At 70.0% G+C, this 56,707-nt stretch carries 47 protein-coding genes and 3 pseudogenes; 21 read left to right on the top strand and 29 right to left on the bottom strand.

Annotation, left to right across the window (positions count from 1 at the left end; all coding sequences use genetic code 11):
* Positions 1-153: 153 nt before the first annotated feature.
* On the bottom strand, positions 154-693 hold the full coding sequence (locus tag ABT129_RS28305) for a hypothetical protein (protein ID WP_351907257.1): 540 nt from the start codon (positions 691-693) through the stop codon (positions 154-156).
* Positions 694-754: 61 nt separating this feature from the next.
* A complete protein-coding gene (locus ABT129_RS28300) occupies positions 755-7,486 on the bottom strand; it encodes a polymorphic toxin-type HINT domain-containing protein (protein WP_502981943.1) in 6,732 nt (2,243 codons plus the stop codon).
* A 165-nt stretch (positions 7,487-7,651) separates the two neighbouring features.
* Here ABT129_RS28300 and ABT129_RS28295 point away from each other — a divergent pair, with 165 nt between their 5' ends.
* Positions 7,652-7,879 (top strand): hypothetical protein, encoded by a 228-nt coding sequence (locus ABT129_RS28295; protein WP_351907256.1) that lies wholly within the window; start codon positions 7,652-7,654, stop codon positions 7,877-7,879.
* Between the two features lie 47 nt (positions 7,880-7,926).
* On the opposite strand, the gene ABT129_RS28290 is transcribed toward ABT129_RS28295, so the two are convergent.
* The 3 genes from ABT129_RS28290 to ABT129_RS28280 all read right to left on the bottom strand — a co-directional run bounded on the left by ABT129_RS28290 (position 7,927) and on the right by ABT129_RS28280 (position 9,711).
* The gene (locus ABT129_RS28290; protein WP_351907254.1) at positions 7,927-8,160 is read right to left on the bottom strand and encodes a hypothetical protein; all 234 of its coding nucleotides are present in this window, start codon (positions 8,158-8,160) and stop codon (positions 7,927-7,929) included.
* A gap of 251 nt (positions 8,161-8,411) precedes the next feature.
* Positions 8,412-8,591, bottom strand: a complete 180-nt coding sequence (locus ABT129_RS28285) for a hypothetical protein (protein WP_351907252.1) — start codon at positions 8,589-8,591, stop codon at positions 8,412-8,414.
* 229 nt (positions 8,592-8,820) lie between these two features.
* A complete protein-coding gene (locus ABT129_RS28280) occupies positions 8,821-9,711 on the bottom strand; it encodes an NAD(P)-dependent oxidoreductase (protein ID WP_351907250.1) in 891 nt (296 codons plus the stop codon).
* A gap of 156 nt (positions 9,712-9,867) precedes the next feature.
* Between ABT129_RS28280 and ABT129_RS28275 the strand changes: the two genes are divergently transcribed.
* Positions 9,868-10,203: a winged helix-turn-helix transcriptional regulator gene (locus tag ABT129_RS28275; RefSeq protein WP_351907248.1), complete on the top strand. Its 336-nt coding sequence runs from the start codon at positions 9,868-9,870 to the stop codon at positions 10,201-10,203.
* Positions 10,204-10,508: 305 nt separating this feature from the next.
* Here the strand turns inward: ABT129_RS28275 and ABT129_RS28270 are convergent, their stop codons facing one another.
* Both ABT129_RS28270 and ABT129_RS28265 read right to left on the bottom strand, forming a co-directional pair.
* Complete coding sequence (locus ABT129_RS28270; RefSeq protein ID WP_351907246.1) at positions 10,509-10,745, bottom strand: hypothetical protein; 237 nt, start codon at positions 10,743-10,745, stop codon at positions 10,509-10,511.
* Positions 10,746-11,374: 629 nt separating this feature from the next.
* A pseudogene (locus ABT129_RS28265) lies at positions 11,375-11,928 on the bottom strand (IS5 family transposase); the annotation flags it as partial.
* A 101-nt stretch (positions 11,929-12,029) separates the two neighbouring features.
* Here ABT129_RS28265 and ABT129_RS28260 point away from each other — a divergent pair.
* Positions 12,030-12,782, top strand: coding sequence for a hypothetical protein (locus tag ABT129_RS28260; protein WP_351907244.1), 753 nt, complete (start codon positions 12,030-12,032; stop codon positions 12,780-12,782).
* Between the two features lie 69 nt (positions 12,783-12,851).
* Here ABT129_RS28260 and ABT129_RS38105 read toward each other — a convergent pair.
* The 9 genes and pseudogenes from ABT129_RS38105 to ABT129_RS28215 all read right to left on the bottom strand — a co-directional run.
* Positions 12,852-12,956 (bottom strand): annotated as a pseudogene (locus ABT129_RS38105) (IS5/IS1182 family transposase); the annotation flags it as partial.
* A gap of 291 nt (positions 12,957-13,247) precedes the next feature.
* On the bottom strand, positions 13,248-13,424 hold the full coding sequence (locus ABT129_RS28250) for a hypothetical protein (RefSeq protein ID WP_351907242.1): 177 nt from the start codon (positions 13,422-13,424) through the stop codon (positions 13,248-13,250).
* A 100-nt stretch (positions 13,425-13,524) separates the two neighbouring features.
* Positions 13,525-13,710: a hypothetical protein gene (locus ABT129_RS28245; protein WP_351907240.1), complete on the bottom strand. Its 186-nt coding sequence runs from the start codon at positions 13,708-13,710 to the stop codon at positions 13,525-13,527.
* A complete protein-coding gene (locus ABT129_RS28240) occupies positions 13,707-14,138 on the bottom strand; it encodes a PLL family lectin (RefSeq protein ID WP_351907238.1) in 432 nt (143 codons plus the stop codon). The genes ABT129_RS28245 and ABT129_RS28240 overlap by 4 nt, the downstream gene beginning before the upstream one ends.
* Before the next feature lie 402 nt (positions 14,139-14,540).
* Positions 14,541-17,441: a glycosyl hydrolase family 95 catalytic domain-containing protein gene (locus ABT129_RS28235; protein ID WP_351907236.1), complete on the bottom strand. Its 2,901-nt coding sequence runs from the start codon at positions 17,439-17,441 to the stop codon at positions 14,541-14,543.
* A gap of 144 nt (positions 17,442-17,585) precedes the next feature.
* Entirely contained in the window at positions 17,586-19,037 is a 1,452-nt protein-coding gene (locus ABT129_RS28230) for an RICIN domain-containing protein (protein WP_502981942.1), read from the bottom strand.
* A gap of 533 nt (positions 19,038-19,570) precedes the next feature.
* Positions 19,571-20,368: a DeoR/GlpR family DNA-binding transcription regulator gene (locus ABT129_RS28225; protein ID WP_351907234.1), complete on the bottom strand. Its 798-nt coding sequence runs from the start codon at positions 20,366-20,368 to the stop codon at positions 19,571-19,573.
* A gap of 182 nt (positions 20,369-20,550) precedes the next feature.
* Positions 20,551-22,971: an RICIN domain-containing protein gene (locus ABT129_RS28220; protein WP_351907232.1), complete on the bottom strand. Its 2,421-nt coding sequence runs from the start codon at positions 22,969-22,971 to the stop codon at positions 20,551-20,553.
* A gap of 253 nt (positions 22,972-23,224) precedes the next feature.
* On the bottom strand, positions 23,225-24,664 hold the full coding sequence (locus ABT129_RS28215) for an RICIN domain-containing protein (RefSeq protein WP_351907230.1): 1,440 nt from the start codon (positions 24,662-24,664) through the stop codon (positions 23,225-23,227).
* A gap of 433 nt (positions 24,665-25,097) precedes the next feature.
* Between ABT129_RS28215 and ABT129_RS28210 the strand changes: the two genes are divergently transcribed.
* Entirely contained in the window at positions 25,098-26,093 is a 996-nt protein-coding gene (locus ABT129_RS28210; RefSeq protein ID WP_351907293.1) for a LacI family DNA-binding transcriptional regulator, read from the top strand.
* 71 nt (positions 26,094-26,164) lie between these two features.
* Here the strand turns inward: ABT129_RS28210 and ABT129_RS28205 are convergent, their stop codons facing one another.
* Positions 26,165-27,163 (bottom strand): LacI family DNA-binding transcriptional regulator, encoded by a 999-nt coding sequence (locus ABT129_RS28205; RefSeq protein ID WP_351907228.1) that lies wholly within the window; start codon positions 27,161-27,163, stop codon positions 26,165-26,167.
* Between the two features lie 283 nt (positions 27,164-27,446).
* On the opposite strand from ABT129_RS28205, the gene ABT129_RS28200 reads away from it, so the two are divergent.
* The 4 genes from ABT129_RS28200 to ABT129_RS28185 all read left to right on the top strand — a co-directional run bounded on the left by ABT129_RS28200 (position 27,447) and on the right by ABT129_RS28185 (position 32,716).
* A complete protein-coding gene (locus ABT129_RS28200; RefSeq protein ID WP_351907226.1) occupies positions 27,447-28,385 on the top strand; it encodes a carbohydrate ABC transporter permease in 939 nt (312 codons plus the stop codon).
* A 15-nt stretch (positions 28,386-28,400) separates the two neighbouring features.
* Entirely contained in the window at positions 28,401-29,363 is a 963-nt protein-coding gene (locus ABT129_RS28195) for a carbohydrate ABC transporter permease (protein ID WP_502981945.1), read from the top strand.
* Positions 29,364-29,478: 115 nt separating this feature from the next.
* Positions 29,479-30,819, top strand: coding sequence for an ABC transporter substrate-binding protein (locus ABT129_RS28190; RefSeq protein ID WP_351907222.1), 1,341 nt, complete (start codon positions 29,479-29,481; stop codon positions 30,817-30,819).
* A gap of 145 nt (positions 30,820-30,964) precedes the next feature.
* Complete coding sequence (locus ABT129_RS28185; RefSeq protein WP_351907220.1) at positions 30,965-32,716, top strand: glycoside hydrolase family 35 protein; 1,752 nt, start codon at positions 30,965-30,967, stop codon at positions 32,714-32,716.
* 57 nt (positions 32,717-32,773) lie between these two features.
* Here ABT129_RS28185 and ABT129_RS28180 read toward each other — a convergent pair whose 3' ends face one another.
* Positions 32,774-34,024: an ROK family protein gene (locus ABT129_RS28180; RefSeq protein ID WP_502981944.1), complete on the bottom strand. Its 1,251-nt coding sequence runs from the start codon at positions 34,022-34,024 to the stop codon at positions 32,774-32,776.
* Between the two features lie 141 nt (positions 34,025-34,165).
* Here ABT129_RS28180 and ABT129_RS28175 point away from each other — a divergent pair, with 141 nt between their 5' ends.
* From ABT129_RS28175 to dgoD, 5 genes are read left to right on the top strand one after another with little or no spacing between them, the layout of a single operon-like run.
* Positions 34,166-35,143 (top strand): SMP-30/gluconolactonase/LRE family protein, encoded by a 978-nt coding sequence (locus tag ABT129_RS28175; RefSeq protein WP_351907216.1) that lies wholly within the window; start codon positions 34,166-34,168, stop codon positions 35,141-35,143.
* Entirely contained in the window at positions 35,140-35,766 is a 627-nt protein-coding gene (locus tag ABT129_RS28170) for a bifunctional 4-hydroxy-2-oxoglutarate aldolase/2-dehydro-3-deoxy-phosphogluconate aldolase (protein WP_351907214.1), read from the top strand. The genes ABT129_RS28175 and ABT129_RS28170 overlap by 4 nt, the downstream gene beginning before the upstream one ends.
* Complete coding sequence (locus ABT129_RS28165) at positions 35,763-36,740, top strand: sugar kinase (protein WP_351907212.1); 978 nt, start codon at positions 35,763-35,765, stop codon at positions 36,738-36,740. The genes ABT129_RS28170 and ABT129_RS28165 overlap by 4 nt, the downstream gene beginning before the upstream one ends.
* A 47-nt stretch (positions 36,741-36,787) precedes the next feature.
* Entirely contained in the window at positions 36,788-37,540 is a 753-nt protein-coding gene (locus tag ABT129_RS28160) for an SDR family NAD(P)-dependent oxidoreductase (RefSeq protein ID WP_351907210.1), read from the top strand.
* Positions 37,537-38,682 (top strand): galactonate dehydratase, encoded by a 1,146-nt coding sequence (gene dgoD / locus ABT129_RS28155; RefSeq protein ID WP_351907208.1) that lies wholly within the window; start codon positions 37,537-37,539, stop codon positions 38,680-38,682. The genes ABT129_RS28160 and dgoD overlap by 4 nt, the downstream gene beginning before the upstream one ends.
* 82 nt (positions 38,683-38,764) lie before the next feature.
* Here dgoD and ABT129_RS28150 read toward each other — a convergent pair whose 3' ends face one another.
* The 4 genes from ABT129_RS28150 to ABT129_RS28135 form a co-directional block, all read right to left on the bottom strand.
* Positions 38,765-39,793 (bottom strand): ABC transporter permease, encoded by a 1,029-nt coding sequence (locus tag ABT129_RS28150; protein ID WP_351907206.1) that lies wholly within the window; start codon positions 39,791-39,793, stop codon positions 38,765-38,767.
* Positions 39,790-41,394 carry a sugar ABC transporter ATP-binding protein gene (locus ABT129_RS28145; RefSeq protein WP_351907204.1) on the bottom strand — a complete coding sequence of 535 codons (1,605 nt, stop codon included), beginning with the start codon at positions 41,392-41,394 and terminating at the stop codon, positions 39,790-39,792. The genes ABT129_RS28150 and ABT129_RS28145 overlap by 4 nt, the downstream gene beginning before the upstream one ends.
* Positions 41,395-41,533: 139 nt before the next feature.
* Entirely contained in the window at positions 41,534-42,586 is a 1,053-nt protein-coding gene (locus tag ABT129_RS28140) for a substrate-binding domain-containing protein (protein ID WP_351907202.1), read from the bottom strand.
* Positions 42,587-43,047: 461 nt separating this feature from the next.
* Positions 43,048-44,583 carry a hypothetical protein gene (locus ABT129_RS28135; protein ID WP_351907200.1) on the bottom strand — a complete coding sequence of 512 codons (1,536 nt, stop codon included), beginning with the start codon at positions 44,581-44,583 and terminating at the stop codon, positions 43,048-43,050.
* Between the two features lie 465 nt (positions 44,584-45,048).
* Here ABT129_RS28135 and ABT129_RS28130 point away from each other — a divergent pair, with 465 nt between their 5' ends.
* The gene (locus ABT129_RS28130; protein WP_351907198.1) at positions 45,049-45,414 is read left to right on the top strand and encodes an STAS domain-containing protein; all 366 of its coding nucleotides are present in this window, start codon (positions 45,049-45,051) and stop codon (positions 45,412-45,414) included.
* A gap of 142 nt (positions 45,415-45,556) precedes the next feature.
* On the opposite strand, the gene ABT129_RS28125 is transcribed toward ABT129_RS28130, so the two are convergent.
* Positions 45,557-46,183 (bottom strand): class I SAM-dependent methyltransferase, encoded by a 627-nt coding sequence (locus ABT129_RS28125; RefSeq protein WP_351907196.1) that lies wholly within the window; start codon positions 46,181-46,183, stop codon positions 45,557-45,559.
* Between the two features lie 337 nt (positions 46,184-46,520).
* On the opposite strand from ABT129_RS28125, the gene ABT129_RS28120 reads away from it, so the two are divergent.
* Positions 46,521-46,895, top strand: coding sequence for a hypothetical protein (locus tag ABT129_RS28120; protein WP_351907194.1), 375 nt, complete (start codon positions 46,521-46,523; stop codon positions 46,893-46,895).
* Between the two features lie 193 nt (positions 46,896-47,088).
* Here the strand turns inward: ABT129_RS28120 and ABT129_RS28115 are convergent, their stop codons facing one another.
* Positions 47,089-47,289 carry a hypothetical protein gene (locus tag ABT129_RS28115; RefSeq protein ID WP_351907192.1) on the bottom strand — a complete coding sequence of 67 codons (201 nt, stop codon included), beginning with the start codon at positions 47,287-47,289 and terminating at the stop codon, positions 47,089-47,091.
* A gap of 503 nt (positions 47,290-47,792) precedes the next feature.
* On the opposite strand from ABT129_RS28115, the gene ABT129_RS28110 reads away from it, so the two are divergent.
* Entirely contained in the window at positions 47,793-48,548 is a 756-nt protein-coding gene (locus tag ABT129_RS28110; protein ID WP_351907190.1) for a hypothetical protein, read from the top strand.
* A 248-nt stretch (positions 48,549-48,796) separates the two neighbouring features.
* On the opposite strand, the gene ABT129_RS28105 is transcribed toward ABT129_RS28110, so the two are convergent.
* The gene (locus tag ABT129_RS28105; RefSeq protein WP_351907188.1) at positions 48,797-49,036 is read right to left on the bottom strand and encodes a DUF7660 family protein; all 240 of its coding nucleotides are present in this window, start codon (positions 49,034-49,036) and stop codon (positions 48,797-48,799) included.
* Positions 49,037-49,635: 599 nt separating this feature from the next.
* Between ABT129_RS28105 and ABT129_RS38100 the strand changes: the two genes are divergently transcribed.
* Entirely contained in the window at positions 49,636-50,037 is a 402-nt protein-coding gene (locus tag ABT129_RS38100) for a hypothetical protein (protein WP_502981941.1), read from the top strand.
* 219 nt (positions 50,038-50,256) lie between these two features.
* Here the strand turns inward: ABT129_RS38100 and ABT129_RS28100 are convergent, their stop codons facing one another.
* Positions 50,257-50,757 carry a hypothetical protein gene (locus ABT129_RS28100; RefSeq protein ID WP_351907186.1) on the bottom strand — a complete coding sequence of 167 codons (501 nt, stop codon included), beginning with the start codon at positions 50,755-50,757 and terminating at the stop codon, positions 50,257-50,259.
* Positions 50,758-51,276: 519 nt separating this feature from the next.
* On the opposite strand from ABT129_RS28100, the gene ABT129_RS28095 reads away from it, so the two are divergent.
* The 4 genes and pseudogenes from ABT129_RS28095 (at position 51,277) to ABT129_RS28080 (ending at position 53,832) form a co-directional block, all read left to right on the top strand.
* Positions 51,277-51,963 (top strand): HemK2/MTQ2 family protein methyltransferase, encoded by a 687-nt coding sequence (locus ABT129_RS28095; RefSeq protein WP_351907184.1) that lies wholly within the window; start codon positions 51,277-51,279, stop codon positions 51,961-51,963.
* Positions 51,947-52,147, top strand: a pseudogene (locus ABT129_RS28090) (CDGSH iron-sulfur domain-containing protein); the annotation flags it as partial. The gene ABT129_RS28095 and the pseudogene ABT129_RS28090, both read left to right, overlap by 17 nt.
* Positions 52,148-52,213: 66 nt before the next feature.
* On the top strand, positions 52,214-53,248 hold the full coding sequence (locus ABT129_RS28085; RefSeq protein WP_351907291.1) for an iron-containing redox enzyme family protein: 1,035 nt from the start codon (positions 52,214-52,216) through the stop codon (positions 53,246-53,248).
* A 182-nt stretch (positions 53,249-53,430) separates the two neighbouring features.
* Complete coding sequence (locus tag ABT129_RS28080; protein ID WP_351907182.1) at positions 53,431-53,832, top strand: hypothetical protein; 402 nt, start codon at positions 53,431-53,433, stop codon at positions 53,830-53,832.
* A gap of 551 nt (positions 53,833-54,383) precedes the next feature.
* On the opposite strand, the gene ABT129_RS28075 is transcribed toward ABT129_RS28080, so the two are convergent.
* The 3 genes from ABT129_RS28075 to ABT129_RS28065 all read right to left on the bottom strand — a co-directional run bounded on the left by ABT129_RS28075 (position 54,384) and on the right by ABT129_RS28065 (position 56,380).
* On the bottom strand, positions 54,384-55,421 hold the full coding sequence (locus tag ABT129_RS28075) for a YihY/virulence factor BrkB family protein (protein WP_502981940.1): 1,038 nt from the start codon (positions 55,419-55,421) through the stop codon (positions 54,384-54,386).
* Between the two features lie 362 nt (positions 55,422-55,783).
* Positions 55,784-55,978: a hypothetical protein gene (locus tag ABT129_RS28070; RefSeq protein WP_351907178.1), complete on the bottom strand. Its 195-nt coding sequence runs from the start codon at positions 55,976-55,978 to the stop codon at positions 55,784-55,786.
* Between the two features lie 186 nt (positions 55,979-56,164).
* Complete coding sequence (locus ABT129_RS28065; protein ID WP_502981939.1) at positions 56,165-56,380, bottom strand: hypothetical protein; 216 nt, start codon at positions 56,378-56,380, stop codon at positions 56,165-56,167.
* Positions 56,381-56,707: the final 327 nt, after the last annotated feature.

Genomic DNA, 56,707 nt, shown 5'->3' with positions numbered 1-56,707 from the left:
GGTGGTGCCCGGTCGCAGGAGGGGCGGGAAACAATCTTTGTGCGCTTCCGAAATTCCCGGTCAGGGTCGGGGCGGCCAAGAAGCTCTTGGCCGCCCCGACGTTCATCCCCCGAATTTCACGTCAACAGCTGCGATTTCCGAGCTGCCGACCTTTCATGCGATTCCGTCGTGATACTCCCCATCCGATGTCTCGGACAGTGTCTTCGGGATCTGCTCGATCATCCATTCCTCACCGCCGTCGGCCAGACCGTGGCGCGTATAGCTGACGAAGGGAGCATCGTGGGTGAGGAGCTCGTGCATCGCCTGAGCGGTACTTGTCAGGTCCACGGCGCAGTCGCCGGCACCGAGATCGTCAAGGCCCTGGGTGACATGTGCGAGCCATGCCTCTTGGTCCGTCACGACGAAGTCCCAGCGGCCCGTGATGCTGATGCGCTCAGCCTCTTCGGGAACCGAGCCGTCACCGGACTCGGCCCCTTCCATGTCCTCGAACAGTTCCTCGTCCTCGAACAGGTCGGAGAACGGACTTCCCCAACCCGACGATTCGAAGGTCGCGTCGGAGTAACGCGCTGCGGCGACACGTACCCGCTCGATGACTTCGACAGCCGTGGGAGGTGCTACGTCCTTCCCGGACATCACGTTGGCGTGCTCGGTCAAGGCAGCCACGAGTTCGTTCAGCGCGGCGGGGATACTCATGTGCTCGATACCATTTCCTTCGTTTCCGGTTCTACGGCCGAATTCCGGCCGTGACGCCCCGTCACCAGTTGTAGTGGCGGGTGTGCGAGATCTGTCCGCGCCTGTTGAAGTAATCCACGTGGACGTGATTGCCCGAGGAGCAGACCCCACGGTAGCGGCAGCGGCCACCCATGCGGGCATCGCGCCGGGCGGCTGCTATCGCCTGCGCCTTCGACTTGAACTTCGTCGGCGTACGCAGATCGTTCCAGCCCCGCTTCTTGGGAATCCGGCGAGCGCAGTTGTGGACGAGCGCGGGCTGACCGTCAGCCACCACGTAGTAGGTGTGGGTGCCGGCCACGGTCAGGTTGAAGACGGTGCGGACTGCCTGCGTGCGCTGGGTGGCCGTGACCTTCGGCGCGTTCCCGTTCGGGTTCGACAGGCGTGAGCCCGCGGTCAGCTGCACCGCGTCGACCCACCCGCGCCCCTGGACGAAGAAGGGGTGGTTGGCGGTCGCGGTGATCTTCTGCGACCGACCGTCGCCGTCCCCGTCCACGGACAGGGTGACGAGGTCCTTGACGCCGCTGCCGATGATCACGTCGGAGACCGGGGAGATCTTGGTCTCGCCGGTGATCTCGTCCACCGCCTGGACCGAGTCTCCGATCCTCACCTGGCTGATCGGCTTGGTGCTGCCGTCGGCCATGACCACCGGTGTCTCGGGCAGGAAGGAGTTGCTGCGGCAGCTTCGGCCGATGGTGCGTGCGGCCCGCAGGGCGCGGTAGCCGCGGTAGGCCCGGTAGCCCCAGGCGGCGGCACCGAGACCGGGGATGAACCCGACTGCGGTGAGCGCGATGTCCCACTTGTTGCGCCAGGCCCAGCGCTTGGCCTTCTTGAAGAACTTCTTCCAGCCCCACTTGCCGTCCAGGTCGAAGCAGTTGACCGGGTCGGCCGAGCAGTACTCGTAGGCGTTGGCGTTGCCGCCCTGCTGGGGGTCGGTGGACAGGAAGCGGCCGGTGGCGGGGTTGTACTGGCGTACGCCCATGAGCGTGAAGCCGGCCACCGTCTCGCTGGAACGCTGCTTTCCGCCCACCCAGCCGTAGCGCACGGCCTGCTGCTTGTCGCGCGGGTTGCCGTACTCGTCGGTGTCGAGGACGACCGGCGCCTCACCCGCGGTGAGCGGGAGCTGAAGCGCCACGTCACCGTGGATGTCGGTGAACTGGAGCACCGTGTCACCGGTGGCGCTGGTGACCGCGCCGAGGTTCCCGGAGAGGGCGTCGACATTGCGGGTCAGGGCACCGGTGGCGGTGTTCTCGACGATCCAGCGCGGGTTGTCGTTGTCGCCGTCGTAGTGGTTGAGCTTGTTCTCGGTCGGCGACCAGGTTCCGCCGCTGTTGGTCTCCACCGTCCAGCCGCGGAAGCGCAGCGCGGCATCGAGGGTCCACGTCTGCCGCTTGGTGCTGCTGGTCTGCTGGTAGGCGAGGTCGTTGGCGTAGTAGCCGACGCCCACGCCGCCCGGGAGGGCGGTGGTGCGGCCGAACGCGTCATAGACGTAGCCGGCGTCGGTGATGCGGTCGGCGCTGTCGAACGTCGAGGTCCTGCTGGTTCCTCCGGTGGTGGGGCAGTCCATGCCGGGCGTCGAGGCGGCCGTGGTCAGGGACGTGCGGTTGGCGTGCTTGTCGAACCCGTAGGTGCGCCGGGTGCAGACCGTCTCCACCGTGTCGTCGACCTGGACGAGGCGGCCGACGGCGTCGTAGCGGTAGGTCTGGTCCGACCAGCCTGCGTGGCTGGTCGTCTGACCCTGCACGGATTCGGTGACCGTGTCGGACATCACCACGCTGCCATCGCTGTCACGGGTGTAGGTGCGCTTGACCGGAGTGCCGGTGGTGTCCTCGGTCTGGCTGAGGGTGTATCCGCCGGGCAACTTCTCCGTGGCGACAGAGCCGTCCGCGTCGTACGCCGCCTGGAAGACACCCGCGATCGAGTCCGTTGCCTTCGTGGCCAGGCCACGCGGCTCGGTGCTGTGGTCATAGGTGAAGGTGACTGTGGACGGGACGGTGTCGCCGACCTTGACCGGACGGTCCAGCAGGTCGTACTCGGTCGTGGTCCTGCCCCCGTCGGCGTCCGTGTACGAGGCGAGCCGGCCGAGCTTGTCGTAGACCCGCGTGATGGTGCCGCCGGTCGGCGACGTCGTACGGATCTCCTGCCCGGTGGCCGGGTCGTACTCGGTGGTGGCGTCCGGGACGGCCTGGCCGCTGCCGCCGGCGAACTTCACCGTGACCGTGCGACCCGCCGCGTCGTACGTCGTGGTCGAGGTCCGAGTGACACTGTTGGCGGTGTCGGTGCCGATCGTGGCGTTGCCCCACCAGTCGTACTGGGTGGTGGTGGTCGGCAGTTGCGACGGGTTGCCGCCACCGCCGGTGATGGCGCCTCCCGGACCGGTGGAGCACACCAGGTCGGCCCACTCCGGGCGGCCGTTGCACGTGCCGGTGCCGGTGGCCGACCAGTAGGTGGTCACCACGGCGCCCGCGTCGGCCCCTGTGCTGCCCGTGTTGTACGTCTTGGTGACGCGGCCCTGGGCGTCGTACTCGGTCGTGGTGGTGATGGCCAGTCCGGCCGGATCCTGGATGGACTTCGTCGGAAGGCCCCTGGCCCAGTCGTACTGGGTCTCGGCGACACGCTTCTCGGCGTGCACGCCGGGGTGCTCCCGGACCTGGGCGCCGCTGGTGACTCTGGTGACCTGGTCCTTGATCGTGGCGGTCCCGTCGGTGGGACGGCCCGCGTCGTATTCGTTGACGGCCCAGCTGCGAGCCAGGACCGAGGTGCCGGCGGTGACCAGGGTGGTGGTGCCCGACTTCAGGTCCGCGGTGAGGTCGACGCGCCGCAGCGGGCCGAACTCCTCGAGCTCACGGGTGCCGTTGTCGTTGTAGACCGACTTGGTGGTGAGCAGGTCGGCACGCTCGGACGAGGCCCGGGCGGCGATGCCCAGCTCGGCCTGCACTGCGCGGTCCGTGGCATTCGTGCCAAGTGCCACGGCCCGGTTGGCGGCCGTCAGTTCACGGACGGTGTTGCCGAAGCGGTCGTACTCGGTCGTCGTGATGTGCCCACCGGGCGTGGCGGCGTTCACCGAACGGCCCGAGGCGCCCATGTAGGTGACGTCCGCACGCTGGTAGGACGTGGCGGACAGGCCGCTGCCGGCGTTCGACGCCGGGGCGACGTCGGCGGGGAACACGGCGGTCGCGTCGGTCGGCGCGTCCGTCTGGCCCCACGCCTTCACATCGGCGGCGCCCATCGGGTAGGGGGCGGTGGTGCCGGTCAGCGGCACGTCGTAGACGACGCTGGTGGCAGCCGTCCCCTCGACGACGTCGAGGGTGCCCTGCCGCAGTGCGGGCCGCGATGCCTTGAGCAGCATGCCGTCACCGGCCGCACTGCTGGACCCGGCCCTGCCGTACGTGAACGTCCACGGCAACTGACCGGACGGGGTGACCTGAGTGACGCGGCCCGCGGTGTCGTAGGCGTACTGCGTCTTCAGCGCGGGGCTGATCAGCGGGTTCCACGTCTCGGTGAGCCGGCCCGCGTCGTCGTACCGGTAGCTCTGCACGGCCTTGGAGGTCGCCGAGGCGGCGCCGGGCTCGGTCGACCACAGACGGATCTCCTTCACCTGGCCGGCGAAGTCGCCGAGCGTGGTGGCGTTGGCCGTGGTGGTGGTCGCGTAGACGAACTCCAGCGAGCGGCAGCCCTTGGTGGCGGGCGTCGCCGTGCAGGTGGCGGCGGACGCCGCCGAGGTGGGCGCGATGACCCGCTTGGGACGGGCCAGCGTCTTGCCGGCGACGTTCACCGTCTCGGAGACGACGGTCGTCGTGGTCTGCGCCATGCCGTCCAGCAGCGCGCTGGAGACCTGCCAGGTCGTCGCGGCCGGCTCCGGCTTGGTGAACTCGGTGACCGTGCCTTCGGTGTCGGAGAGGGTGAAGCTGCCGGTCACGCTTCCGGTGAGCGTCAGCTCTTCCGAGCCGGGCTCCGACACCCAGCCGTTCCTGGCGGCGTTCGCGGTGAAGGAGGTCTCCTCGCCCTCCAGATCCACCACGGCCACGGCCGTGTCCGAGATCCTCCGCAGATGCGAGTAGTCGGAGTTGGTGGCCTCGGCGGCCGTGCCCGAGACCCACTCCTTGCCGAATATGGCCGCCTGACCGGTCTGCTGAGCCCCGGCGTCCGGCTTGCGGGAGGAGGCACTGCGGTTCACCGACAGATCGAAGTGCGTGGTGTCGGTGGTGGACAGGCTGTAGTCACCGGTAAGCAGGTTCAGCGAACCCGGACCGATCTCGTCCACCGCGGCACCGGATGCGCTGCGGTCGACGACGACGGAGAGGGGCTGAGTGCTGCCGGTCGCGGAGTTGGGACCCGTGAAGTCGGCCTTGATCTGGACGGTACCGTCGGGATCGACGGTATCCGTGGCGTTCCACACGAGCGGACTGTTCCTGCCGCCGCTGAGCGGTACGGGCCAGGTGGTCAGCGCGGTGCCGCCGGAGGTGACCTGACCGGCCGGGATCGCCACCCAGGAGTCGGCCTCGGAACGGCGCCAGGAGAAGGAGACCTTGTCGTACTTACCGCCGTCGGCCTCGGCGACCAGCGGCAGACGCCGGGCGGTGCGCTCGCCTTCGCTCGGCTGGACGAACCCGCCGGGACCGGCATGGAAGGTGTACGTGACCGGCTCCGACTTGTTGTCGGCCTTGTCCACCTGGCGCACCTGGAGGCTGTGGGTGCCGTCCTTGGGCGGGGCGACCGTGATGGCCCTGGCGGCGGTGGACCCGCCGGTGGCGACCTTGGTCCAGGTCACGCCGTCGAGTGACCACTCAAGCCAGTTGTGGTCGGTGCCGTTCGGCGTGACGGTGAAGGTTCCGGCCTGTCCCGTGCCCTTGACCCACGCGGTGGACGGGTAGTCCGTCGAGGTGATGCCGGTGGGCGCGGACGGTGCGGCGGTGTCGACCGTGAAGGTCTTCCAGGCCGACCACCCCAGGTTGTAGTGGGCGCCGTCGTACGGGGAGGTGCGGAACTTGTACGTCTTGCCGTTGGTCAGCACACCGGCGGGGACGGTCACGGAGGCGACCTGGCCGGAGTTCACCCACGGGGAGACGATGACGTCGCCGACCTGGGTGTTGGTGGTGTTGTCGAAGATCTGGAAGGTGCCGTTGACCTTGTCGCCGTTGGCGTCGACGAAGGTGTCCCGCAGCGTCGGCGTGAGCGTGTTGACCACGTAGGCGCCGCTGTAGGAGAAGTACGGCGGGCCGGCCTCCTGCTTGGTGCCGGTGCGCGGCCGGTAGTTGTAAGTGACGGACAGCTTGGGAACGTTCGAGGAGGCGTTGGCGGAGTTGACCCGCTTCCACTCCTTGGTGTCGTTCTCGTCCGTGGCCTTGAGCCCCATGCCGGCGTGGGACCACTTGTTGTTCGCCCAGTGCTGGACCAGGTCGGTGACGTCGGCGTTGATCCACCCGTCGGGCTGCGCGGAGCAGCCGGGGTTGCCCTTGGCCTGGGTGGAGGTGGCCATCTTGGTCGCCATGGCCGGCCTGTTCGTCCAGCGGGAAGCGGTGGTGGCGTTGTTCGCCGTCCACACCTCCCAGGGCTGCGCACTGCAGTCGGTGTTGCCCGAGTGGAAGTTCCACAGGCTCAGGGTGGCGCTGGACACCATGGCGTCGGAGACCGGCGCGGTGTTCCAGGTGATGTACGACTGGGCGATGCGGTAGGTCCCGTCGCCGTTCTTCGTCCCCGGGTTGCCGAGGTCCAGCTCGACGTCGTTGGACCAGTCGACGGTCTCGCCCTGCTGGACGTAGGTGTCGAACAGGTTGCCCAGAGCCGAGGTCGAAGGGTCGACAGTGACGGGGTACTGGGTGGCCGGGTCGGCAAGGAAGGCGGCGTCCGGGGTGATGACCAGGTCGACGCCGCCCTTGGTCTTGACGACCTTCATCGCGACCCTGGAGCGGTGGGTGTGCTCACCGGAGACCTTGTCGACGGTGGCGTCCCACATGACCGGGGCCGGCATCGTCGCGGTCTTCTTCGACTTCCTGTCCGTGAACAGCACGCTGCCGTCGGTCTGCTGCTCGACCTTCAGGCCCTTGGTCCTCAGCGGCAGCGTGTAGGAGAAGCCGTCGGTGGCGGGCCTCTGCTTGAGTTCGACGAACTGCTCGAAGCCGGTACGGGTGGCCTCGACCACCACGTCCGCGCCGGGCACCGCGTTCACGTAGGTGGCGCGGGTGCCGTCCAGTCGCGGAGCGGGCAGCCCGCCCCGCCACTGCAGCGTGATCTGCTCGTCACCCTCGCCCAGGGTGACCAGATCGGTCGCGGCGGCGGACTGGGCCGCGCGCAAGGAGCGCGCCGTCACACCGGTCTTCCCGGCCAGGGTCAGGCCTTCCGGATGCGCCTTGGCGGCGACCGAGCCGTCCGTCCGGGCGACCAGATCGATGTCCACATCGCGCCAGGCACCCGTAGCGGTGTCCTGGAAGCGAACCGGCCCGGCGGTCAGTTCGGTGGTGAGAGAGCCGTTCTTGTTGGCCCAGGTGGTCGAAGTCTCGGTCCGCTCGGAGAGCGCCTCGACCCTCTTGCCGGACAGCTTCGCGGCCACGCGCGCCGACGCGATGTCGGCCGCCTGCGTCACCACCTCCTGCTCCGGCTCGGCCGCGGGCGTCTGCCGCGGCTGAGCCATGGCGGAGCCGGCGCCGTCCAGCATGGTGATGGCCAGGATCAAGGCGACGCCGCCGGCGATATGCCGCAGGCTTCTCCCTGTCCAGGGCCGCCCCCGCTCCTCCGGAGCGGGTAGTTGAATCGTCATGTTCCCTCAGTCTCATGGTTCCTGACGCACCGTCGTGTGGTGCACTCGTGAACGTACCGAGAGAAAAATCGGCAAAAAATTCGTAAAGGTCCTGCAAGGTGACAGTAGAGTTCCGATGTGCCCAGTGATTTGCAGCACTCTTCTCCGTAAATTCACCCCTCGGCCTTGGCGGCTGCGACGAAGGCGACGCACTACTGCCTCCCGGCCGGAGCTCAGGCCTACGTCCACACCGGCCTCCGCTACCTCGACCGCACCGGCGCCCACAGCAGCTACCTCGGCTACATCCGACACATCCTGCTCAACACCAGCATCGCCAAGAACCCCGACTTGCGCCTGAAGAAGTCCGGCAGCCGCAACAACACCGCCCGCGACGGCACCACCTACAGCTGCTGATGCACAGTCAGCAAGCCCTTGCCAGCTGACGTATGGCGCTACGTTTCCTAGTACTCCGCACAGAACGTGGGCTCGCTGACAGCGACGTCACCGGCTCTGCTCACACTCACGGAGAGATTGAGGCCGTCCGGGACTGGGCCTCCGTCGGGGTGGAAGAGCACATCGAGGCCGTGGTCCTCGATGTGCTGGAGCAGGGCAGCGTCAAGGGCAGAGGGTGTCCTGCCGACCAGTGGGATGTCGGCGTAGAAGACCTGGGGTCCGGTGCGGCCGTGAACGGTCACGGCGCCCAGCCGTGGGGTGCCGTCCTGGCAAGCGGACTAATGCGCGCTCACTCCAATCTTCTCGAACGGGTCCTCGCTGGGATTCCACTGCCCGTCCTCGCCGTGCCACCGGAAGGGGAAGTGGCCCATCCGGCCGGCCGGTAGCTCGCCGTCGAGAGCGGCAGTCACTTCCGGCGGGCTCATGCCGAACCGCAGGGGGCCCACCCGCTCCAGCGGCACCCACTCCCAGCGTGCACGGTCGCGGTCGGGCGTCACCGGCCAGGCCCCAGGTTCTTCTCCAGCCCGCGGACATCGCGCCAGTGCATGACCGGCGCGGTCGGGTACGGGTCGTCGGCGAGGTCGAGCCCGACGAACAGGGCCGAGGTGATCATCGTCTCTCCCCGGTCCAGGTGTCCCTCGGCAGTCACTCCCCACTTCAGTGCGGTGTCCACGGACACCCCCCAGGCTGCGACCTCCGGGTCTCCGCTCCAGTTCGCGCTCACCACCGCACCCGGTCCTCCGGCCTCCTCTCCCACCGGCCCACTCCAACTCCTCCCCGCGACACGGGCGCACCACCTGCCGAGCATGGACGCAGCCAGCCCGCCGACTCGCCATTCTCCGGCGGACCCTCAACGACGACTCCCTGCGCCTGCGGGCTCGGACCGCGGCCGCACTCCTTCCTTACGCCTTCCGGGATGGCTTCCTGAGTACCTCGGTCAGGGCGGAGATGCTGTGGTCGCCGTGACCAGCCGCAGCCGCCCGCTCCACCAAGTCGTACAGCGGAGCGAGCCAGGCCACGTCGACGTTCGTCTCCTTGGCCAGTTCCATGTCATGGGCCGCGCCCGCGAGGAACAGGTTCACGGAGGAGGCGGCATGGGTGTAATCGCCGCTGTCGATCTCCGTGGCATAGACCGGCAGCAGAGACTTGATCATGTCCAGCCACTTGCCGGCGAACCGCACCATGCTGCCCGCCTCCAGTCCACGCGCCTGCACGGCCGCTGCTCCCTGGAAGAAACCGACGAGCGCGGGCAGCAGCATCGCACCCACCGCCATCTCGTACAGGGCGGCGAGGTCGGCCTCATCTCCGAGATGAACAGTGTCGCCGCCCAATACCTTCAGCGTCATCGCGTACTCGTCGAACACTGCCTTGTCTCCGCTGAAGTACAGCAGGGTGTCCGGCGCTCCCACGGCCTCGGGCACGTTCTTGACCGCTCCGGCAAGAAACCGGGCGTCACGGCCATTCGCCCAGGCGCCCATGGCGCGGGCGCCGGCGGGCGAACCGCTGTTCAAAGTGATGAGGGCACGCCCTGACAGCGCCGCCGCAGCCGGCTCAAGGGCCGAGCGAGTGTCCTCGAATGTGGTCAGACACGTGATGATCAGCGGGCTCGCCTCGACCGCGACCTCCACCGTCCGGGCATGGACAGCACCCTTGGCCACCAGAGGTGCGGCCTTGGCAGGCGTGCGATTCCACACCGTTGTCGGGTGGCCCGCGTCGGCGAACGCTCCGGCCAGCGCCCGGCCCATCGACCCCAGCCCGATGACGGTCACGGGCGCGGGGGCATCCTTGGTCATGCCTCACTCCAGTCAGCAGTCGGATGGTAGAGCAGCCACACCATCGCCGATCAGCGCGTCAGGTGGGCTCCCGATTTCATTCTGGAAGCCCACATACATTTGATCAAGTACCTACAATTCTGTTCGGTACCCACACTTTTGTCAGTAGGAGTTCTGATGAGCAAGCGGACCTACACCTGCGGGCTCGACGCCGCCATCACCGTCATGGGCGGTAAGTGGAAGGGGCTGATCCTCTTCTCGCTCGGCGAGGACGGGCCTTTGCGTTTCGGAGAGTTGAGACGGGCGGTCCCCGGTATCAGCGAGCGAATGCTGATCCTCCAACTCCGAGAGATGGAGGCCAGTGGCCTGGTGCACCGCGAGGTCTACCACCAGGTCCCGCCCAAGGTGGAGTACTCGCTGACCGAGTTCGGCAGCTCCCTCAACACGGCACTCGCCCCACTTGGGGAGTGGGGCGAGAAGCATATGGAGCGCATAGAGGCCATCCCCTCCTGACCCATTCATTAGTCCGGCGGGAGTGACGGGCCTGTTGGTGACATCCTGGATCTCTTTCGATGTCCAGAAGGATTGGGGAATTCGACGACGCACCGACTTCGCCGACGACAAGTGGCACAGACAGGCCAGGACAACAGAGAGGGCCTTACGCGGCTCCTCGACCAGAGGGGCGAGCACCCGCACCTCACTGGAAGCACCGTCTTCATACCCTTCGACCTCTCGGACCAAGGCACAGCCTGGTTGCTCGTCTCGCCACCGAGCGGAAGCCGATCCACCAGTGCCAGATGACGGTTCGGTCTCATTGGTCAGTCCGCCTCCGGCCGAAGCCGTCGGCGAGCTGCCTCAAGCCGCTGGTCATAGTCAGGCGCGAACAGCCGCGCAACTGACCTGTCCAGTGTCCCGGCGATGCGATGGATCGGCACCCAGACCGCCGGATCGTCGACAAGCCGGCTCAGGTCGGTCATCTGCAGCTTCTCCAGCCAGTCCGACAGCACCAGCGCCTCGTCACTCGTCAGCTTGATCGTGACCTGGCTATCGCCCATGCACACCCCTCCGGCTCGGCCCACCCCCGACCGCACGAACCTACTGGTCCTCGACCATGACCGAACGCCTGGGGCCCCGGGGCTCCTGCGGGTGCCAGGAGCTGTGCGCGGGCCGTCCAGAGGCATCTGCGGCCGCCGCGCTCCTCCTCTGTCCCAGGATGGTGCCGCGTCCCGTAGGTGCGCCCCGTTCAGCGCGGAGTGGCTTTGGACTCCTCAGTATCGTGGACCAGCTCAGCAAGCTGGAGCAGAAGCCCGTATGTGGCCACTCGACCGTGGACGCGGATGAAGTAAGACCGGCTGGAGCATCTGAAGATCTCTCGTCGGAGCACCTTCCAGAGCCTGTGCTCGTAGGTGCTTGCCGCCTTCAACAGGGCCGTTTCGGCTTCCTCCGTACTGCCGTCGAATTCTGCGAGCGTTCGTGCATCTCGATCCGCCTCACTGACACCGTCGATCGGTATGGCAAGCACAGTCCATCGGGCCACGCTGAGATCCGTTCTCCCCTGCACCGTCGGTCGCGGCGCGCACCGCGCAAGTGTGACAGGCGCACCCTCACCCCCGACCGTCACCACAACAGTTGTGCCGAACCCTGGAACGAGGTTCCGGCGCACATTCTGTGACGGAGAGTCCTCGAGCCATAGGCGGAGGAAGACGAGGGTGACCATGGCTTGGTAGTGGGTGGCTCGTTCGTCGTAGCGGGTGGCCAGGGCTCGGTTCTGCTTGAGCCGGTTGAAACAGCGTTCGACGACGTTCCGCCGCAGGTAGGCGGCTCTTTCGAGGTGGGCCGTCGCAGGCGAGGTCGATCTTGCTGGTCAGCCCGCCCCGGGACCGGACGAGTGAGTGCTTCGTCTTCCCAGAGCTCCCTTCGGGCCCCGGCCGCATGCTCATGGGCCCGTACCCTCGTCGAGTCGACACACACGATCGTCCAGTCGACGGTCCCGACGGCGTCGCAATGCTGCTGGACATGAGCAGGCAGCCTGTCCCAGGTTCTGTCGGCGGACCAGTGGCGGAAGCGTTCGTAGATCGTCTTCCACGGCCCGGGCCCTTCGGGCAGGTCACGCCAGGCGGCACCGGTGGACAGCTTCCACAGGATCCCGTTCACCACCTGGCGCCGGTCCCGCACAGGCCGGCCCATCCGGCCCGGAGCCGGCAACGGAGCGATCAACGCCCCTGATTCATCCGTCATTTCATGTCGACGCACTACGAACGGGAGCAACAGCCATCGCCTTTCCGGACACGGCCTAGGCCGTTTCGTTCGGATCTTGCGAGGCTTGTCATACTTCCCGAGTGGAGATTCAAGCCGAGGAGGCAGCCCGACGTTGGCTGGCTGATCAGGGCGTTAGCCAGGTGCACGACGGGTGGGTGAGCGACGAGAAGCCGGACGTGTTGCTCACCGCCAACCAGGTAGCGCATTCCTGGGCTGGTGATGTATTCGCCGAAGACCTTCATACAGCCGACCAGATGCAATTGGCTTTCGGGCTGCTGGACCTCCTCGACGAGTACTGGGTCACGTGCGAGATCCGGTTCGCGAACGCGGGTGCGGAGGGCCCCCTGCCGGCCGACGTGCTGTGGGACGGCTACCGTCAGCGGCTGGAGGCGGACCGGGAGGCCGAGGCCGTCACCTACTCGCTGTGGGTGGACTGGTTCGAGGACCACGCCACTTCCGCGACGGCCTTCGCCGAGGTTCTCGGTAACGACATCGACCGGGTGGTGGACGACCGATCGGAAGCCCTGCTCCGCCGAGCCCGTCGGGTTCTGGAGTGTTCGGGACCGGTGCGCTGGACGGTGAAGGAGCTGACGTACCGCACCGCCGTGCGGCTTCCTGCCCTGCACTCGGCCGTCTTTCGCGGCCTCCTGGCGAGCTTCCACGACGTCTACGGCGACCTGGAGCCGGCTGCCGCACTGGCCCTCCTTGGCCGGCTGGATCTTCCCACGAACACCCAGCACCTTGCCGAACTGCGCCACGTACTCGCCGCGGGTCACAAGAACCACTACCGCAGTCCTGGTGCCTGGGACGATGCGGTTCGCTCCTGCTCCTGAGTCGTTGGCCTGGCAGACCAAAGAAAAATGCCGGCGACGTAGAGTCCGGTCAGGCAGATGGTCGCGGTTCTCGTAGCGGGTGGCGATGCCCCGCCACTGTTTCGAGCGGTTGATGCAGCGTTCGACGGTGTTGCGCTGCTTGTACGCCTCGCGGTCGAAGGCGGGTGCGTCGCCGGCCTTCTCCGGCGGTGAGTACGACGGCCAGCGGCCGGCAGTGGGCATCGGAGGCGAGGTGGATCTTTGTGGTCAGTCCGCCGCTGACCGGCCGCTGGCGTACGAAATCGCTGATCGATTTCACCTAGCCTCCTACCACTCACAGCGCTCACCACTGCCTGGGGACTACTTAAATCGTCGCTTGGTGGGGCCACTTGCCCCGGCCGCCGGGGCCACGCAACACCGTCCAAGACCGTCTGGGCAAGCCTTGCTGGAGGGTGGGCGAGCCGCGCAACGCGCGGCTCGCGGTCTCTAGTTCTGCGGCCTGGTGATCTGCCAGGTCTTGCGGGCGCCGACACCGGCCGCCACGAGTGCGACCACGGTGAAGCAGACCACCAGGAAGGGGCTCTGACACCTGACGGCGACCACGGCCATGCAGAGGCACACACCCCAGTCGACCCAGGTCCGCTTCAGCAACGCCGTCCTCACGTCCCGTACCCTCCCGTTGAGCGCGCCTGAAGCATACGGCGCACACCCGGTCCGGGGACGGCTCGGGCGAGCTCCGGCCGGGTCAGAGGGTGTCGCCGTATCAGTCCCAGCGGTCGTGCAGGAAGCACCCGCCGGGCACGTAGGCGCCGGTCTCGATGTCGCCGGGACCCCAGCCGGTGACATCGAGCAGCTCGCCGTCGAGCGGCCCGCCGAGGAGTTCGGCGTATTGGCGGCCGGAGGCAGGGTCGGGTCGTCGGGGCTGGTGCCGTAGGCCAACGGCGGTCACGGGCAGTACGGACCGTTCGGCCTGTCGTAGCAGTTCATCTGCCAGGTGCCCCAGGAGCCGTCGGTCCTCCCTACACGGAACCAGACCTTGCCGTCCATGCCGGTGGCCGAAATGCTGATGCTGTCGTGGGGGGATTCCTGCCGGGGGGTGGCTTCGATGCGGCTCTTGACCCACCCGCCCAAGGAGACCCAGCCCTTCCAGGTGCCGTCGGGGCGGGCGCGGTTCGCCCACACCGCGTTGTCGGTACCGACGACGTACTCCTGCGCCGTCCCGTCGGCGAGTGTCGTCCTTGAGACGCCGTACTCACAGATGTACGCGCCACCGTTCCCGTAGCACGTGGAGGCCTGGGCCGGTGCGGCCGACACCGCAAGGCCGGCAACGGTGGTCACCGCGAGGAGGGCGGCCTGCAATTTCTTCGCTCTGAACATGGGCTACTGCTCCCAAGAGGGGTGAGTGACTGTCACGTGCGGTACCTGGGCGGGGTTGCCGCCGCTATTGGTCCTAGTGTCCGATTCACCACTAACGTTCCGCTGCCGTTTCGCTGTCGCACCGCGGCTGCCCGTCTCAGGGCTCGAACCGGCAAGCCGATGTCGGCGTACTCCCCCGCCCAGTTCGTATGGCCGTGGATGCAGCGCTCTCCTCATCGGACGCCTTGCACACCTCCCTTGTCGGTCCAGGTGGCGGGATCCGCCGGCGGAGCACGAGCCGCGGCAGACGGTCTACGGACTCTTCCGGCGCCGGCAGCGCCGACGGCACCTGGCCGAAATCGGGTGGCGCCGTACGCGAGTGCTGATCCTTTCGGCGGAGATTCATCGTCGAGGTCCACGCGGTCAGAGGGGGACGATCGTCCATTCCTGTCCGGCCGAGTTGTCAGCGGGCATCTGGACGATCCTGGCGCCGTCGTCCGTCGAGCCGCTCTCGACGGACGCGCGCAGGCCGCTGGCCCGGTTGATCAGGTGATATCGGCCGCTCGCGCCGGCGGAGACCAGGGCCCACCACTGGTTGGGGCTGTCGGTGTCCGTCCACTGGTCCAGCGCCTGGCCGGGTGTCATGGAAGTGCCGGGATTGTCGAGGACCTTGTCGCTGTGGACGTTGGTGAGACGGAAGGTGCCGTCGTGGTTCGGCTCCAGGCGCCACCGCTGGTTCGCCCCGCCCGACCACGGCCACTGGATGACCGTAGCCCCGTTGCCGGTCGATTCGTTCGCCACGTCGAGCACCTTGCCGCTGGCCCGGTTGACTACCCGGTACGTCCCGGTGAGCAGGCCCACGGTGATCTGTGTACGTTGGCCCGCCGTGAGGGACACCTTTCTGGCGTGGTCGCCGAGGGAGGACGGTGTGACGGTCGCGGTGGTGGAGAGCGACGTGATGCCGCGACGGCAGACGAAATCTAGGGTCTGTGTGACGTGCGAGACGAGAGTGACGGTGGCGGTGCGTGCCGTCGTGTCCCACGTCAGGGTCTCCACGAGAGCCCGGTTGCGGCCCCGGACGCCGCGGATCGTGCCCCGCGCCAACTGGTCGGGCAGGGCCGGCAGGATTTCCAGCATCCCCGGCCTGGTGTAGATCAGGGACTCGGCGATGATCGCCGGCAGGGCGTTCGCGGCGTCGCAGTTGTAGGTGTGCAGGTCGGGGTTGTGGGAGGTCACCAGGGAGCGGAAGACCATGTTGCTTCCCAGCACCTTGCGGATGTTGTCGTAGACACCGGCCCCGTTCTTCAGCCGGCTCCACGCCAGTGCGCGGTGGAGGCTGCCATGGGCCGAGTAGTTCTCGTCGCCGCGCATCCTGAGGGCCTTGCGCGCGGCGAGAACGAGGCGCGGCTTCTCCTCCGGGTTGATCTCGTGCAGGGGCCAGGCGCCGTACAGGTGCTGTGCGTGTCGGTGGTTGTAGCGGTCGTTCAGGCCGGCCCAGGACCATTCGGCCAGTGCCTCGTCGCCGTTGACGGTGTAGTCGGGAAGCCTGGCGAGGAGCGCGGTCCAGCGGTCCACTCCCTGTCCGTCGCCCTGTTCGACGTTCAGCGTGTTCGCCGCGTCGATGGCGGCCTGGAGGGCGTGGCGGCCGGCCATGATGTCGCCGGTCGCGTTGGTGGAGAGCATCTGGCCGGTGTTGGAGGGGGAGTTCTCCATCGAGAACGAGGGAACGAAGACGACCTTGTCGTGGGAGTCGGTACGGGTGAGGAAGTCCTCGTAGAAGAGCGCGAGTTCCATCAGGGCAGGGCCGAGCCTGTCCTGGAGGAAGGCCTCGTCGCCGGTCACCTGGTAGTGCTCCAGGAGCGGGTACAGCATCCAGTCGGCGCCGCCGGTCCAGCACTGCCCCGGGAAGTCACCGCCGTTGAAGTGCAGCATGTGGCCGTGTTCGCCGTCGGTACGCGACGGCGCGAGGAAGCCTCGTGCGCCGTACAGGTTCCTGGCGTTCCTGCGCCAGTCGTCGAGTTGCCCGAGGACGAGGTCGAAGAAGCCGTTCATGGCGGCGCCGTGGCTGAGGATGTTGCCGCCCGCGACCTGGAGGTTGACGTTCGCGTCGGTGGTGAAGTCGTCGGCCCAGGCGCCGTTCCAACTGCCCGCCCACAGCCCGGTCAGCCGCGGGGGCAGGACACCGCTGGAGCTGACGAACAGGTACCGTCCGGAGTCGTACATCCGCTCCAGGAGCGCGATGTCGAGCGTCGACCGGTTGCCGTTCTGCCGCGCGGTCAGCTCGGATGTGGAGAGCTGTCGGTCCGCGGCGGATACACCGAGGTCGAGGCTGGAGCCGTCGAACATCGCCTGGTGCAGAGGTCTGTGGCGCCCGAGCAGGGTCGCGTAGTCGGTGGAGAGCGCGCCCAGCGCGGCGTGCAGCGGCTTGGCGTTCCACTCGCCCGCGTTCTCGTACCGGCCCAGTTTGGTCAGCAGTACCACCTTGGCCGCGCGGGAGACGACCAGCGTGGTGCCGCTGACCGATACCGAGGCCCTGTTGCCCGTCACCACGACCCGGGTGACGCCCTCGTATCCGAACGCCCCCTGTCCCGACGGGTATGTACCGCGGAGGTTGAGGTATCCCGTGCCGTTCGAGGCCGTGGCGGTCGTGGTGAAGGCGACGTCGCCCGGTACGCCGTCGAGAGCGGTGTTCACCTTGATCGTCGTGTCGACGGTCCTGCCGGCGGCGGGCAACAGCTCGTGGACGACGACCCTGTCGGCGCGGGAGACGAAGGCGCGCCGCTTCCACACACCGGCGTGGTCGGACCACGAGTGCGTGACCTCGCCGGTGCGGAAGTCGGTGACCCGGGCGTAGTCGTTGGACGTCGTCGCGCCCGGCGTGCTCAGCTGCAGTTCGTACGCCGGGTGGAAGGTCTGTGTCCAGCGCAGGTCCCAGCCTTCCGCGAACTCCCCCGCGGCCCCCCAGTAGTCACCGGACAGGGCCCTGTCCCGCACCGACTCCAGACGGTTCGCGAGCACGGGCGGCGTCACGTCACGGGTGCCGTTGGGCAGCACGAAGCGGTGGTGGTTGAGAACCATGCACTCCACCTGCGGTGTCCCGTGGAGCACCGCGCCGTACTCGCCGTTGCCGGTGACGAAGCCGTCGGTCCAGTCCGATGCCGGCACGGTGTCGTACATGCCCCGCTGCGGCAGGGTGACCTGGGGCGGAACGACTCCTGCCGCCGCCGTCGCCAGGACGCCTCTGGGAAGCGCGACGGCACCGGCGGTGAGGGCGGCCGCGGTGATGAAGCCTCTGCGGCCGAGAGGGGTGGCGGGGGAGGACATGACGGAGCTCCTTCGATGGCAAGGAGAGCGGGGAAGGGAGGGGGCACGCCTGGGCAGCTGGTGGGGGCGGGGGCCGAGCGGCGTCCCGTCCGTGTCGGCTCACACCGCGTGGGAACGCGGACATGAGCTCCGTGAACGGCGCCGTCAGGCGATGGCCCGCTCCCACTGCTGGTTCTGACCGCCGTTGCAGGTCCACTGGTCGAGCGCGGCGCCGTCCGCGTACGAGTAGTCGGCGACGTCCAGGCACTTGCCGCTGTGCCGGGCGACCAGTCGGCTGTAGCCGGCGTCATCCGTCGGCTCGACCTTCCAGTGCTGGGACTTGACGGAGCCGCAGGTCTTCTGGACGACGGGAGCGCCGTTCTCGGTGGCCGTTCCGCTCGCTTCGAGGCACTTGCCGCTGTTGCGGGCCATGATCTGGACGTAGCCGCTGCTGCCCACGTTCTTGAACCAGTACTGCTGGTTGATGTCCCCGCCGCAGCCCCACTGGATGATCCGGGCGCCGTCGGCGGAGTCGAAGCCGGAGACGTCGGCGCACTTGCCGCTGCTGCGGACCGACAGCGTCTCCCAGATCACGTTCATGCCGGTCACCCTTCCGGCGGCGGTGTCGATCGTGACCCTGGGCGAGTAGTCCATGGTCATGGTGGTCCGGGTGGGGAACTTCAGCGGGAGCCAGACGTACTGGGAGTCCTGGACCATGCCGCCCATGGAGTTGCCCCAGCGGTCACCCATGTAGAGGTAGCCCGTTCCGTCGGTGCCCTGCACCGGGAGGACGTAGGCCGTCTGGCTGCGGTAGGCGGTGGAGTTGCCGATGTCCTTGAGGCCGCTCCAGGTGCCGGTGACGCTGGTGGCGGTGGCGTACTTCTGCTGGTTGGGCGCCCAGCCGGTGGCGCCGGAGGTCAGCAGGAAGTAGACGCCGTTGCGCTTGAACATCGCGGGGGCCTCGCGCGACTGTCCGGCCCACAGCTTCTTCACCTGGGCGTCGATGCCGGTGTAGTCGGAGGTGAGGCGGTAGACGTGCAGGTCGGCGTTCTCGTTGGCGGCCGAGATCATGTAGCCGGTGCCGTCGGTGTCGACGAACGTGGTGATGTCACGGGACATGTGGCCGAGGGGGCGGAAACTGCCCCGCCAGGTGTAGTCGCCGTCGACGGTGTCCGACACGGCAACGGCGGCGCGGGCCTCGCTGTAGTCGGTGGCGCTGCCCTCCTTGTGCATCCACATCACGAACTGGCCGGTCGACGCGTTGTATACGACCTTGGGACGCTCGATGTTGGCGCCCACGAGCTCCGGGTCCGTCGCCTGGGTCAGCACGTGGTTGCGGAACTCCCAGGTCTTCAAGTCCGTCGAGCGGTACGCCGAGACGTACCGGAAGCTGTTGTCGGCGTTGCGGTTCTCACCGAACCAGTAGTAGTACTCCCCTACCTTGACGACCCCGCCACCGTGGGCGTGGACGGGATTGCCGGCCGGATCGGTGAACTGCGTGGCGTTGGCCGTGGCGACCGAGGCCGCGTGGGCGGTCCCCATGACACCGACGAGGGACAGGAGGAGGGCGGACAGGGCGGCGAGGAACGCCGAGGTCCTGGTTCTTCTGCGTGGCATGGTCACTTACCTCTTGCTGTGGGGGCCGTCACGAGGGCTCGCGTGGTCACGGCGAACCGGACGTGCCCGGCGGGGTGTGGGGTGAGCGGGTACGTACTGCGGAGGCGTACGCGAAGGCAGGGGCCGACCGGATCCGTGCTCACGGCGGCGGCGGTCGAGGCGGTGCGGCCCATGCGTCGGAGGGGATCGCCGCCGCGTTGCGGCTGCGTTTCACCCTTCATGTTTACGTTAACGCCGGGTGTTGGGAGAGAGTCTGGAAGGCCGGTGAGGGCCTGTCAAGGGTTTGCGCCGAAGGTTGGCGTACCGGTCGGTATCAGGGGTTTTCCTCGCGGCCGTTCCCTTGCCGACGGCTTGCCGCCGTTCTCCCCCGCCACCCGAAGCGCCTTGATCGGCCCGCCACCGCTTCCGCGTACGGGCCGATGACGTGCCTGCCCAGCTGTGTGGGATCGCCGTGGGTCAGGGAGACGCCGTCGAGTGCCTGCACGATCCGGGCCTGGACGCCGGATGCCGTACGGGCCCCCTCGGCGGGAAGGTCAGGCGCTCGCCGTGTCGGCCAGGACCAGTCGGCCGACCTCGCGGCTCAGCACCGCCCGGGCATGCTCGTCGAGGGCGTCGTCGGAGACGAAGTAGTCGATCTCGGAGAGGTCGGCGAACCTGCTCAGCCCCACCACGCCCCACTTGCTGTGGTCCGCGACCACGGCGAGCTGCTTCGCGGATTCGATCAGCGCCCGGTTGGTCTGCGCCTCGGCGAGGTTCGGGGAGGTGACGCCCGCGCGCTCGGACACTCCGTGGGCGCCCACGAAGAGGAGGTCCACGCGCAGCGAGCGGATCGCCTGGTCGGCCAGTGGCCCCACGAGTGACGCCGACCTCGTCGGGGAGCCGCCGGTGAGGAGCACGGTCGGGGCGCCCGCGTCCTGCTCCTCGGCGCGTCCGCGCAGCAGGTCGGCGACGGGCAGCGAATTGGTGACGACGGTGAGGTCAGGGATGTACCGGAGGGCTGCGGCCACCGCGAAGGCGGTCGTGCCTCCGGAGACGGCGACGACGCCACCCGGCTTCACCAGGTCGGCCGCCACCCTGGCCATGGCCGCCTTGGCCGTCGGCTCCCGGTTGGCCTTGGCCTCGAAGCCGGGTTCCTCGCCGGTGGTGGTCGCGGAGGTCGCGACGGCCCCTCCGTGCACCTTCTCCAGGGAGCCGGACCGGGCCAGCGCCTCCAGGTCCCGCCGAACGGTCATGTCCGAGACCCCGAGCTGTTCGACGAGGTGGGCCACCCGCACGGCGCCGTCGCGGCGCACGACGTCGAGGATCAGCGCGCGCCGCTGGAGCGCCAGCATCGGATCCTCCGTCCCCGTGTCGTCCGCCTCGTGCGGGAACCGGTCGGCGTGGAGCCCACCGAAGTCGACGGATTCGAAGAGAATACCTTCCTCCTTTCGAGGGGGCGGCCCGCGCCGGCCCGGTGGGTGCACTCCGGAAGGCCGGTCCGGAAGCCGGACGGTTTCCGGACCGGCCGAGGGCCTCAGGAGGTGGTGAACTGCTGGTTGGCGGCCGTGGCGCAGGCGTACTGGACGACTTCCGCGCCGTCCGCCGCGGAGACGCCGCTCACGTCCAGGCACTTCCCGCTGTGGCGGGCCAGGAGGGTGGTGAAGCCGTCGGGCGACCTGTGCACCGACCACTGCTGGTTGACACCGCCGTTGCAGCCGTACTGGAAGACGATCGCACCGTCGGAGACCGACTCGCCGCTGACGTCGAGGCACTTGCCGCTGTGCCGGGCGACGACGTTGACATAGCCGCCCCCCGCGGAGCGCAGGGACCACTGCTGGTTGGTCGCGCCGCCGCAGCCGTACTGGACGACCTGGGCGCCGTCCGCGGTGGAGGCGCCGTTCACGTCCAGGCACTTGCCACTGTGCCGCATGCGCAGCGGCACCCACGCGTCCGGGGCGACGGAGCGGAAGGTCCAGGACTGGTTGGCCCCGGTCGTCGGGCGGTACACCCCCACGGGCGCACCGTCGCCCGTGGACTGGCCGCCGACGTCCAGGAGCTTGCCGCCGGCGGCGTTGACGAGGGTGTGGTGTCCGTCGCCCGTGGTGGACAGCATCCACTTCTGCTCGGCCGAGGTGCCCGGGGCCACCAGGGTCAGGGAGTCGCCCTGGGCCGCGAGCGCCTTGCCGTCGACGACGCTCGTGATGCGGTAGGCCGCGGTGTTGCTCCAGTCGGCGGAGGCGAGCTTGGTGAACTTCCACTGCTGCCCCGTGGTGCCGGGACTGGAAGTGCGCTGGACCAACGTGCTCCGGCCGTTGCTCGTGGCGACGGCCAAGGCCTTGCCGCTGTTGTCGTTGAGGAGTTGGCGCGCGGAGCCGGTGGGAGCCGTGGTGTCGGAGGCGTGCACGCCCGTCGCAGCGGGCAGGACGAAGGTCGTGACGGAGCCCGGGCCCACGGTGGTGGTGAGCGTCCTGCCCGCGGGGGCGAGGTCGCTCTCGCGCTGGAGGTTCTTGGTGCCGTCGGTGGTGTAGCGCTGGACGGCTCCCGTGCCCACGTTCTGGAAGCCGGCGAGGTTCAGGGTGAGTCGCTGGGACTCGCCGGTGGGGTTGGTGTGGACGACGACCGCGCCCCGGCCGGCCGGTCGCAGGGCGGCGAAGGTGTCGGCGTTGTCGGTGTTGATGACGCGGGCACCGGGGCGGACGAACCGCGTGTAGTTCGCCATCGCCCAGTACTTCTTGTTCTTGCGGAGGGGTTCGGTGGCCGCGTCGGCCGGAGTGAAATCGGTCTGGATGAGGCCCCAGTTGGAGTTCTCACGACCCGGCGTCATGTTCTCGTAGTCCTCGACGGCCTGCCACAGGACCCAGGCGCGAGGCTCCAGCTCGCGGAAGTCCTCGTTGATGCGCTGGGTGAGATCGAGGGCGGGGCTCATGTCGGTGAAGCTCTGTCCGACGCTGCCGCCGAGGTCCACCTCGGACATCCACAGCGGGATGCCGGTCCCCTTGGCGATGTCACGGACCCCGGTGCGTCCGTTGGTGCCGTACGTGTGGGTGTTGAGCCTGCCGACCGCGGACCTGGCCGCCGGGTCGTAGGCGTCCCAGTTCGCGCGGAAGACGTCGGGGTTGGTCTCGTCCATGGCGGCGACGGGGGTGGTGAGGCCCTCGGCGTTCAGCCGGGTGCGCATGGTGGTGATCATGCGCGCCTGGGAGGCGGGGTCCCAGTGGGATCCCTCCTGCCGCCCGCCGGCCCGCCAGTAGTCGGTGCCCGGTTCGTTGACGGGGGAGACGGAGTCGAAGGTGACGCCGGTGGCGCTCTGCGCGCGCTTCAGCGCCCCGGAGAGGTACGCGGCGAACCGCTCGTACTGGTCGGAGCGGAGGTTGTCCCGGTTCGGGTCCTGCGCCCCGGAGACGAGTCCGCTGTTCGTCATGAAGTACGGCGCGGAGTTGGAGAAGGCCTCGAAGGTGTCGGCTCCCCGCGCCTTGGCGGCGGTGAGCCACCAGCGCTGGTTGGCGTCGGCGTTCGGGTTCCAGTGGGTGGGGTTGTCCGGGTTCCACCAGTCGGGGGACTCGGCCCCGGGACGGTTCCACCAGCCGGGAACGGCGCCGCCGGGCCGCATGTAGGGGGTGGTCTCGGGGCTGTCGCCGCCGCCGATGTTGTAGCGGGCGATGGTGAAGCCGAGTCCGTCCGCGCCGTAGAGGGCGTCGGCCAGCGCGTTGCGCCGGTCGTCCGGCCAGCCTCCGGTCACGTTGGCGAACCAGGCGAGCGCCGTGCCCCATCCCTGGAAGGGCTGCTGCTGGTAGCCGGGGTCGGGGCGGACGGTCACCGCCTGCTCGGCGCTGCCGGCCGCCACGGAGGTCACGGGGGTGAGGCCGGTCGCGAGGAGCGCTGCCACGGCGGCGGTGCCCAGGATCAGGCCCCTTCTGCGCGCGGGGGTCGGGGGGCGTTCACGGGTGGAGCGCATGGTCGGTCTCCCTGGGTCGGTCGTCGATCGACGATGGGGGCCGCGGGCTACGGGGCCGGTCGCGGCCGGGTGGTGCGGGACGGGCGGTCGCGGGTGGTGCGGTCGTGGGTAGGCCACGGTCCTAGAGGGGGCCGGTCGTGGGTGGGCCGGTCGCAGAGGGGCCGGTCGCGGCCGAGTTGTGCCGGACGGCCGGTCGTGGATGGGGCGGGCCCCGACGTGGGGGCGGGGCCCGCCCGGGTGGTCCGGACGGCGGTCAGGCGGCCGTACGGAGCCACTTCTGGTTGGTGCCGCCGTTGCAGCTCCACTGGATCAGCGGCGTTCCGTCGCTCGTCGAGGTGTTGACGACGTCGAGGCACTTGCCGCTCCGTACGGCAGCCAGCTGAACGCTGTTGCCCGAGCCCGTCACCCTCCACTGCTGGGCGGCCGTGCCGTCGCAGGAGTACTGGGCGATGGCGGCGCCGTCGGCGGTCGAGCCGTCCCGCGCGGCGAGGCACTTGCCGCTGTAGCGGGCCACGATCTGCACCCGGCCGCTGCCGGCGGACTTGAGCCAGAACTGCTGGTTGACGGCGTTGCCGCAGCCCCACTGGATGAGGGCGGCGCCGTCGGCGGTGGAACGGTCGGCCACGTCGGCGCACTTGCCGCTGTGCGAGGCGGTCAGCGTCTCCCAGGTGCCGAGGCCTTGCACCGTACCGGTGGCCGTGTTCACCGTGATCTGCGGGTGGTAGTCCATGGTCATGGTGGTCTTGGTGGGGAACTTCAGCGGGAGCCAGACGTACTGGGAGTCCTGGACCATGCCGCCCATGGAGTTGCCCCAGCGGTCGCCCATGTAGAGGTACGAGGTGCCGGAGGTGCCCTGCACCGGCAGGACGTAAGCGGTCTGGGAGCCGTAGGTGTTCCAGTCGCCGATGTCCCTCAGGTCGCTCCAGGTGCCGGTGACGCTGGTGGCGGTGGCGTACTTCTGCTGGTTCGGCGCCCAGCCGGTGGCGCCGGAGGTCAGCAGGAAGTAGACGCCGTCCCGTTTGAACATCGCGGGGGCCTCCCGCCACCGTCCGGCCCACAGCTTCTGCACTTGCGCCGCGATGCCGGTGTAGTCGGAGGTGAGGCGGTAGACGTGCAGGTCGGCGTTCTCGTTGGCGGCCGAGATCATGTAGCCGGTGCCGTCGGTGTCGACGAACGTGGTGATGTCACGGGACATATGGCCGAGCGGGCGGAAACTGCCCCGCCAGGAGTAGTCGCCGTCCACGGTCGAGGAGACCGCGACCGCGGCCCGCGCCTCGGAGTAGTCGGTGGCGCTGCCCTCCTTGTGCATCCACATGACGAACTGGCCGGTCGACGCGTTGTATACGACCTTGGGGCGTTCGATGTTGGCGCCCACGAGCTCCGGGTCCGTCGCCTGGGTCAGCACGTGGTTGCGGAACTCCCAGGTCTTCAAGTCCGTCGAGCGGTACGCCGAGACGTAGCGGAAGCTGTTGTCGGCGTTGCGGTTCTCACCGAACCAGTAGTAGTACTCCCCGACCTTGACGACCCCGCCACCGTGGGCATGAACGGGGTTGCCGGCCGGATCGGTGAAACGTGTGGCATTGGTGACGGTCACGGCCGCCGCGTGGGCGGTGCCGGCGGCGCCGAGGAGGGAGAGGAGGACGGCACAGAGCGCGGTGAGCACCATGGCCGTTCCCGAGGATGTGCGTCGCATGATCGCGTACCTCGTGGTCTGAGAGGGGGGATGGAGTGTCTGGTGGGGCGGATGGGGCAGGCGCGCGCACACCTCCGGTGCGGAGGTATCTGTGGATGGAGCGGCCCTGTGGGGCCGCGTGCCGGACGGAGGGCGGCCACCGGGTGGGTCCGGGGTCGCCGACGCTAGGTGTCCGTCGCGTGACGAGGAAGTGTCGCCCCGTCATGTTTACGTTAACGCGACCGCCTGGGACGAGAGTTTGGGAAGCGTGCCAGGGGGTGTCAAGGATTCGGACAGGATCCGCCGGAAATTGACCGGGCGGTATGTTTACGCCAACATACGGAGGACCCCTCCGTGTGGGCGGGTCTCGAAGTCTTCCGACGGAAGGTCACGCATGGCGACGGACAACAGAACACGGTCGCCCCGCTTCCGGCCGGCCCGTCAGTGGCCGTCCATGGCGGACGTCGCCACACTGGCGGGCGTCTCCTCGCAGACGGTCTCCCGGGTGGCGAACAACCGGCAGAACGTGGACTCCGCCACCCGGGAGAAAGTGCTCTCCGCCATGCAGACGCTCGGCTACCGCCCCAACACGGCGGCCCGCGCCCTGGTCACCGGCCGGTTCGGAGCACTGGGCGTGGTCAGTTTCGACGTGGGCGCGCACGGCAACGCCCGTACGCTCGGCGCGATCGCCGACGCCGCGCGCGAGGCCGACTTCTCCGTGAACTTCATGGGCGTACGGGCCCAGACCGAGGCCGCCGTGCGCCACGCGTTCCAGCATCTGATGCTGCAGTCCGTCGACGGCATCGTGCTGATCGAGTCGCAGATGCTCGACACCCCGTCACTCCGCCTGCCGCCGTCCATGCCGGTGGTCGTCGCCGACGGCGACACGGGCCACGAGTACCCCCACGTCGACTTCGACCAGGCCCACGGCTCCCGCGGCGTGGTGTCCCACCTGCTCGGCCTCGGCCACCGCACGGTCTGGCACCTCGCCGGCCCGCCCGACTCGTTCGCCGCGCGCCGGCGCGCCGAGGCCTGGCGCCGGACCCTGACGGAGGCGGGCGCGGCCGTCCCGCCGGTGGCGTACGGGGACTGGTCGGCGCGGTCCGGCTACCGGGCCGGCCTCGACCTCGCCCGGCGGCCGGAGGTGACGGCCGTCTTCGCCGCGAACGACCAGATGGCGATGGGTCTGATGCGCGCGCTGCACGAGTCGGGCAAGAGCGTGCCCCGGGACGTCAGCGTGGCCGGTTTCGACGACATCGCCGAGGCCGCCTACCTCCATCCGCCGCTGACGACCGTGCACCAGGACTTCGAGGTCGTCGGCAAGCACTGCGTCACGCTGCTGCTCGACCAGATCGAGGGCCGGACGGACGGGCCGCGGCGCAGGGCGGTGGAACCCGTCCTCGTGGTGCGTTCGAGCACGGCTCCGCCGCGGCCGGGCGCCATGGCCTGAGGCCGGCCCCAAGCCCTCTCCTGTCGGCAGATCCTCCCGCTGTCGTCCCCGTGCTCCCGGACGCGTCGACCTCAGCGCTCCCGTCCCCGTGCACCGGGGCCCGCCGTGCTGCTCCGTTCCACCAGGGTGGTCGGCACGAGCCGCACCCCCGTCACCGTCTCGCCAGCCAGCTCCCGCAGGACGGCCTCGACGCACAGCGCTCCGACCTGGGCGAAGTCCTGCCGCACGGTCGTCAGGGGCGGGATGAAGGAGGCCGCCTCGGAGATGTCGTCGAAGCCGACGACGCTGACGTCCCCGGGGACGCGCACGCCCCGCTCGTGGAAGGCCCGCAGCACGCCGAGGGCCATCTGGTCGTTGGCCACGAACACCGCTGTGCAGCTTGTCTCGTCGGCGAGCCGCAGCCCGGCCTCGTATCCCGACTCGGGGGTCCAGTCCCCGCGCAGCAGGGGCGGCACCGCACGTCCCTCCTCGCGTAGCACCGCCTCCCACGCCTCGGCCCGGCGCCCCGAGGCGAAGGACTCCTCGGGCCCCGCGACGTGCCACACCGTGCCGTGGCCCAGATCGAGCAGATGGCGCACCGCGGCGCGGGCACCCTGCCGCTGGTCCGTGTCCACCACCGGGAAGCGTTCCGTCGCGTCGGAGTCCACCACGACCACCTTGACGTGCGGCGGCAGGGTGAGGGCGGCGGCATCGAGCAGGTGGACCTCCATGATCAGCACGACGGCGTCGACCGCCAGTTCGTCGAGACGGCTGAAAGCTCCCTTGACGTGATCCCGTGTGGGCGCGTCGAGGGGGATGAGGGTGACCGCGTAGCCGGCGCCGGCCGCCGAGCGGACGATGGCGTCCAGCGTCCGGACGTTGCCCGTGCTGGCGAGTCCCATGGTGATGACGCCGATGGCCCGGAACTCGCCGCGCTTGAGAGCGCGGGCCGCGCTGTTGGGCCGGTACCCCAGCTCCTTCATCGCGTCGAGGACCTTCTTGCGGGTGGCCTCGACGACGGCCGTGTCGCCGTTGGAGACCCGGGAGACCGTCTGCGAGGAGACCCCCGCTCGCTGGGCCACGTCCGCCATGGACACACGGCGCGACCCGGTGCGCGACCCCCGCCGGCCACCCCTCCCGACCGCCCCCGACCCTTCGGTCCCGTTCTGCTCGGTCACCCGATTCCCTCTCATTCGCCGCTACTTCGTGCTTGACGGCCCCCAACGGGAGTGTCACCATCACGCTACCGATGATTACGTAAACATTTCTCGTCGGCCGGCCCTTCCGCAGGACCGGTTCTCGGCCACAGGCCGCCCTGATCCACTTCGCTCCCCGTCTCCGGACCGCTCGGTCACCGACGCTAGGACCCAAGCCATGACGCTCCTGTCGACGCGTGCTGCGGCAGCGCCACCGCCCCGCCCACGAGCCCGCTTCCGCCTCCGCCTCCGCCTTCGCAGGGAGGCCCTCGTGGGCTGGGGGTTCGCCGGCCCGTTCGTCGCGGTCTTCGGCCTCGTCTTCCTCGCGCCGATCGGGTACGCCGGATACCTGAGCCTGTTCCGGGACCGGCTCGTCGGCGGCACTTCCTTCGTCGGTCTCGACAACTACGGCGAGGCCCTCACGGACCCCCGCTTCTGGGACGGCCTGACACGGGTCGGCCTCTTCCTGCTGGTCCAGGTGCCGGTCATGCTGGGCATCGCGCTCGTCGCCGCCCTCGCGATCGACAGCGGCCGGCTCTACGGCAAGACCTTCTTCCGCGTCTCGATCTTCCTGCCGTACGCCGTGCCCGCCGTCGTCGCCAGCCTCATCTGGGGCTTCATGTACGGCAACCAGTTCGGCCTGGTCGGCAACATCAACGACGCGCTCGGCGTCACCCTCCCCGACCCGCTCTCCCCCTCCCTGGTCCTCGCCTCGATCGGCAACATCGTCACCTGGGAGTTCGTCGGCTACAACATGCTGATCTTCTACTCCGCCCTCAAGGTCGTCCCCCGCTCGCTCTACGAGGCGGCGGCGATCGACGGCGCCGGGGAGTGGCGCATCGTGACCTCGGTGAAGCTGCCGGCCATCCGCAGCGCGCTGGTCATCGCCACGATCTTCTCGATCATCGGCAGCTTCCAGCTCTTCAACGAGCCGAGCATCCTGCAGAAGCTCGCCCCCAACGCCATCACCAGCGACTTCACCCCCAACCTCTACACGTACTCGCTGTCCTTCTCGGGCCAGCAGCACAACTACGCGGCGACCGTGGCGATCGTGATGGGCGTGATCACCGCGATCATCGCCTACGCGGTCCAGCTGCGCGGCATGCGGAAGGGCTGAGCCATGACCACCTCCATGACCACCGCGGCCACCGAGTCCGCCGCCTCTCCCGAGGAACCGCGGCCCGGCGGCGCCCCGCACCGCGCCCGTTCCACCACGGCCGGACGCCGCGGGCGGCGCCCGCACACTCCGCTCGACCCCCGCCCCAGCATCCCGCTGACCCTCGTCACCGGACTGGTCCTCGTCTACACCCTGCTCCCGCTCGCCTGGCTGGTCATCAACGCCACCAAGAGCAAGAAGGGGCTGCTCGACTCCTTCGGACTGTGGTTCGCCGAGGACTTCGACCTGTGGGACAACATCACCCGCACGGTCACCTACGACGACGGCGTCTTCGTCCGCTGGCTGCTCAACACCCTGCTGTACGTCGTCGCCGGCGCGGGCGGCGCCACGGTCCTCGCCGTCCTCGGCGGATACGCCCTCGCGAAGTACGACTTCCCCGGCCGCAAGGCGGTCTTCGCGGTCGTCATCGGCGCCGTGGCCGTCCCCGGCACCGCCCTGGCGGTGCCCACCTTCCTGATGTTCAGCAACATGGGCCTGACGAACACCCCCTGGGCCGTCATCATCCCCTCCCTCATCTCCCCCTTCGGCCTCTATCTCATGTGGGTCTTCGCCGCCGAGGCCGTCCCCACCGAACTCCTGGAGGCCGCCCGCATCGACGGCTCCGGCGAGCTGCGCACCTTCTTCACGATCGCGCTGCCGCTGCTCGTGCCGGGCACCGTCACCGTGCTGCTGTTCTCCATGGTCGCGACCTGGAACAACTACTTCCTGCCGCTGATCATGATCAAGGACCCCGACTGGTACCCCCTGACCCTCGGCCTCAACGCCTGGAACGCCCAGGCACAGACGGCCGGCGGCGAGGCCGTCTTCGACCTCATCGTCACCGGTTCCCTGCTGACGATCGTCCCGATCGTGGCCGTCTTCCTGCTGCTCCAGCGGTACTGGCAGTCCGGCCTGGCCGCCGGCGGCGTCAAGGAATGACCGCCCTCACCCGACCTCCCTTCCCCCGATCCGCCACCTCCCGATCCCCCTCCTCCCGATCCGTCCCCTCCCGGAAGTCCCTCCCCACCCGCACCATCGACCAGGAGCACCTCCCATGCGTACGCACACCACCCGCAGACTGCTCGGCGCGCTCGCCGTACTCGCCACGCTCACGCTGACCGCCACGGCCTGCGGCTCCGACGCCCCGGACGACGCCGGCTCCGGCGGCGCCCCGAAGGACATCGAAGCCGCGCTCCAGAAGGGCGGGAAGGTGACGGTGTGGGCCTGGGAGCCCACGCTCAAGAAGGTGGCGGAGGACTTCGAGAAGAAGTACCCCCAGGTCGACGTCGAACTGGTCAACGCGGGCACCGGCGACAAGCAGTACACCGCCCTGCAGAACGCGCTGGCGGCCGGCTCCGGCGCTCCCGACGTGGCACAGGTCGAGTACTACGCCCTCGGCCAGTTCACCATAGGCAAGTCCGTCGAGGACCTCGCCCCCTACGGCGCCCTCAAGCACACCACGAGGTTCACCTCCGGCCCCTGGAACGCGGTCACCGACGACAAGGCCATCCACGCCCTGCCCATGGACTCCGGTCCCATGGCGTTCTTCTACAACAAGAAGGTCTTCGACAAGCACGGCATCGCAGTGCCGACCACCTGGGACGAGTACGTGGAGGCGGCCCGCGCCCTCCACAAGGCCGACCCGAAGGTCTTCATCACCAACGACACCGGCGACGCCGGCGCCACGACCAGTCTCATCTGGCAGGCCGGCGGCCGTCCCTACCGGACCGACGGCACCAGCGTCACCCTGAACTTCGACGACGAGGGCAGCCGGAAGTACACCGCCACCTGGCAGAGGCTCCTCGACGAGAAGCTGGTCGCGCCGATCAGCTCCTGGAGCGACGCCTGGTACAAGGGCCTGGCCGACGGCTCCCTCGCCACCCTCTCCATCGGGGCCTGGATGCCGGCCAACCTCACCTCCGGAGTCCCCTCCGCCTCAGGCGACTGGCGGGTCGCCCCGCTGCCGCAGTGGACGAAGGGCGACAGGACGAGCGCCGAGAACGGCGGCAGCTCGCTCGCCGTGCCGAAGGCCGCCAAGAACAAGGAACTCGCCTACGCCTTCACCGAGTTCGCCACCACCGGCGCCGGTGCCACCACCCGCGTCGCCGCCGGATCCTTCCCCGCCACCCGCGCCGACCTGGAGTCGAAGGCGTTCCTCGACACGAAGTTCCCGTACTTCGGCGGCCAGCAGGCCAACCGGATCTTCGCCGAGTCCGCCCGCAACGTCGGCGAGGACTGGTCCTACCTGCCCTTCCAGGTGTACGCGAACTCGATCTTCAACGACACGGTCGGCAAGGCGTACGTCTCCCCGACGAAGCTCTCCGAGGGCCTGAAGGCCTGGCAGGAGGCCGGCGTCAAGTACGGCAACGCCCAGGGCTTCACCGTCAACAAGTAGTCCGGTGGCCGCGGGGCGGAGCCGTGCCGCGCCTCCGCCCCGCGCGCTCGCGGACAGGGCTTGCCACAGCCTTGATGTTTGCGCAAACATTGCCGTAGCGGCGTCCCCACCCGCACCACCCTTCACGTACAGGAGCAAGCAGCCCATGCCCGTTCTCCAGACAGACAAGGCCGGATTCCTGCTCGACGGCCGCCCCTTCCGCTTCCTGTCCGGCGGGCTGCACTACTTCCGGGTCCACCCCGAGCAGTGGCGGGACCGGCTCCGCAAGGCCCGGCTCATGGGGCTCAACACCGTCGAGACCTACGTCCCCTGGAACCTCCACCAGCCGCGCCCCGACCGCTTCGTCCTCGACGGCGCCCTCGACCTGCCCCGCTTCCTCGAACTCGCCGCCGCCGAGGGACTGCACGTGCTGCTGCGCCCCGGTCCGTACATCTGCGCGGAGTGGGAGGGCGGCGGCCTGCCCTCGTGGCTGCTCGCCGAGCCGGACATACGGCTGCGCTCCCGCGACCCCCGGTTCCTGGCGGCGGTGGACGACTTCTTCGGCCGTCTGCTCCCCCCGCTCCGGCCGCACCTCGCCCCGCGGGGCGGCCCGGTCCTCGCCGTACAGGTGGAGAACGAGTACGGCGCCCACGGCGACGACACCGCCTATCTGGAGCACATCGCCGACTCGCTGCGCGCCCACGGGGTCGACGTGCCCCTCTTCACCTGCGACCAGCCGGCCGACCTGGAGCGCGGCGCCCTGCCCGGCGTCCTCGCCACCGCCAACTTCGGCAGCCGCTCGGCCCACCACCTGGCCGCACTGCGCGCGCGGCGCCCCGAAGGGCCGCTGATGACCACCGAGTTCTGGATCGGCTGGTTCGACCGCTGGGGTGCCCACCACGTGGTCCGCGACCCCGACCGGGCCGCCCGTGAACTCGACGAACTCCTCGCCACCGGCGCCTCGGTGAACTTCTACATGTTCCACGGCGGCACCAACTTCGGCTTCACCAACGGCGCCAACGACAAGCACACCTACCGGCCCACCGTCACCTCCTACGACTACGACGCCCCGCTCGACGAGGCCGGCGACCCGACGGAGAAGTACACCGCCTTCCGTGACGTCATCGCCAAGTACGCCCCCGTCCCGAGCGACCCCGTCCCCGCGCCGGGCGCCAAACTGGCCGTTCCCGGGGTCGCGTTGACGGAGCGCGCCGAGCTGCTGCCGAACGCGGCCGCGCTGGCGCAGGGGATACGCTCCCGCCGGCCGCTGACCATGGAGGAGCTGGAGCAGGACTTCGGCTTCGTCCTGTACGAGACCGTCCTTCCCCTGCCGGGCCCCGCCCTCCTGGAGATCGAGCAGGTCCGCGACCGGGCCCAGGTCTTCGTCGACGGGCAGCCGGTGGGCGTCCTGGAGCGCGAGAACCACGAGCACGCCCTCGCCTTCTCGGTCCCCCGGTCCGGCAGCACGCTCTCGGTCCTGGTGGAGAACCAGGGCCGGGTGAACTACGGGCAGGGCATCCACGACCGCAAGGGGCTGCTCGGCGCGGTCCTCCTCGACGGCGCCGAGCTCGCGGGCTGGACCAGCCGCCCGCTTCCGCTCACCACCCTGGAGGACGTCCCCTTCACGGCCGGCACGGCGACGCCCGTCGGCCCGGCCTTCCACCGGGGCACGTTCGAGGTCACCGAGCCGGCCGACACGTTCCTGTACCTCGACGGCTGGACCAAGGGCAACGCCTGGGTCAACGGCTTCCCGCTCGGCCGCTACTGGTCCCGCGGTCCGCAGCGGTCGCTGTACGTCCCCGCCCCCGTTCTGCGCGCCGGTACGAACGAGGTCGTCGTCCTGGAACTCCACGCCGGCCACCGGGCCCGTACCGTCGACTTCCTCGACACCGCCGACCTCGGCCCCACCGAGGAGTAGGGGCGCCCCCTGAAGGCCGGGACCTCCGGGGGGCGGGCGCCCGGCCCTCCGGCTCCTTCAGGACGCCGCCCGGCTCCGGGCGGCGCGGCGTCCGGCCTTCACCGACCCGAAGGTCTCCCGGTCGTCGAGGAACCCCTCCAGGGCGAACGTCGCGGCGCCCAGGGCCACCGGGTTGTCCGGGACGGTGCTCAGTCTCAGCTCCGCCGCGCGCAGGGACTGGGGCAGGGCATGGTCCGCCGCGGCCTCCCGGGTCCGCGACAGGAGGCGCTCGCCCAGCCGTTCCGCCGTCGGCCCGCCGATCACCAGGGTCTGCGGATTGAAGAGGTTGAGCAGGTTGGCCACCGCCGCGCCCAGATAGCGCGCGGTCCGCGCGACCGCCTCGACGGCCACCGGGTCCCCCGCGGCCGCCGCGCGGGCCAGGACGTCGACCGCCTCCGTCTCGTCCCCCTCGCGCAACAGCGCGCCCTCCGGGTCCAGTTCCCGCACCGTCCGGGCGACGCCGGCCGTACTCACGTACGCCTCGACGCACCCCTTCTTCCCGCAGCGGCACTCCCGCCCGTCCAGGACGAGGCAGGTGTGCCCCCACTCCCCCGCGCTGTTGGTGGCGCCCCGGTACAGCGTCCCGCCGACCGCGATGCCCGCGCCCACGCCGCCGCGCAGGGTCACCACGACCAGGTCGTCGACGTCCCGGCCCGCGCCGAACCACATCTCGGCGACCGTGGCGGCCTTCAGCGGGTTGTCCAGGTAGAGGGGCATCGCCAGCCGTTCGGCGAGCAGGGCGCGCAGCGGGACCTCCCGCCAGGACCAGTACGGCGAGAAGACGGACACGCCCCCCTCCCGCTCGACCGGTCCGGGCACGCTGACGCCCACTCCGAGCACCCGGGACGGCGGGGTGCCCGAGGCCGCCAGCAGGTGCTCGACGGCGGTCACGATCGCGTCCACGACGTCGGCGGGCCGGACCCGCTCCCCGGACAGGGGGAGCTCGACGTCGCCCAGGACCCTCAGCTCCAGGTCGAACAGCTGGGCCTGGACGGCCGTTTCGGCGACATCGACGCCGAGCAGGGCACCGCGACCGGCGTTGACCGCGAGGCGGGCGCGCGGACGTCCGCCACCGGAGTCCTCGTGGCCGGCTTCCACGAGCACGTCGGCCTCGATGAGTTCCGCGACGAGATTGGCCACGGTGGCGAAGGACAGGCCGGTGGCCGCGGCGATGTCCTGCCGGCTCGCCTCGCCGGGCGCGGCGTACACACGGCGCAGGGCGTCGAACCGATTGCTGCGGCGGATGTCCTGGGCGGTCCGCTTGACCATCGGCCGCGTCCTCCTGATCGGGTGCGTGAGCGTGCGTGGGTGCACGCGCCCGACCTTATTCCATACATTGGAGGAAGAGTATTTACAGGGGTTAGACGAACTCCTAGAGTCACAGGGCGGGACCTGAGAAGGAGCAACGACATGCGATGGAACGCAGTCCCCTGCGCCCCCGAGCCGGGACTACTCTCCGAAGGGCCGGTCTGGGACCGGCACCGACAAGAACTCCTCTGGGTGGACATCACGGCGGGCCTCGTCCACCGCGGCGGCCTCGTGGAGCGGGCCGACGGAAGCGGGCTGCCCGACGTGGCCCCGCTGGTCACCCTCAGCCTGGACCGGCCCGTGGGGGCCGTGGCGCCCCGTGCCTCCGGCGGCATGATCGCGGCCGCCGGTACGGACTTCCTGAACGTCACGGAAGCGGGTGGCCACTCCCGGCTGGCCGTGCCGGCGGTCGCCGACGACGGGGTGCGCCGGCGCATGAACGACGCCAAGTGCGACCCCCGGGGCCGTCTGCTCGCCGGGACCATGGCCTACGACCTCACCGAGGGCGCGGGCTCCCTGTACCGCCTGGACCCGGACGGCACGGTCGCCACCCTGCTCGACTCGGTGACCATCTCCAACGGCCTGGGCTGGAGCCCGGACGGGAGGCTGCTCTACTTCGCCGACAGCCCGACGCGCCGCGTCGACGTCTTCGACTACGACGCCTCCACGGGCACCCTCTCCGGCCGACGCCCCTTCGCCCGGTTCGGCGAGGGCGAGGAGCCGGACGGCCTCGCCGTGGACACCGAGGGCCGGGTCTGGGTCGCGGTCTGGGGAGCGGGCGAAGTACGCGCGTTCACCCCCGAAGGCGAGCCGTACGCCGTCGTGGAGGTCCCGGCCGCCCACGTCTCCAGCTGCGCCTTCGCCGGGCCCGACCTCGACGTCCTGGTGATCACCACCGCCACCGAGGGGCGCACCCCCGAGCAGCTGCGCGACGAGCCGGACGCCGGGCGCCTCTTCGTCTGCCGCCCGGGCGCCACGGGCCTGCCCGTACCCCCGTTCGCGGACGGCCCCGCGCCCTCGGCCGGCGCCGCACCCGCTTCCGACACCACCGCCCCCGACCATCAGGGACCCCTGTCATGACCGAACTGATCGACGCCCTCACCACGACGCCGGTGATCGCCATCCTCCGCTCCGCATCGCCCCGGCACTTCCCGGACGTCGCCGACGCCCTCCACGCATCCGGCGTACGGGCCGTGGAGTTCACCCTCACCACCCCCGGCGTCCTGGACGCACTGCGCGAGTACGCCGCCGCCAAACCCGACGGACTGGCACTCGGCGCCGGCACGGTCGTCACCCCGGCCGACGCGCGGCGGGCCGTCGAGGCGGGCGCCACGTACCTGATCACGCCCGCGACCTGTCTCGACGTCGTCGCCGAAGCGCGGCGGCTCGGGGTTCCGGTGCTTCCCGGCGCGTTCACCCCGAGCGAGATCCTCTCCGTGTGGCAGGCAGGCGCCACCATGGTGAAGTTGTTCCCCGCCTCGGTCGGGGGACCGGAATACCTACGCGCCGTGCGGGCGCCCCTCGGATCGGTCCCCCTCGTGCCGACGGGCGGGATCTCACTGGACCGCGCTCCCGCCTACCTCGCGGCCGGTGCCACCGCCCTCGGCATGGGCGGTCCCCTGGTGGGCGACGCCTGCGAGGGCGGGAGCCTGGACGCCCTGCGCGAACGGGCCGCCACCCTCCTGCACGGGATCCGCTCGTGACGGCGCGCACCGGCCCGTCCGCCGCCCCGGGCACGCCGGCCCTGGTCACGCTCGGCGAGGCGATGATCGTCGCCGCCGCGACCGACCCCGGCCCCCTCGCCCACGGGGCACCGCTGCGCCTCACCTTCGCGGGGGCGGAGGCCACCGTCGCGATCGGCGTGCGCCGGCTCGGCCACACCACCTCCTGGACCGGCCGGGTGGGCACCGACGCAGGCGGCACGATGATCCTCGACGGCCTGCGGGCCGCCGACGTCGACGTGACCCGCGCCGTCGAGGACGACGGCGCTCCGACCGGACTGATGCTGCGGGAACGCCGTACCGGCAACCACACCCGCGTCGTGTACTACCGCCGCGGGATGGCCGGCTCGCGCCTCGCGCCGGGGGACGTCGACGAGCGGCTCGTCGCCGGGGCACGGATCCTGCACGTCACCGGCATCACGCCCGCGCTCGGCGACGCCCCCCGGGCGGCGGTTCGGCACGCCGTCGAGACCGCCCGGGCGGCCGGCGTCACGGTCTCCCTGGACCTCAACTACCGCTCCCTGCTGTGGTCCCGCGAGGAGGCCGCCACCGAACTCGCCCACCTCGTAGCCCGGTCCGACATCGTCTTCGCCGGCCCGGAGGAGGCCGCGCTCCTCGTTCCCGGGGCGGAGCCGGCCGCCATGGCCGAAGCGCTGCTGCGCCTCGGCCCGCGGGAGGCCGTGCTCAAGCTCGGGTCGCGCGGCGCCCTTGCCGCCACCCGTGACGGAACCGTCCGCCAGGACGTCGTCCCCGTCACGCCCGTCGACCCCATCGGGGCCGGCGACTCCTTCGTCGCCGGATACCTCGCGGCCCTGCTCGACGGCGCGCCGCCGCGCGACCGGCTGCGGACCGGTGCCGTGTGCGGGGCGTTCACCGTCGCCGTACGCGGCGACTGGGAGGGCCTGCCCCGGCGCGCCGAACTCGGCCTCCTCCACGGCGAGGACGTCACCCGCTGACCGGGCCGCCCTCCCCCGTCCCCCGACACCCACACAGGAGCATCGTCATGAACCGTTTCCACGGGAGGACCGCCGTGGTCACCGGCGCGTCCTCCGGCATCGGCGCGGCCGTCGCCGTCCGCCTGGCCGCAGAAGGGGCGTCCGTCGTCCTCGCCGACATCGCCGAGGAGGCCGGCGCGGAGCTCGCGGAGAGGATCCGCGTCGTCGGCGGGCGCGCCGCGTTCGTGCGCTGCGACGTCTCCGACGAGAAGGACTGGGACGCGCTGCGCGAGCGTACGCACGCGCTGTTCGGTCCCGTCGGCATCGTCCACAGCAACGCGTTCACGCACCGGGACGCCGCCGCGCACGATCTGACCGCCGCGGAGTGGAACCGCGAGATGTCCGTCAACCTCACGGCGGTCTACTTCGCGGTCCGCGCCTTCGTCGAGGACCTGCGCGCCGCGCGCGGCTCCTTCGTCGCCACGTCCAGCGTGCACGCGCTGTTCGGCCTGCCCGGCTACCCGGCGTACGCGGCGGCCAAGGGCGGCATGTGCGCGCTCGTCCGCCAGCTCGCCGTCGAGTACGGGCCCGACGTGCGCTTCAACTCCGTTCTCCCGGGCCCCATCCTCACCGAGACCTGGGACGGCGTGGCGGAGGACGACCTCGAACTGTCCGCGCGCGCGACCGCCCTCTCCCGGCTCGGCCGCCCCGAGGAAGTGGCCGCCGCCGTCGCCTTCCTGGCCTCCGAGGAGGCCTCGTACATCACCGGAACGAGCCTGGCCGTGGACGGCGGCTGGACCGTGAAGAAGGAGTCCAAGTGAAGATCACCTCCCTGCGCACCTACCTGGTCGCCCCCCGCTGGTGCTTCCTGCGCGTCGACACCGACGAGGGCGTCACCGGCTGGGGCGAGCCGGTCGTCGAGGGCCGCGCGCACACCGTGGCCGCCGCCGTCGACGAGCTCTCCGACTACCTCGTCGGCAAGGACCCCCTGCGGATCGAGGACCACTGGCAGGTCCTCACCAAGGGCGGCTTCTACCGGGGCGGCCCGGTGCTCTCCAGCGCGGTGGCCGGCATCGACCAGGCGCTGTGGGACATCGCCGGCAAGGCCCTGGGCGTTCCGGTGTGGCAGCTGCTCGGCGGCAACGTCCGCGACCGGATAAGGGTGTACAGCTGGATCGGGGGCGACCGCCCGACCGACGTCGCCGAGGCGGCGGCCGCGCGCCGCGACGAGGGCTTCACCGCGATCAAGATGAACGCCTCGGCGCAGCTGCGGCTCATCGACACACCGAACGCCGTGCACGACATCGTCGCGCGGGTGGCGAGCGTCCGCGAGCGGGTGGGCGACGACTTCGACATCGCCGTGGACTTCCACGGCCGACTCACGCTCCCGATGGCCCGGCGGGTCGTGCCGCTCCTGGAGGAATACCTGCCGTTCTTCGTCGAGGAGCCGGTGGTGCCCGAGCTGAGCGACCGCATCGGCGACGTCGTCCGGTCCACGAGCGTTCCAATCGCGACCGGTGAACGCCTCTACTCCCGCTGGGACTTCAAGAAGGTCCTGGAGTCGGGGGTGGCGGTCGCCCAGCCCGACCTCTCCCACGCCGGGGGGATCTCGGAGGTACGGCGGATCGCGGCCATGGCGGAGGCGTACGACGTCTCGCTGGCCCCGCACTGCCCGCTCGGGCCCATCGCGCTCGCGGCCTGCCTCCAGGTGGGGTTCGCCACTCCCAACCTGCTGATCCAGGAGCAGAGCCTGGGCATCCACTACAACGAGGGCTCCGACCTGCTCGACTACCTCGTGGACCCGTCGGTCTTCCGCTACGACGACGGTCACGTCGGGCTCCTCACCGCTCCGGGGCTGGGCATCGAGATCGACGAGAAGGCCGTGGAGCGCGCCGCGGAGACCGGTCACCGCTGGCGCAACCCGGTGTGGCGGCGCGACGACGGCTCGCAGGCCGAGTGGTGACGTGTACGTTCCGCTCGTTGTACGGGTGAGGCCCGCCCCCTCGGAAGGGGGCGGGCCTCACCCGTACAGCCAGCGGAGCAGGTCAGTGGGGAAGTCCGACGGCCCGTTCGCCGTTGCGGCGCTGCTGGATCACCACCGCGGCCACGAGCAGGGCGCCCTGGGCGACGTTCTGCCAGAACGTGTTGATGCCCTCGACCGTCAGGCCGTTCTCCAGGGCGCCGAGGAGGGCGACGGCGAGCAGGGTGCCGCCGACCCCTCCCTTGCCTCCCTTGAGGGCGCAGCCGCCGAGCGCGGCGGCGGTGATGGCCTTGAGTTCCAGGCCCTCGCTGCCGGAGACGGGCTGGCCGGAGCCGGTGCGGGCGGTGAGCAGGATGCCCGCGACGGCGGCGACGACGCCGATGAGGGCGTAGACCGCCACGAGGTACTTGTTGATGTTGATGCCGGCCAGTCGGGCGGCGGTGTCGTTGCCGCCGATCGCGTAGAGGTTGCGGCCGATGTCGGTGTACCTGAGCATCACGTGCACGGCGAGCGCGACGACGATGAGGATCCAGATCATCACCGGCAGGCCGGCGATCTTGCCGCGGCCGAGGAACACGAAGACCGGGTCGTTGAGGACGTAGCCCTGAGCGCGCCCGTCGGAGACCAACTGGGCGACGCCCTTGTACGCGGCGAGCCCGGCGAGGGTGGCGATGGTCGGATTGACCCGCCCGTAGACGATGGCCACGCCGTTCACGACGCCGACGAGGGCCCCGACGAGCAGTGCGGCCCCCATGCCGAGGTACGGGTCGGAGCCGGCCGACGTGAAGGCCATCGCGCTGACCACGGACGCGAGGCCCGCCTGCGAGCCGACCGAGATGTCCAGGCCGCCGCAGATGATGACGACGGTCTGGACGATGGCGAGGAGACCCGTGATCGTCACGGCTTCGCCGATGACCTGGATGTTGGCCCAGCTCAGGTAGTTCTCGTTAAGGGCGCCGAACAGCCCGAGCACCACGACGAGCGCACCGATGAGGCTGAGGTTCTGCCCGCCGAGGGCGACCAGCGGCGAACGCCCGCGGGCCGTCGAGGGGTCCTTCCCGGTCTCGGCCGGGGAGGTGGTGGCGGTGGTCATCGGGGGCCTCCATGGGCGGAGTCGGTACGGGGCGGTGCGGCGGCCGGGGTGACGGGAGCTTCGGCCGTGGCCAGGTCCTCGGCCATGGCCAGGTTGAGGATCGATTCCTCGGTCGCCTCGGCGCGGGCGAGTTCGCCGGTGATGCGACCGCTCTGCATCACCACGACGCGGTCGGCGAGTCCGAGCACCTCGGGGAGCTCGGAGGAGATCACGAGCAGGGCGACGCCGTCCCGCGCGAGGTCGGCGATGATCCGGTAGATCTCCGCCTTGGCGCCGATGTCGATGCCCCGGGTGGGTTCGTCGAGGATCAGGACCTTCGGCCGGCGCAGCAGCCACCGGGCGAGGACGACCTTCTGCTGGTTGCCGCCGGACAGCTTGCGCACCTCGTGCTCGATGGACGGGGTGCGCACCCTGAGCCGGTCGGAGAATTCCTGGGCGACGGCCCTCTCCCGTCCGCTGCGGACGAAGCGCATCCGGCGCAGGCGCTCCAGGCTGACCAGGGAGGTGTTGTCGCGGACGGAGCGCTGCAGGAAGAGGGCCTGGGCCTTGCGCTCCTCGGGGGCCAGACCGATGCCGGCCCGGATGGCGTCCTTGGGACTGCGCAGCCGCAGGGGCCGGCCGTTCAGGGTGATCCGTCCGGCGCGCAGGGGGCGGTCGCCGGCGAGCGCGAGTCCCAGCTCCGAGCGTCCGGCGCCCATCAGCCCGGCGAGGGCGACGACCTCTCCGGCCCTGACGCGGAGGCTGATGTCGGTGACGTCGTCGGTGGTGACGCCGTCCAGTTCGAGGACGACCTCGTCCCGGGCGACGTCCTGCCGTACGAACAGCGAGGAGAGGTCGCGGCCGACCATCATCCGCACGACCTCGCTCTCGGTGGTCCGCGCGGCGTCGAGGACTCCGGCGGAGGCGCCGTCGCGGAGCACCGCGATCCGGTCCGCGAGCCGGAAGATCTCCTTCATGCGGTGGGAGACGTAGACGATCGCGATGCCCTGGGCGCGCAGTCGGCCGATCAGGGCGAACAGGGCCTCGGCCTCGTTCTCCGCGAGCGAGGAGGTCGGCTCGTCGAAGGCGATGACCTTGGCCTCGCCGGTGAGGGCCCGCAGGATCTCCACCAACTGCCGCTGGGCGGGGGTCAGTCGGGATCCGAGCTGATCGGGGTCGATGACCTTCTCGAAGCCGAGCCGTGCCAGGTCGGCGGTGATCCTGCGGCGCAGCTCGGCGCGGTCCAGACGTCGGCCGGCCTTACGGGGGAGGGATCCGGCGTAGACGTTCTCCGCCACGGAGACGTGCGGGATGATCTCCGGCTCCTGCGGGATGATGCGGATCCCGGCCCTGCGCGCGTCCTGCGGCGAGGCGAACGAGACCGGCGCCCCGTCGAGGAGAACGCGTCCTTCGGTGGGCTGGTGGTCGCCGGTGAGGATCTTCAGCAGCGTGGACTTGCCCGCGCCGTTCTCGCCCATGAGGGCGGTGACCTGTCCCGGGGGAAAGGCCAGGGTGACGCCGCCGAGGGCTTGGACGGTGCCGAAGCGCTTGGTGATGTTCTCGACGGCGACACCGGCACCTGGGGTCGCCGTCGTGGAGGGTGGGGTGCCGGGTGTGGTCATGGTGGCCTCACGTGCTGGAGGGATGGGGGCGGAGCGCCGGGCGGCGGGGACCCCGCCGGTACGGCGATGCGGCGGGCGGCCGGGAGAGCCGGTGCGGCGGGCGGGACGGGCCGCCGCACCGGCGCTTGGGGGCCGCGGCTCAGCCGCAGGTGACTCCGGCGGACTTCCAGGTGGAGGCGTCGACCATCGTGGTCGGGGCGAAGGCCTCCTTGGGGAAGGCCTTGCCGTTCTTGAGCTTGTCGTACATGGTCTGCACGGCCAGGGCGCCGACGTCCTCGCCGTTGATGAACAGCGCGGCCTTCATGCCGGACGGCTTGCCGGAGCTCCAGTTCTTGCAGGCCAGGTAGGCGCCGAGGCCCACGCCGATGACGTCGTCGGCCTTGAAGCCGGCGTTCTCGAGCGCGGTCACCCCGCCCTGGACGTTCTCGTCGTTGCAGCCCCAGACCACCCAGTGCTTGACGCCCGGGTTGGCGGTGACGGTGGCCGCGATCTTGTCCTGTGCGCCGGTGGGGCTGTTGTCGGTGGGGACGTCGATGTTCCGCACCGTGGCTCCGGAGTCGGCGGCGAAGGCCTCCTTGGCGGCCTTGACGCGGTCGGCGCAGACGGTCACGTCCTGCTTCCAGGCGGAGAGGGTACGGGTCTCCGCGGGGTTCCAGCCCGCCTTCCTGAACTCGGCGGCGGCGCGCTTGCCGACCTCGCCGCCCATCTGGGCGCCGCTGAAGCCGATCCGGGGCACCAGTGCGTCGGCCGGGCAGGAGGACGGGTCCGGGCCGGTCGTACAGATCTGGTCGTCCGAGGTGAGGAGGGCGACCTTGGCGTCCTTGGCGATCTGGGCGACCTGGGGCCCGACGGCCGGGTCGGGGACGACGACGATCAGGCCGTCGCTCTTCTGCGAGATCGCCGACTGGGCCTCGCTGATGGTCTTGTTCGCGTCGTTGCCGAGGTTGACGACCTTCAGGTCGATGCCGAGTTCGTCCGCCTTGGCCTGGGCGCCGGCCGCCTCGCCGACGAAGTACTCCTGGTCGCCCTGCTTCTGAAGGTAGGTCAGGGATATCTTGCCGTCGACCTTGGCGACTTCTCCCCCGCCCGGGCCGGCCGTCTGCTGGCCACTGGAGCAGGAGGTCAGCGCGAGCACGGAGGCCAGGCCCAGGACGACCGCCGCCACCGGCCGCCTGTTGTATTCAGTGAACATGTCATTCCCCTTGCTGGGACGGGCCGCGCGTGGTCGGCCGGCGGGACACAGGATCAGATGAACTCGCGGGGGATCGCGGGGTGGAGGGAACGACGGTTCCGCCCCTGTCCGACGACGGCGCGAGAGCGGACGACCGGGCACTTCAGAGCGACGAAGTCACCACAGTCGATCGCGAATCAACTCGATGCACCACAGAAAATCGCCGTTTCCATCAAAAGTCAACAGCGCGTCATGATGGCTCGGGTTCGATACGCCACCGTTACCCGGCCAGGATGCGCGACTGGGCACGCCAGTTGCTCGCGCCGAGACAATCACTGGTGCGTACATCAAGATGTTGAAAAATGTTGGACTTGCTTCGAGGTGACGGGGCCCTCAGGGTCATGCCACGCCGGTCCGGGTGCGTTCCCGGCCCTTGTGCGGCCGGCCGGTCACTCCCGTTGCGCCGCAGCCGACGGACAAGCTCAGGCGGGGCGGCCCGCCGTGGAAAGGGCGGGGTCGGTCGGCTCGATGGCCAGGTAACTCTCCGCCGTGGCGGCTTCGAGAAGCGGGGGCTTGTCGGGATCGTCCACGCGTACGGCAGGAAGTGGGCCCGTGAGCCAGCTGTCCTCCGGGTGTTCCTCAGCCAGCCGGAAGGCCGCGCCGACCGCCTCACGAACGCGCGCCCCGTACCGCTGCTCCTGCTCGTCGTGGGCTTGTCGAGCCCGACGCGCGTACTGCTCGCGGGCCTCGTCGTCCTCCTGGTCCTGACCCGAACCGGGGCCGTTCAGGCGGGGGACGTCGGCGAAGGCCACGGTGTCGGGCATGTCGGTCTGCTGGAAGTGGAGGGCCGCACACGCGGCGTAGAGGCGGCGGGAGAGACCGAGGTGGATGCCGGTGCCGGGGACGCGGGCGGCGATGAACGCGGTGGCGTCCGTGTGCGACGCCAGGCTCCCCTCGGTGTCCACCCGCTGTGCGCGCAGCCGACGGCGCAGGCCAGTGGTGGATTCGTCGTGTTCCAGCAGCGTCAGGGAACCGGTGGGGTGGCGCCCGCGCTCCGTACGATCGCGGCGCATCGGAACGACGCGCCGCTGCTCCACGACCCCGAAGGCCAAGGCCCGGTACGTCAGGAGATGCTGCCGGGTGACGGCCATCAGGGCCTCGGGGTCGTCTGCGACGTGATCCTCCGCGTCGCCTCGCGGACCGGCCGGGGAGGCTCCGGTCAGCGGGCCGCCGTGGGGGTGGGCCGTATGCAGGGCCAGGAACAGGTGGTCGTTCTCCCACGTGCCGGGCGTATTGCCGGGCAGCGACGTGCCGCAGAGAACCTGCCGGTGTGCCATGCCGGACATGAGGGCGCTGCCGCCGTCCAGCTGGATTCTCCCGTTCTTCAGCACGCCGGCGCCGAGTGCGCGGGCTGCCTTCGCCTCGATCAGCCAGGGCAGGCCGGCGGCGTGGTGGTTGCCCCACAGGTCGGGCAGCTTGGCAGCCGGGTCGGTGAAGCCGGGCAGGCCGCCCGGACCTCGGGCCTCGAGGTGCCAGGTGCTCCCCAGACCGGCCATCCCGGCGCAGAGCCAGTGCGCCATCGTCATGCCCAAGTGGTAGCCGAAGGCGGAGTGGGCGCTGCGCTCACTGCCGTACTGGTAGAGAGCGTTCACGAAGAGCCTGCGGCCGGCCGCGGGCGCGGATGCGGGCACGTTCTTGAGCTGGAGGTAGGCCTGGAGGGGGGCGATGCGGGAGATGAGCTCGTTGACGGCGAGCCAGGGGGTGCGGCTCAGCCACGGGCTCAGGTCGCGCCCGACGCCCTTGGCCGCCAGGAGGACCTGACGCCAGGTCGTGGTCGCCAGGTAGGTCCCGTACGAAGGCATGTCGGCCACCCCCGGCCACGGCTGGGTGGCATGCCTCCACAGAGATTCGGAGGGCCGCCGAAGCGAGCTGAAGTCGCGCACGACGACGGGTATGTCCAGGCCATCGGTCGGGTTGAAGGCGAAGTCGGCCGCGTCGCGAGGGGGCTGCATGATCACGCTGCCAGCGTGTCATGGGGCACGGACATCAGTCGCGGATTCGGCCTAGCGGTCGGCGAGGGAAGGCGAGCACCGGTAGATCTGGCCAAGGCGCGCGCATGCGACGACCGCATCCTCTCCGCGTTCCGACACCGGCAGACGGTGCTCGGTTCGGGCTTGCCTGGGGAGGGCGGTGGCTCGGTGGCGGGCGGCGGCGATGCATGCGCTGTCGCCCTCGAACGCGTAGCCGGCGCGCAGGAGGTACCGGTCCGGCCGGGGTGGGTCGCTGCCGTCGCCATCACCGTGGGGTTCCAACCGGCCTCGTCCTCCTTCCCTTCCACGCGGCGCGGTCACCCGCCCGGCCGGCCCCTACGCGATGCGTGGGTGAGCGGTGCGGCCGTCCGCGTGAAGCGGGCCTGTGCGGTGGGGCAGAATCGTCCCACCCACTCCCGTCCGGGGAGAAACGTATGCGCGGGTGAGGAGAACATGAGCGACAACGAGGAATCGACCCGACCCGCACGGCTGTTGATCACGCATCACACGGTCGACGGCGTCCGTGTCGTAGCCCTGGCGGGCGAGATCGACCACACCAGCAGGGACGTCCTCAGCGCCGCCCTGATGCCCCCGCACGGGGCGGCATCGCCGCGGATCGTGGCGGACCTGGAAGGAGTGACCTTCCTGGACTCCAGCGGTATCAACATCCTCATCGTCGCCCACCGCCAGGCCGCAGGCGCACAGGGATGGCTCCGTATCGCCGGCGCCCAGGATGCCGTCCTGCGCGTCCTGACCCTGGTCGGCATCGACACCTTCATCCCCTGCCACCCCACCCTCGACCAAGCCCTGACCGCCTGACCCTCCGACCCGCCGGCATCGGACTCCCGATCGCATGCGTGATCGGGTCCGACACCGTGCCCCCGTCGTGGGATGCGGACCACCAAGTCAATGAGTCACTCGGGCCCCTGTTCGGACGGGACCGTCGCACGAAGGCGCGGACTCACGTGGCGGAAAGGCAGTGGACGCTGACGGCGTAGCCGCAGCCTTGGGAGTAGGGATCACCGCTCCAGGTGGCGTAGCGCTGCCGCAGGGTCAGTCCGGCCTGGGTGCACCAGTGGTCGAACTCGGTCAGGGTCACGGTGGGTTCCGGCAGCGGCAGGTGCGCTGCGTCCAGCCCCATGCCCGTGACCAGTAGACCGCCGGGGCGCAGCGCGGCGGCCAGGTGCCGGACAACCATGGGTTCGGTGCCCGGGGCCAGCAGGGGGATGACGTTTCCGGCGGCGAGTGCCATGTCGAAGCCCTGATCCAGGCCGAGGGTGTCCAGGCGGGCCAGATCACCGAAGAGCCATTCCTGCGTGGGCGCGTCCCGGCGGGCCACGGCGGGCATCGAGGGATCGACGTCCACGCCGGTGCAGTGGTGGCCCAGCTCCGCGAGTCGGATCGCGATCCGACCGGTGCCGCAGCCTGCGTCGAGCACCCGGGCGGCGGGATTCAGCAGAGCGGTGCAGAAGGCGGCCTCGCCGTGGATGTCGTGACCGGATTCGGCGAGCTGCGCGAAACGGTCAGCGTAGCCCTCTCCGGATTGTCCGCCGGTCAGTTCCGCCCAACGGTCGCGTTGCCCAGTCATGTTCCCAGTGCCTTCCGGTCAGCCTCGCCCAGCGAGCAGGAGCGAAGACGGTGGCATCACACTACGTGCGCCCGCGAGCGGGCACCTCGGGAGGCAGGCGGACATGCGCGCGCGTGCACCGGGTGGCGAGATCAGCCTCTGATCGCTACGCCGTGGCCCGGCAACCTCGCCCTGGTGGCCCGCGCTGCTCCGGGGGCGGTCGACGGGGCGTGAGGTTGTCCGGGGGCGCGTACGGGGCCTCGGGGAGTGAATGCCATAGCCCGGCTCTGTGTGCGGTCGTTGTGCGCTTCGGAGACGCTGCGGTCGCCGACCGCGCGGTGCTAGGGAGGTAGGTGCCATGGGCCGGGAGAAGCTGAACAAGCCACGTGGGCGTGGGAAGGGGGTCCCCCGGCTGGTCGACTTCGCCAACATGTCGGAGGAGTCGAAGAAGAACGCTGTGCTGAGCTACATCCTGTCGGCGAACGATCCGACCTGGCGCATGCTGAGCGAGCTGACCGAGAACAAGTACGGACCGTTCACGATCGAGGAACGAGACCTGATGGACCTTCCCGCGCCGGCCCGCGCCGACGCGATGAACCAGCTGGAGTTCTACGCGACCATGCAGCTCCCGGCGCAGGCCGCGATCGACACGCGAGAAGCCGCCGCGCGGACGGCGGCGAACGCCTCTCAGGCACTCGCCCGGCTCCGCCCCCTGATCGCGGGGTCGAGCTAGCGCGGGGTAACGGTCGGCTGCCCGCGCGGCCAGGAAGGCAGGGGGTGTCATGCGGTCCGCGAGCTTGGGACCACACACCTGCCGCCGGCCCTTGGCTCACCGCAGGAGATAATCGGCTGGGACTGGGATGGGTGATGAGTCAGATGCCGTCGGCGGACAGCCGATCGCCGGGGCCCGTGTGGGCAGGGTGCGGTCAGTTCGGGCTCTGCTCGTCCTCCAGGGCGGGCGGGGCCTGCCAGACCAGAACCTCCAGCGGCTGCGGCAGACCCCGCGCTGGACCCGCAAGGGGGCTCATCACCACGGACATCTCATCGCTGAACAGCGCGACCGGCACTCGTCCGGCCGCGCCGGCAGTCGTGGCGGCAGCCGCCGTCTGAGAGTTCTTCCTCGTCATATGCTCCCCCGTGGTGATGTGGACGCTGCCTGATCAATGGCCGGCACAGAAGCCGGCTGGGACCCTCGTGGCGCCCGGCGGACGACAGAGTCCCTCCCGGAACCCGAGCAACCGCCCTAGCAAACACGATGCCGAGGAGATCCTGCCACTCCCGAGGCGTCCGCTTCGAAGAACTCGGCCGGGGCGAGCGTGGACTGGTGGACGGTCCTGCGGCTGTCTCAGCACTGATTCAGAGGGCGGGGGCGGATCGCTGGCAGCGCCTGCGGCTCCCTTCCCCCCTACGCCTCGTGCTGCGATCCATGGGTGGGCTGGGAATTCTTCCCACATCTCGGCCGGCACCATCGGCCACATCGGCCGTCCCCGTGCCAGGCCCGGACGTGATCGCATGGTCGCCTCCAGGCCTTGACCGCCGGCGCAAGGGTCGCCCCGGCGGGTCTGTCGATGCGCGATCGTGACTACCGATCGATGCGAACACGCATACGAGCGTGTCTACGATTCCGGGCATGATCACACTGTCCATCGACCCGACCTCGCAGAGCTTCGCCGCAGGCCAGGCCATAGGGGCGCTCCTCGTCACAGCCGTGGCCATGACCGTCATCTGGTTCGCCACCAGGGCGTGGCGGCGAGGCCCTGTGCCGGCCAGGGCGGTTGACGCCGAACGAGCTGTTTCGACCGCCGTACGCCGGCACAACATCATCGTCGGTGTACTGCTCGTCGTCGCCGCCGCGGGTCTGGTGCGAGCGTGTACCTACGAAGGAGATCCGCCCACGGCCGAAGCGACCCCGGCCGTCCCGGAACGTGTCATCGACGCCGCCCCGAGCGTCGGCGCGTACCGGCTGCTCACCGGCGAGGAAGCGGCCGAGTTCGAGCAGCTGGGTGCCGGCAAGAACAAGCCCTCGGGCAAGCGCTGGTTCTACGACGGTCCCGACGAAAGGCCGGTGGGCGCCGTACTCCAGATCAACGCCGCCGAGTGGGACGCGGAACTGGCCGCGGAGAAGCACAGGGACACCATGTCGCAAGAGATGCGCAACTTCTTCGGCGGAGCCAGGGCGACCGAGGTCACCGCCTTCGAGGCGGGCCCGTGGGGCGGCCAGCTGAGCTGCGGTCACATGGCCCCGACCGGCGGCGGACAACCGATCATCTGTGCGTGGACCGACGCCGGCACCTCCGGCAGCGTGATGTTCCTGGAGGAGGAGAGCCTCCCGAAGGCCGCCGAGGTCACCCTGCAGTTCCGCACCCTCTCTGAGAAGCGCACCTGAATCGCCGTGTCAGCGGCCTGAGGGGGCAACGGCACGTTGTCGGCGACCGACCCGGCCGCGGCGCGGCGCACGCCCGGTGACCGGGGACGTCGTGCGTACTGTCAGGATCTCGCAGGAAGCGATCGATGTCCTACGCTGACAGTCATCCATCAGCTGTTCTGCCAGGGCCGCTCGCCGAGCTCGACCGGCACGATTTCGACGTCGCTGGTCCTCAGCACGCGTGAACGGTCCGGTGCTGTGGATGTCCTTTACTCGTAGACGGTGGCCGCTTGGAGGGCTCGGGCCATGAAGGTCCAGTCACCGTCGGGCGGTATCTGTTCTCCTGCGTTGCCGTAGGCACCCGGGGAGTCGTGCACCCATGCGGCAAGCGCTTCGAGGAAGCCCTCCAAGGTGTTGTTCTCCCACTCGTCGCCGTAAGCACGAAAGTCGTAGTGCAGGTCACGAACGAAGGTGGCGAACTCTTCGCGGCTGCGCGGTCGGAGAGACATAGGTGACAACGTATCCGGTGTGATCGCGCAGGGATCAAGCCAGGTGGTCCTGGGCGGTCCCGGCCTTGCTGGTGCCCGGCGGAGCATCGTCATGGAGTGCCGCCGGGCTTGCAGAGCATGGCACGGGGCAGGGCCCGGCCGAATTCTCCCCTGTCGCGGATGCTTGCGCGGGCGCGGTCTCGTTGTCGCTTGAGCAAGGCACTTGTCAGGACTCGCGTCTGCGATGCCTCCACGATCAGGCAAAGGGCGTCCTCGTTGACCAGGTAGAGAGTGGCGACGGCAATGAGGGCCGCGTGGATAGCGTGCAGTTGCTCTTCGGTCGGCTCCAGCCCGTCGGCCCCGGGGCCATCGGCCGTCGGCCCAAAGCTTGGAGGCACTGACCGGAGCCGTGCAGCGCGTCACTACAGCTACCGTCTCGCGGCGCGGGGAGCGCTGTGGTTGGTGCGGGGAGTGATGAAGCCGTCAGCACCGCCGCACGGCACCCGGCGATCAAGGTTGTTCGTTCTGGTGAACCACGAACTGCTGCGGCACAAAGCCGTGCTGACAGTGTGGGACATCGGCTGGGCTCCGGGGAGAAGAGGCTTGGCACCGCGTACTACATGCCGCTCACACATTGTCAGATCATTACGGGGCAGGAGGAGCGCATGCTCGACCGCAGCCACGACCCCGAGCGAGGGGGCCGCCCCTCGCTTCCTGGCCACCAGGACCGCCTGATGCCCCTCACCGCTGTCATCCCCTCCCCTGCCGCGGATGCGGCGCACGACGCCGCGCACGCGACCGCGGCCCGGTTCCGGCAGGGCGCCTACGCGGTGCCGTGCACCACCTGTCACGTCCCGGCCGGCGAGCTCTGTCTCGCCCGGCGTACGGTGCACGCCTCCCGCAGATCCCTCTACCACCAGAACCCGAAAGGCAACGGCCTCGTGTCTCTCCGCCTGGGGGTCGCCCGGCAAGCGCCCTCGATGTCGAGTCCGCGACTGGGGCCGACTCCCTGGAGTGCCTGACAGCTCGTGGCAGGGTGCCAGGGGTGCTGTCCAAGGGTTGGTTCGACAAGCCCGGGTCGTCACGTGCCTCGGGGAAGTCGCTGGAGCCGATGACTGGAGGTCGGCGGGCGCGGGTGACGTCCGTCGCGGTTGTCGTCGGTCCGTGCGGTCCCCGGTACATGTGGCAGCGCACGGCGTCGAACGACCCTCGGTCGTCCAGACATCACGGGCATCGGGACGTCACGGGCGTCCGGTCCGTGGCGGACCACCGTCTCCGCTCGAAGAGCCCTTCGTGGGGGACGCGCCCGGGCGGGCCGTGTGGTCGGAGTGACCGGCTGTGCGCCGTGCCTCCTTCAGACGGGCCTCCAAGAGGTGCGGCCGTCCGTCGGCGAGGTCGGCCACCGCGCCGCGTTCCAGGTCACGGAAGGGCTCGTAGTACGTCCGGTCATAGGCCTCGACGATCTGGAAGGTCCAATGACCGGGAATCACGTTGCGCCCGACGATCTCGGACTCCACACGGTCCGCCCAGTCGTCATGTCCGGCGGCACGCAGCAGATCGACCGCCTGGTCCAGCTCGAAGTCAGCCGTGCCGGTCAGCTGATGAAAACCGTAGAGGTGACCGCGAGCGCGCTCGACGGTCTCCAGCGCTTTGGAGAGGGAGCCCAGCGCCTCCACGGTCGCGTCGCTGACATCCTGGGGTTTGTGGTGCGCCGCGTCGGGGCCGCCATCGTGGGAAGTCATAGAGGAGATGTCCCCGCCGAACCGCCTCGTATACCAGTGCTTCCACCTGTCACCCCCATACCGATGAGTCGAGCCTCGGCCCCTCCCGGTCCGAAGCTCGCCGCCTGTCACGCGCGGTTCGGTCGACCGCCGAGGCGCCCGCAGCGCCTCGCGAGGGGGCACAGGCACCCACCACCTCGCGACCGAAGGCCCGGCCGTCGTAGTGGTCGCTCTCCTGCTCGGGGTCTCGTACGGCAGCCGACGCGGCGCCCGGTGCATAGCCCCGCCCGGCCCGGGCAGCAGCCTCCTGCGGCGCGACAACGCGCGCGATCGTGGAAGACCCCGGAGAATGATCCAGATGGAGGGTTACTCGTCCATGCCGTCCCGGGCTGCTGTGCGGCTCTTCCGTGAAGCCGCCGCGGGTGCGTCGCCGAAGTGATCACCCGATATGCGGATGAGCTCTCCGGCCGGGGGCAGTGGAGCGGAGCGGCCGACGGCCGCCGGCTCGCGAGCGGGTCCCACCCCTCACGGAGGTACACCGTGACCAGTACGGCTTTCACGTCGGGGGCGCTGCCCGCCGGGCTGTTCGCCCTCCCGGGCGTGTACCGGCCTCAGGGCGACACCCACCTCATATCTCAAGCACTCGCTCAGGAGAGCTTGCTGCCCGGAGCGGATGTCCTGGAGATCGGGACGGGCACCGGCACCCTGGCGCTTCAGGCGGCACGCCGGGGCGCCAAGGTCACTGCGGTCGATGTGTCGTGGCGCGCTGTGGTCACCGCGCGGCTGAACGCCCTCCGGCGGCGCCTGCCCCTGCGTCTGGTCCACGGCGACTTCGCGTCGGGGCTCCCTGGTGGCCGGTTCGACCTCGTCATCTCCAATCCGCCCTACGTCCCGGCACCGGCAGCAGGCCTTCCCGTGCGGGGGCCGGAGCGCGCGTGGGATGCCGGCCGTGACGGACGCGCCGTCATCGACCGGATCTGTCTTCACGCCCCCACCCTGCTGCGTCCGGGCGGCGTCCTGCTCATGGTCCACTCCGGCATGTGTGGAGCGCGGGAATCCCTCGGCCTGCTGGCCGCTGCGGGGATGGACGCGGAGGTGACCGCCCGCGCGTTCGTTCCCTGGGGACCCGTCCTGCGTTCCCGTCGAGCCTGGCTGGAGCAGCAGGGCCTGGCGGCCACAGCCGAGAATCTCGAGGAGCTGGTGGTCATCCGTGCCCAGTACCTCTGACATCCCCGAGTATCCGGCAGCGGACAGGGCTCCAGCACGCAGGGTGACCGTGGACCCGCAGGGCCCGGTTCTGGTGGAAGGCCCGATCGAGGTCGTCCTCGCTGACGGGGCCCGCGTGCGTTCCGACCGGTTCACGACCGCGGTCTGCACCTGCCGTCGCAGTCGCACCTACCCGTGGTGCGACACCAGCCATCGTCCTCGCGAGCAGTGCGGACGGCTCGCCCGACCCAGTGAGGACAGGAACCCTCTCATGACCACACCCAGCGTCACCATGCCGGCGACCACGAGCGGGCCTCGTCTGGTCGACGGGCGTGGGGAGCTGTCCGACCGCGTCGTCGAGGCGCTGCGGGCCGGAGCCGCTCCGGTGGACACGCGCCGGGCGGTCAGCGAGGCGGACCCGTGGGGCGAGGACCTGCACCTGGCGCTCTACCTGCTCTACGAGCTGCACTACCGCGGCTTCGAGGCAGTGGGCGACGAGCGGGAGTGGGACCCCGACCTGCTGCGACTGCGCCAGGCCATGGAGGACCGCTTCCTGCAGGCTCTGCGCCGCGAGCTGGCCGAGGCACCCCGGACCGTCGAGGAGGCGTTCGCACCGCTCCTGGTCGAGCCTGTGGATCTCTCCGGCAGCCTCAGCCACCACCTGGAGAAGGACGGAGAGCTGTGGCAGCTGCGCGAGTACGCCGCTCTGCGCTCCCTCTACCACCGGAAGGAGGCCGATCCCCACGTCTGGGTCATTCCCCGCCTGACCGGCCGGGCCAAGGCCGCGATGGTCGCCATCGAGTACGACGAGTTCGGTGCGGGCAGGTCCGAGAACGTGCACGCCCAGCTCTTCGCCGACCTCATGGTCGACCTCGGTCTCGACCCCGCTTACGGCCACTACCTCCCACAGGCGCCCGCGCCTCTTCTCGCCACCGTCAACCTGATGTCGCTCTTCGGGCTCCACCGTGCGCTGCGCGGGGCGCTCGTCGGCCATTTCGCGTGCGTCGAGGTCACCTCCTCCCCTGGCTCCCGGCGGCTCGCCAAAGCGATGCGGCGCTGCGGGGCGGGACCGGCCGCAGAGCGCTTCTACGCTGAACACGTGGAGGCCGACGCCGTCCACGAGCAGGTGGTACGCCACGAGGTCATCGGCGGCCTCCTCGCCGACGAGCCCGAGCTGGAGGCCGACATCGCCTTCGGCTGCGCGGCCACCGTCCTGCTGGAGGACCGCCTCGGCGAGCACATCTCCGCGGCCTGGGCGGCAGGCGGAAGTGCTCTGCGCGCCCCGCTCGGCCCCGACGGGAGCTGAGTGCGCGGTCCCACCGAACCTGCGCCTTTCACACCCGTACGGCGGCGACGACGTGGAGGTGGGAACGGATGTCGGCCATAGAACGGGCGGCGTCCGTCAGGAGCCTCCCCTGCAGCGTGGGCGCGGCGGGCACCGCCGGCGGTCGCTGGTGTGGTTGGAGGCGGCGCAGGTGGTCGTCGGCCGTGGGCGAGGTCTTCCTCCAGACGCCGGGGAACGGTCGGATCGGCCCGGCCGATCTCCTCCAGGACGTCGGCCACGCGGTTCAGGAGCGCGTCGTCCTCGACCGTGATCTCGCGGCAGACGGCGGCGACCGCCTTCTGATGGCGCTGGGTGTGGCGGGCGGGGGCGAGCAGGAGGTGTGCGCCGAGGCCGCATACGTCCCCGATCGCCACGGATGCGGTGAGGTGGCCGATGTAGTCGAGGCGCCCTACCCTGGCGGAGTACGCGAGCAGTCCCACGACGGCGACCTGAGCGCCCTGGCCCCTGAAGGGCCGGAATCTGCCGACGGTCAGCCCCAGCAGGACCGGGAAGGCGAACACCCACCAGTGGACTCCGGGGGGGCAGGCCGCCAAAGTGGCGGCTAGCACGGCGCTCGCTGCCATGGCCATCAGATACCGGACGCACTCGCGTATCGACCGGTAGACCGTGGCCTGCAGCACGACCAGCACGACCAGCACGCTGAACGGCGCGAAGGTGGTCACGGCCGCCGGAAGCAGGTGCCGGGCAAGCACCCACGCCACCGTCGCGTCTCACACGCTCTTGGCGCCGAGCACCAGGCCGTCCCGCTCCGGCCCCGGCACCCGGAATCCCCTGCCGACCCGTCGGACGGCGGCGTCGGCCCTGTTCCACGCGCGGTGAAGCATCGTCTTCCTCTCGTCCTCGTGCACGGCAGCGCGCTGTCCGGGTCGTGGGGGGTGCGGCCCTGAGCAGTGGTGCGCGTCGCCCGGCTGCCCGTACAAGAAGGTGGCGCTAATACGGCTGCCCGCCTCTTCGCCGTACCCGAACTTCGAGCGGGTCGGCCGCAGTCGTCACGAACGCGCCGGTCGGCGTATCTGCGCGCCTTCGCCTCGGCGTTTCGGACGCGCCTGCCGGGTGGGCCGTTCGTCCCGGCAGGCGCGCGCGGGCCCCGCCTCGCTCAGTTCAGGCGGTGGCGGTCCTCGTCCGTCCACGCGCGGGTGTCCCTCGGCTCGACATAGGGCTCTTCGTCCTCGGGGTGGCCGCCGGCGACGGCGCGCTGGCGGGACATCTCGGCGTCGAACTCCAGGCCGAGGAGTACGGCCAGGTTGGAGATCCACAGCCACACCAGAAAGACGATCACTCCCGCGAGGGCGCCGTACGTCTTGTTGTACGAGCTGAAGTTCGCCACGTAGAAGGCGAAGCCGGCCGACGCGATCATCCAGAGGAGGAGTGCGAGGAAGCTGCCAGGGGTGATCCAGGTGAAGCCGCGGCCCTTCGCGTTCGGAGCGGCCCAGTAGAGAAGGGCGATCATCGTGGTGACGAGCAGAACCAGGACCGGCCATTTCGCGATCGACCACACCGTCATCGCGGTGGAACCCACCCCCAGGGCGTCTCCCGCCTGCTGTGCCAGGCCGCCGGTGAACACCACGATCAGCGCGCTGAGAACGAGCAGGATCATGAGTGTCACCGTCAGAACGAGGCGCAGGGGAAGGATCTTCCATACGGGACGGCCCTCGGGCATGTCGTAGACGGCGTTCGAGGACCGGATGAACGCGGCGATGTATCCGGAGGCCGACCAGACGGCGAGGACCAGGCCCACGAGCGCGGCGACAGAGCCCAGGCCGCTGTTGCCCTGGATCTGTTTCACCGCGTCGGTGATCACATCGCGAGCGGGGCCGGGGGCGAGCTTCTGGATGGTGTCCAGCACCTCCCTGGTGGCCGACTCGCCCGCGATGCCCAGAAGGCTCACGAGCGCGAGGAGAGCCGGGAAGACGGCCAGGATCCCGTAGTAGGTCAGCGCGGCAGCGCGGTCGGTCAGCTCGTCGTCCTTGAATTCCCTGAGTGTGCCGCGCAACACGGCTTTCCAGGACCTCTTCGGCAACTCCGAAAGCTTGTCCGGCGCCCGCTCCTCGACCTGGCTGGACGGCCCCACTGCGCCGGAGCTGCCGGAGTTCGCCTCTTGGTCAGCCGAGGCTGGATTCGTCGTGGGTTTCATGAGCTGCGGCTTACCTCTGACGATCATTCCATGCGCCACGCGGTCAGATGGGACCGCGAGGCTTGACGACCGGCTGAGAGGCCCATCCGCCCACCCACTCCCGGCGCGTGTACGTGGACGCGCCGGGGCTGCTCACGCCGCCAGGTACGGGCACGTCTGGCGGGTGAAGCGGTGGAGCTCGACGGGCGCATCGAATCGAGGAGTTGTGGGCCACGCGAGCCCGGATCGCACCCGCCCTGACCTGTCGTCATCGCTCCCCTCGGGACCGCACGGACTTTCGGAGCAGCCCGCGAGGGTGTCGCGCGCCCACTGCGCCAGGGCGCGGGACTCACCGCCGGGCGGGACTCACCGCCGGGCGGGAGTCAGGAGCGGGACCAGGGCCGGCGTCCGCTCGTGTGACGGGAACGGCTCGCACCGATGCCCGCGAGGTGCAGAGCCAGGGCCGTGAGCCCGAGCAGCGTCACGTTCCCCGACGAGAACACATCGTTGGTGCCGATGTCCGCAGCGTTGATCAGGAAAGCGATGAAGAACAGGACGGCGGCTGCTATGCCAAGCATGTGCGGGGCTCCTTCCGAAGGGTGCTGTCCGTATGCCCCCGCACTGCCGTGGCACACCCGTACGACCGAGGCGCGGGACCCGGCTGAGGGTCGGGAGCCCCACTCGCAGCCGGGCTCCTGGGGCTGCGGTGGTCGGAGCGACCTGCGGGTACGCCCCGCTGTGCCGGGCAGGACGAGGGCTGGGCCCTAGACGTGGGTTCGTGGGGCGTGTTCGTTCCAGGTACGGGCCGACTCCCCGCGCACCGAGCCGAAGCTCTCGGCGATCCAGCTGTACTGTTCGCGCGCCCTCAGCCCCACGTCGATCCCGGCATCCTCGTACCGCTGGACCCCCTGGTCCTTCACGATGTCGAGCACCGACCGGTAGTTCACCAGGTCGCGCGAGACCGTCCGGGCCTGTTCCAATTCGCTCAGCCGCGTGACGGCGGGCGGTGTGCGCGCAGCCCTCCGGTTCTTCGAAGGGACGCAGCTCCGCGTTCCTTCGTTCGACGTCGGTGTCGCGCACCGGCAGGGTGGGGGTGCTGCCGTTCTCGTACACCGCAGGGCGCCTCGGCCGCCCGACGTCGGAGGTCACTGCACCGGCACCTTCATCGGCACAGGCGAACTCAGGGGCAAGGGATTTCTCCTGGCCGACACGCTTTCGGGGACGTGGCGTTCTCCAGGGGCACAGTGCACTTCGGCGACGCGACGTTCTCCAGCGGCACAGTGAACTTCTACAGGGCGACGTTCGCC

Origin of the sequence: Streptomyces sp. NPDC002057, assembly GCF_040296665.1 — a bacterium.
GTDB lineage: Bacteria > Actinomycetota > Actinomycetes > Streptomycetales > Streptomycetaceae > Streptomyces.
This window is presented reverse-complemented; position numbering and strand designations above follow the sequence as displayed.

What these genes read in the sequence shown, in the direction of transcription:
- ABT129_RS28225 (WP_351907234.1), bottom strand. Translation starts at nt 20,368, where the DNA reads ATGCTGGCGCTCCAGCGGCGCGCGCTGATCCTCGACGTCGTGCGCCGC.
- ABT129_RS38100 (WP_502981941.1), top strand. Translation starts at nt 49,636, where the DNA reads ATGCCGCTCACACATTGTCAGATCATTACGGGGCAGGAGGAGCGCATG.
- ABT129_RS28100 (WP_351907186.1), bottom strand. Translation starts at nt 50,757, where the DNA reads ATGACTTCCCACGATGGCGGCCCCGACGCGGCGCACCACAAACCCCAG.
- ABT129_RS28115 (WP_351907192.1), bottom strand. Translation starts at nt 47,289, where the DNA reads ATGACGAGGAAGAACTCTCAGACGGCGGCTGCCGCCACGACTGCCGGC.
- ABT129_RS28120 (WP_351907194.1), top strand. Translation starts at nt 46,521, where the DNA reads ATGGGCCGGGAGAAGCTGAACAAGCCACGTGGGCGTGGGAAGGGGGTC.
- ABT129_RS28105 (WP_351907188.1), bottom strand. Translation starts at nt 49,036, where the DNA reads ATGTCTCTCCGACCGCGCAGCCGCGAAGAGTTCGCCACCTTCGTTCGT.
- ABT129_RS28195 (WP_502981945.1), top strand. Translation starts at nt 28,401, where the DNA reads ATGACCACCGCGGCCACCGAGTCCGCCGCCTCTCCCGAGGAACCGCGG.
- ABT129_RS28085 (WP_351907291.1), top strand. Translation starts at nt 52,214, where the DNA reads ATGACCACACCCAGCGTCACCATGCCGGCGACCACGAGCGGGCCTCGT.
- ABT129_RS28300 (WP_502981943.1), bottom strand. Translation starts at nt 7,486, where the DNA reads ATGACGATTCAACTACCCGCTCCGGAGGAGCGGGGGCGGCCCTGGACA.
- ABT129_RS28220 (WP_351907232.1), bottom strand. Translation starts at nt 22,971, where the DNA reads ATGCGCTCCACCCGTGAACGCCCCCCGACCCCCGCGCGCAGAAGGGGC.
- ABT129_RS28175 (WP_351907216.1), top strand. Translation starts at nt 34,166, where the DNA reads ATGCGATGGAACGCAGTCCCCTGCGCCCCCGAGCCGGGACTACTCTCC.
- ABT129_RS28185 (WP_351907220.1), top strand. Translation starts at nt 30,965, where the DNA reads ATGCCCGTTCTCCAGACAGACAAGGCCGGATTCCTGCTCGACGGCCGC.
- ABT129_RS28280 (WP_351907250.1), bottom strand. Translation starts at nt 9,711, where the DNA reads ATGACCAAGGATGCCCCCGCGCCCGTGACCGTCATCGGGCTGGGGTCG.
- ABT129_RS28230 (WP_502981942.1), bottom strand. Translation starts at nt 19,037, where the DNA reads ATGCCACGCAGAAGAACCAGGACCTCGGCGTTCCTCGCCGCCCTGTCC.
- ABT129_RS28190 (WP_351907222.1), top strand. Translation starts at nt 29,479, where the DNA reads ATGCGTACGCACACCACCCGCAGACTGCTCGGCGCGCTCGCCGTACTC.
- ABT129_RS28150 (WP_351907206.1), bottom strand. Translation starts at nt 39,793, where the DNA reads ATGACCACCGCCACCACCTCCCCGGCCGAGACCGGGAAGGACCCCTCG.
- ABT129_RS28240 (WP_351907238.1), bottom strand. Translation starts at nt 14,138, where the DNA reads ATGTTCAGAGCGAAGAAATTGCAGGCCGCCCTCCTCGCGGTGACCACC.
- ABT129_RS28305 (WP_351907257.1), bottom strand. Translation starts at nt 693, where the DNA reads ATGAGTATCCCCGCCGCGCTGAACGAACTCGTGGCTGCCTTGACCGAG.
- ABT129_RS28205 (WP_351907228.1), bottom strand. Translation starts at nt 27,163, where the DNA reads ATGGCGGACGTGGCCCAGCGAGCGGGGGTCTCCTCGCAGACGGTCTCC.
- ABT129_RS28160 (WP_351907210.1), top strand. Translation starts at nt 36,788, where the DNA reads ATGAACCGTTTCCACGGGAGGACCGCCGTGGTCACCGGCGCGTCCTCC.
- ABT129_RS28075 (WP_502981940.1), bottom strand. Translation starts at nt 55,421, where the DNA reads ATGAAACCCACGACGAATCCAGCCTCGGCTGACCAAGAGGCGAACTCC.
- ABT129_RS28170 (WP_351907214.1), top strand. Translation starts at nt 35,140, where the DNA reads ATGACCGAACTGATCGACGCCCTCACCACGACGCCGGTGATCGCCATC.
- ABT129_RS28215 (WP_351907230.1), bottom strand. Translation starts at nt 24,664, where the DNA reads ATGCGACGCACATCCTCGGGAACGGCCATGGTGCTCACCGCGCTCTGT.
- ABT129_RS28145 (WP_351907204.1), bottom strand. Translation starts at nt 41,394, where the DNA reads ATGACCACACCCGGCACCCCACCCTCCACGACGGCGACCCCAGGTGCC.
- ABT129_RS28200 (WP_351907226.1), top strand. Translation starts at nt 27,447, where the DNA reads ATGACGCTCCTGTCGACGCGTGCTGCGGCAGCGCCACCGCCCCGCCCA.
- ABT129_RS28110 (WP_351907190.1), top strand. Translation starts at nt 47,793, where the DNA reads ATGATCACACTGTCCATCGACCCGACCTCGCAGAGCTTCGCCGCAGGC.
- ABT129_RS28180 (WP_502981944.1), bottom strand. Translation starts at nt 34,024, where the DNA reads ATGGTCAAGCGGACCGCCCAGGACATCCGCCGCAGCAATCGGTTCGAC.
- ABT129_RS28130 (WP_351907198.1), top strand. Translation starts at nt 45,049, where the DNA reads ATGAGCGACAACGAGGAATCGACCCGACCCGCACGGCTGTTGATCACG.
- ABT129_RS28210 (WP_351907293.1), top strand. Translation starts at nt 25,098, where the DNA reads ATGGCGGACGTCGCCACACTGGCGGGCGTCTCCTCGCAGACGGTCTCC.
- ABT129_RS28235 (WP_351907236.1), bottom strand. Translation starts at nt 17,441, where the DNA reads ATGTCCTCCCCCGCCACCCCTCTCGGCCGCAGAGGCTTCATCACCGCG.
- ABT129_RS28125 (WP_351907196.1), bottom strand. Translation starts at nt 46,183, where the DNA reads ATGACTGGGCAACGCGACCGTTGGGCGGAACTGACCGGCGGACAATCC.
- ABT129_RS28270 (WP_351907246.1), bottom strand. Translation starts at nt 10,745, where the DNA reads ATGGGCGATAGCCAGGTCACGATCAAGCTGACGAGTGACGAGGCGCTG.
- ABT129_RS28070 (WP_351907178.1), bottom strand. Translation starts at nt 55,978, where the DNA reads ATGCTTGGCATAGCAGCCGCCGTCCTGTTCTTCATCGCTTTCCTGATC.
- ABT129_RS28140 (WP_351907202.1), bottom strand. Translation starts at nt 42,586, where the DNA reads ATGTTCACTGAATACAACAGGCGGCCGGTGGCGGCGGTCGTCCTGGGC.
- ABT129_RS28275 (WP_351907248.1), top strand. Translation starts at nt 9,868, where the DNA reads ATGAGCAAGCGGACCTACACCTGCGGGCTCGACGCCGCCATCACCGTC.